Origin of the sequence: Virgibacillus salexigens, assembly GCF_014905415.1 — a bacterium.
Taxonomy (GTDB): domain Bacteria; phylum Bacillota; class Bacilli; order Bacillales; family Amphibacillaceae; genus Virgibacillus; species Virgibacillus salexigens.
In genome coordinates this window covers 634384-692054 of sequence record NZ_BNEO01000001.1, presented here as the reverse complement: position 1 = coordinate 692054, position 57671 = coordinate 634384, and the positions used below count along the sequence as shown (strand labels likewise).

The 57671-nt window shown below is 38.2% G+C and carries 52 protein-coding genes, 2 pseudogenes and 1 riboswitch (2 of these 55 only partly in view); of the genes and pseudogenes, 42 read left to right on the top strand and 12 right to left on the bottom strand.

Annotated elements, in window-relative coordinates; all coding sequences use genetic code 11:
* A protein-coding gene (locus tag JKP73_RS03190) for an endonuclease/exonuclease/phosphatase family protein (RefSeq protein ID WP_200410902.1) crosses the window boundary here: on the bottom strand, positions 1-35 show its 5' portion. Its footprint begins 874 nt before the window's first position; the window shows 35 of its 909 coding nt (coding positions 1-35); its start codon is at positions 33-35; its stop codon lies off the left edge, out of view.
* 269 nt (positions 36-304) lie between these two features.
* On the opposite strand from JKP73_RS03190, the gene JKP73_RS03185 reads away from it, so the two are divergent.
* The gene (locus JKP73_RS03185; protein ID WP_021289509.1) at positions 305-499 is read left to right on the top strand and encodes a hypothetical protein; all 195 of its coding nucleotides are present in this window, start codon (positions 305-307) and stop codon (positions 497-499) included.
* 63 nt (positions 500-562) lie between these two features.
* On the opposite strand, the gene JKP73_RS03180 is transcribed toward JKP73_RS03185, so the two are convergent.
* The 3 genes from JKP73_RS03180 to JKP73_RS03170 are packed head-to-tail and all read right to left on the bottom strand — an operon-like array spanning position 563 to position 4388.
* Positions 563-2548, bottom strand: a complete 1986-nt coding sequence (locus JKP73_RS03180) for an iron ABC transporter permease (protein WP_200410901.1) — start codon at positions 2546-2548, stop codon at positions 563-565.
* 4 nt (positions 2549-2552) lie between these two features.
* Complete coding sequence (locus JKP73_RS03175) at positions 2553-3539, bottom strand: ABC transporter substrate-binding protein (RefSeq protein WP_200410900.1); 987 nt, start codon at positions 3537-3539, stop codon at positions 2553-2555.
* A 51-nt stretch (positions 3540-3590) separates the two neighbouring features.
* Positions 3591-4388, bottom strand: a complete 798-nt coding sequence (locus JKP73_RS03170) for an ABC transporter ATP-binding protein (RefSeq protein ID WP_021289506.1) — start codon at positions 4386-4388, stop codon at positions 3591-3593.
* A gap of 507 nt (positions 4389-4895) precedes the next feature.
* On the opposite strand from JKP73_RS03170, the gene codB reads away from it, so the two are divergent.
* The 4 genes from codB (at position 4896) to pruA (ending at position 10249) form a co-directional block, all read left to right on the top strand.
* Positions 4896-6161: a cytosine permease gene (gene codB / locus JKP73_RS03165; RefSeq protein ID WP_038242603.1), complete on the top strand. Its 1266-nt coding sequence runs from the start codon at positions 4896-4898 to the stop codon at positions 6159-6161.
* Between the two features lies 1 nt (position 6162).
* Positions 6163-7428 carry a cytosine deaminase gene (locus tag JKP73_RS03160; RefSeq protein WP_021289504.1) on the top strand — a complete coding sequence of 422 codons (1266 nt, stop codon included), beginning with the start codon at positions 6163-6165 and terminating at the stop codon, positions 7426-7428.
* 225 nt (positions 7429-7653) lie between these two features.
* Complete coding sequence (locus tag JKP73_RS03155) at positions 7654-8577, top strand: LCP family glycopolymer transferase (protein ID WP_021289503.1); 924 nt, start codon at positions 7654-7656, stop codon at positions 8575-8577.
* A gap of 124 nt (positions 8578-8701) precedes the next feature.
* Positions 8702-10249 carry an L-glutamate gamma-semialdehyde dehydrogenase gene (gene pruA / locus JKP73_RS03150; protein ID WP_021289502.1) on the top strand — a complete coding sequence of 516 codons (1548 nt, stop codon included), beginning with the start codon at positions 8702-8704 and terminating at the stop codon, positions 10247-10249.
* Between the two features lie 50 nt (positions 10250-10299).
* Here the strand turns inward: pruA and JKP73_RS03145 are convergent.
* Positions 10300-10938 (bottom strand): annotated as a pseudogene (locus JKP73_RS03145) (SDR family NAD(P)-dependent oxidoreductase); the annotation flags it as partial.
* A gap of 362 nt (positions 10939-11300) precedes the next feature.
* Between JKP73_RS03145 and JKP73_RS03140 the strand changes: the two are divergent.
* The 3 genes and pseudogenes from JKP73_RS03140 (at position 11301) to JKP73_RS03130 (ending at position 14842) form a co-directional block, all read left to right on the top strand.
* Positions 11301-12863, top strand: a complete 1563-nt coding sequence (locus JKP73_RS03140) for a Na+/H+ antiporter NhaC family protein (protein WP_021289499.1) — start codon at positions 11301-11303, stop codon at positions 12861-12863.
* Between the two features lie 85 nt (positions 12864-12948).
* A pseudogene (locus JKP73_RS03135) lies at positions 12949-13190 on the top strand (flagellin); the annotation flags it as partial.
* Between the two features lie 728 nt (positions 13191-13918).
* Positions 13919-14842: an ArsR/SmtB family transcription factor gene (locus tag JKP73_RS03130; protein ID WP_021289497.1), complete on the top strand. Its 924-nt coding sequence runs from the start codon at positions 13919-13921 to the stop codon at positions 14840-14842.
* A 186-nt stretch (positions 14843-15028) separates the two neighbouring features.
* Here JKP73_RS03130 and JKP73_RS03125 read toward each other — a convergent pair whose 3' ends face one another.
* Entirely contained in the window at positions 15029-15790 is a 762-nt protein-coding gene (locus tag JKP73_RS03125) for an MBL fold metallo-hydrolase (RefSeq protein ID WP_200410899.1), read from the bottom strand.
* Between the two features lie 115 nt (positions 15791-15905).
* On the opposite strand from JKP73_RS03125, the gene JKP73_RS03120 reads away from it, so the two are divergent.
* The 18 genes from JKP73_RS03120 (at position 15906) to xsc (ending at position 36496) form a co-directional block, all read left to right on the top strand.
* Positions 15906-16319, top strand: coding sequence for an Lrp/AsnC family transcriptional regulator (locus JKP73_RS03120; RefSeq protein ID WP_021289495.1), 414 nt, complete (start codon positions 15906-15908; stop codon positions 16317-16319).
* A 309-nt stretch (positions 16320-16628) separates the two neighbouring features.
* Positions 16629-17927 carry an extracellular solute-binding protein gene (locus JKP73_RS03115; RefSeq protein ID WP_200410898.1) on the top strand — a complete coding sequence of 433 codons (1299 nt, stop codon included), beginning with the start codon at positions 16629-16631 and terminating at the stop codon, positions 17925-17927.
* Positions 17928-17959: 32 nt separating this feature from the next.
* On the top strand, positions 17960-18835 hold the full coding sequence (locus JKP73_RS03110; RefSeq protein WP_021289493.1) for a carbohydrate ABC transporter permease: 876 nt from the start codon (positions 17960-17962) through the stop codon (positions 18833-18835).
* Positions 18836-19699, top strand: a complete 864-nt coding sequence (locus JKP73_RS03105) for a carbohydrate ABC transporter permease (protein WP_021289492.1) — start codon at positions 18836-18838, stop codon at positions 19697-19699.
* Positions 19700-19716: 17 nt separating this feature from the next.
* Positions 19717-21495 (top strand): glycoside hydrolase family 2 protein, encoded by a 1779-nt coding sequence (locus JKP73_RS03100; RefSeq protein ID WP_234447044.1) that lies wholly within the window; start codon positions 19717-19719, stop codon positions 21493-21495.
* Between the two features lie 26 nt (positions 21496-21521).
* Complete coding sequence (locus tag JKP73_RS03095) at positions 21522-23072, top strand: arylsulfatase (protein WP_200410897.1); 1551 nt, start codon at positions 21522-21524, stop codon at positions 23070-23072.
* A gap of 180 nt (positions 23073-23252) precedes the next feature.
* Positions 23253-23975, top strand: a complete 723-nt coding sequence (locus tag JKP73_RS03090; protein WP_200410896.1) for a GntR family transcriptional regulator — start codon at positions 23253-23255, stop codon at positions 23973-23975.
* 115 nt (positions 23976-24090) lie between these two features.
* Entirely contained in the window at positions 24091-24402 is a 312-nt protein-coding gene (locus tag JKP73_RS03085; protein WP_308436476.1) for a (2Fe-2S)-binding protein, read from the top strand.
* Between the two features lies 1 nt (position 24403).
* The gene (locus tag JKP73_RS03080; protein ID WP_200410895.1) at positions 24404-25528 is read left to right on the top strand and encodes an NAD(P)/FAD-dependent oxidoreductase; all 1125 of its coding nucleotides are present in this window, start codon (positions 24404-24406) and stop codon (positions 25526-25528) included.
* On the top strand, positions 25521-25850 hold the full coding sequence (locus tag JKP73_RS03075; protein ID WP_021289486.1) for a (2Fe-2S)-binding protein: 330 nt from the start codon (positions 25521-25523) through the stop codon (positions 25848-25850). Before JKP73_RS03080 ends, JKP73_RS03075 begins: the two co-directional genes overlap by 8 nt.
* Positions 25843-26940 (top strand): NAD(P)/FAD-dependent oxidoreductase, encoded by a 1098-nt coding sequence (locus JKP73_RS03070; protein WP_200411076.1) that lies wholly within the window; start codon positions 25843-25845, stop codon positions 26938-26940. Before JKP73_RS03075 ends, JKP73_RS03070 begins: the two co-directional genes overlap by 8 nt.
* Positions 26941-27001: 61 nt before the next feature.
* The gene (locus JKP73_RS03065; protein WP_021289484.1) at positions 27002-28429 is read left to right on the top strand and encodes a sodium:solute symporter family protein; all 1428 of its coding nucleotides are present in this window, start codon (positions 27002-27004) and stop codon (positions 28427-28429) included.
* Positions 28430-28487: 58 nt separating this feature from the next.
* Entirely contained in the window at positions 28488-29627 is a 1140-nt protein-coding gene (solA, locus tag JKP73_RS03060) for an N-methyl-L-tryptophan oxidase (RefSeq protein ID WP_160806711.1), read from the top strand.
* Between the two features lie 303 nt (positions 29628-29930).
* Complete coding sequence (locus JKP73_RS03055) at positions 29931-30650, top strand: GntR family transcriptional regulator (protein ID WP_188942948.1); 720 nt, start codon at positions 29931-29933, stop codon at positions 30648-30650.
* Positions 30651-31165: 515 nt separating this feature from the next.
* Positions 31166-32293 (top strand): alanine dehydrogenase, encoded by a 1128-nt coding sequence (gene ald, locus JKP73_RS03050; RefSeq protein WP_200410894.1) that lies wholly within the window; start codon positions 31166-31168, stop codon positions 32291-32293.
* Between the two features lie 49 nt (positions 32294-32342).
* Complete coding sequence (locus JKP73_RS03045) at positions 32343-33698, top strand: aminotransferase (protein WP_420006902.1); 1356 nt, start codon at positions 32343-32345, stop codon at positions 33696-33698.
* Positions 33699-33761: 63 nt separating this feature from the next.
* Positions 33762-34691 (top strand): selenium metabolism-associated LysR family transcriptional regulator, encoded by a 930-nt coding sequence (locus JKP73_RS03040; protein WP_200410893.1) that lies wholly within the window; start codon positions 33762-33764, stop codon positions 34689-34691.
* Between the two features lie 29 nt (positions 34692-34720).
* On the top strand, positions 34721-36496 hold the full coding sequence (gene xsc, locus JKP73_RS03035) for a sulfoacetaldehyde acetyltransferase (RefSeq protein ID WP_038242625.1): 1776 nt from the start codon (positions 34721-34723) through the stop codon (positions 36494-36496).
* A gap of 274 nt (positions 36497-36770) precedes the next feature.
* Here the strand turns inward: xsc and JKP73_RS23365 are convergent, their stop codons facing one another.
* Both JKP73_RS23365 and JKP73_RS03030 read right to left on the bottom strand, forming a co-directional pair.
* The gene (locus tag JKP73_RS23365; RefSeq protein ID WP_267903248.1) at positions 36771-36899 is read right to left on the bottom strand and encodes a hypothetical protein; all 129 of its coding nucleotides are present in this window, start codon (positions 36897-36899) and stop codon (positions 36771-36773) included.
* Positions 36900-37210: 311 nt separating this feature from the next.
* Positions 37211-38704, bottom strand: a complete 1494-nt coding sequence (locus JKP73_RS03030) for an APC family permease (RefSeq protein ID WP_200411075.1) — start codon at positions 38702-38704, stop codon at positions 37211-37213.
* A 482-nt stretch (positions 38705-39186) separates the two neighbouring features.
* On the opposite strand from JKP73_RS03030, the gene JKP73_RS03025 reads away from it, so the two are divergent.
* The 6 genes from JKP73_RS03025 to JKP73_RS03000 all read left to right on the top strand — a co-directional run bounded on the left by JKP73_RS03025 (position 39187) and on the right by JKP73_RS03000 (position 44768).
* Entirely contained in the window at positions 39187-40725 is a 1539-nt protein-coding gene (locus tag JKP73_RS03025) for a BCCT family transporter (protein WP_200410892.1), read from the top strand.
* 144 nt (positions 40726-40869) lie between these two features.
* A riboswitch (TPP riboswitch) is annotated at positions 40870-40981 on the top strand.
* Positions 40982-41074: 93 nt separating this feature from the next.
* Positions 41075-41689 carry a thiamine phosphate synthase gene (locus JKP73_RS03020; RefSeq protein ID WP_200410891.1) on the top strand — a complete coding sequence of 205 codons (615 nt, stop codon included), beginning with the start codon at positions 41075-41077 and terminating at the stop codon, positions 41687-41689.
* Positions 41673-42824, top strand: coding sequence for a glycine oxidase ThiO (gene thiO / locus JKP73_RS03015; protein WP_200410890.1), 1152 nt, complete (start codon positions 41673-41675; stop codon positions 42822-42824). Before JKP73_RS03020 ends, thiO begins: the two co-directional genes overlap by 17 nt.
* Positions 42784-42984 (top strand): sulfur carrier protein ThiS, encoded by a 201-nt coding sequence (gene thiS, locus JKP73_RS03010; RefSeq protein WP_188942956.1) that lies wholly within the window; start codon positions 42784-42786, stop codon positions 42982-42984. Before thiO ends, thiS begins: the two co-directional genes overlap by 41 nt.
* A gap of 3 nt (positions 42985-42987) precedes the next feature.
* Complete coding sequence (locus JKP73_RS03005) at positions 42988-43752, top strand: thiazole synthase (protein ID WP_200410889.1); 765 nt, start codon at positions 42988-42990, stop codon at positions 43750-43752.
* On the top strand, positions 43749-44768 hold the full coding sequence (locus tag JKP73_RS03000; RefSeq protein WP_308436475.1) for a ThiF family adenylyltransferase: 1020 nt from the start codon (positions 43749-43751) through the stop codon (positions 44766-44768). The genes JKP73_RS03005 and JKP73_RS03000 overlap by 4 nt, the downstream gene beginning before the upstream one ends.
* Before the next feature lie 185 nt (positions 44769-44953).
* On the opposite strand, the gene JKP73_RS02995 is transcribed toward JKP73_RS03000, so the two are convergent.
* Positions 44954-45262, bottom strand: a complete 309-nt coding sequence (locus tag JKP73_RS02995) for a hypothetical protein (RefSeq protein WP_021289469.1) — start codon at positions 45260-45262, stop codon at positions 44954-44956.
* Positions 45263-45725: 463 nt separating this feature from the next.
* Here JKP73_RS02995 and JKP73_RS02990 point away from each other — a divergent pair, with 463 nt between their 5' ends.
* The 8 genes from JKP73_RS02990 (at position 45726) to JKP73_RS02955 (ending at position 51763) form a co-directional block, all read left to right on the top strand.
* Positions 45726-45998: a hypothetical protein gene (locus tag JKP73_RS02990; RefSeq protein WP_200410888.1), complete on the top strand. Its 273-nt coding sequence runs from the start codon at positions 45726-45728 to the stop codon at positions 45996-45998.
* 260 nt (positions 45999-46258) lie between these two features.
* A complete protein-coding gene (locus JKP73_RS02985) occupies positions 46259-46732 on the top strand; it encodes a GTP-binding protein (protein ID WP_021289467.1) in 474 nt (157 codons plus the stop codon).
* Between the two features lie 166 nt (positions 46733-46898).
* Positions 46899-47168, top strand: a complete 270-nt coding sequence (gene rpsN / locus JKP73_RS02980; RefSeq protein ID WP_021289466.1) for a 30S ribosomal protein S14 — start codon at positions 46899-46901, stop codon at positions 47166-47168.
* A 446-nt stretch (positions 47169-47614) separates the two neighbouring features.
* Positions 47615-47869 (top strand): GTP-binding protein, encoded by a 255-nt coding sequence (locus JKP73_RS23360; RefSeq protein WP_200411073.1) that lies wholly within the window; start codon positions 47615-47617, stop codon positions 47867-47869.
* Positions 47870-48046: 177 nt separating this feature from the next.
* Positions 48047-48814: a metal ABC transporter ATP-binding protein gene (locus JKP73_RS02970; protein ID WP_200410887.1), complete on the top strand. Its 768-nt coding sequence runs from the start codon at positions 48047-48049 to the stop codon at positions 48812-48814.
* Complete coding sequence (locus tag JKP73_RS02965) at positions 48814-49668, top strand: metal ABC transporter permease (RefSeq protein ID WP_200410886.1); 855 nt, start codon at positions 48814-48816, stop codon at positions 49666-49668. Before JKP73_RS02970 ends, JKP73_RS02965 begins: the two co-directional genes overlap by 1 nt.
* Positions 49665-49994 (top strand): Fur family transcriptional regulator, encoded by a 330-nt coding sequence (locus tag JKP73_RS02960; RefSeq protein WP_234447043.1) that lies wholly within the window; start codon positions 49665-49667, stop codon positions 49992-49994. Before JKP73_RS02965 ends, JKP73_RS02960 begins: the two co-directional genes overlap by 4 nt.
* 194 nt (positions 49995-50188) lie before the next feature.
* Entirely contained in the window at positions 50189-51763 is a 1575-nt protein-coding gene (locus JKP73_RS02955) for a metal ABC transporter solute-binding protein, Zn/Mn family (protein WP_038242641.1), read from the top strand.
* 158 nt (positions 51764-51921) lie between these two features.
* On the opposite strand, the gene JKP73_RS02950 is transcribed toward JKP73_RS02955, so the two are convergent.
* Complete coding sequence (locus JKP73_RS02950; protein WP_038242643.1) at positions 51922-52644, bottom strand: 3-ketoacyl-ACP reductase; 723 nt, start codon at positions 52642-52644, stop codon at positions 51922-51924.
* Positions 52645-52788: 144 nt separating this feature from the next.
* On the opposite strand from JKP73_RS02950, the gene JKP73_RS02945 reads away from it, so the two are divergent.
* The gene (locus tag JKP73_RS02945) at positions 52789-53565 is read left to right on the top strand and encodes an SDR family oxidoreductase (RefSeq protein WP_160806981.1); all 777 of its coding nucleotides are present in this window, start codon (positions 52789-52791) and stop codon (positions 53563-53565) included.
* 245 nt (positions 53566-53810) lie between these two features.
* Here the strand turns inward: JKP73_RS02945 and JKP73_RS02940 are convergent, their stop codons facing one another.
* The gene (locus JKP73_RS02940; protein WP_160806704.1) at positions 53811-55199 is read right to left on the bottom strand and encodes a hypothetical protein; all 1389 of its coding nucleotides are present in this window, start codon (positions 55197-55199) and stop codon (positions 53811-53813) included.
* Between the two features lie 321 nt (positions 55200-55520).
* On the opposite strand from JKP73_RS02940, the gene hpaB reads away from it, so the two are divergent.
* A complete protein-coding gene (gene hpaB, locus JKP73_RS02935) occupies positions 55521-56960 on the top strand; it encodes a 4-hydroxyphenylacetate 3-monooxygenase, oxygenase component (RefSeq protein WP_160806703.1) in 1440 nt (479 codons plus the stop codon).
* Positions 56961-57051: 91 nt separating this feature from the next.
* Here the strand turns inward: hpaB and JKP73_RS02930 are convergent, their stop codons facing one another.
* Positions 57052-57671, bottom strand: partial view of a GNAT family N-acetyltransferase gene (locus JKP73_RS02930; RefSeq protein ID WP_038242649.1) — the 3' portion only. Its footprint extends 244 nt past the window's final position; only the last 620 of its 864 coding nucleotides appear in the window; its start codon lies beyond the right edge, outside the window; its stop codon occupies positions 57052-57054.

Below are 57671 nucleotides of genomic sequence, written 5' to 3'. Positions count from 1 at the left end.
ATTACCAATAAAATAGGATATAATGCTTTTTTCAACTCAAATTCCTCCTTTGTTATTCACTAGGTTAAGTATATATATCTATTGTTAACTATTAATTAAAATAGATTTAATTTATATAAAGGTTATTTGAAAGTGTAGGTAAATTAATTTATAAGCGTACAATAATAAAAAAATGGAAAATTATTGAAACTGTTTTTCTGTTAAATCGTACTAAATGTTAGGAAGATGAATTAAGATCGTAAAAAAGTGAAAGGAGTTCATGTATTAAATTTATCTTTGGTATTAAGCTTGAAAGGTGAGAGATATGTATTTTGTTAAATTTATCTTTGTATGGATAGTAGGAATAATTGTAACAACTTATATTATCAATTTATTTCAAGGCGAAGCAATGGATTGGGGAAATGTTCTCTTATTAGTTATCGGTGGATTGATTGGATTGGTTATTGGTAAGTCAATAAAGAATACAATCAAAAAAGTAAAAGAAGAACAGCAAGAATGATAAAATGAATATAACAAAAAAGGTTGCCCCAAAAGCGTTTAAAACTTTGAGGCAACCCTTTATTTATTTTACTCGATTTGTCTTCTTTAATAGATAAAGGAGATAAGGTGCGCCAATCAGCGAGACAATGATACCTGCTGGAATTTCCTTCGGGGCAAGCAATACCCTTCCAAAAAAGTCAGCGGAAAGCAACAGTAGGCCGCCTATGACTAAAGTTAATGGAAGTAGCTGCAATAACTTTGGTCCAACCAATTGTCTGGCAATATGTGGTGCGAGTAATCCGACAAAACCAATTGCTCCAACAATGGATACACTAATTGCAGATAATACGACTCCTAAAACAATCATAAGTAATCGCATACGGCTTGTACGAACACCTAATCCAATCGAAATTTCGTCGCCAAAGGATAGAATCTCGAATGGTTTAGCTAGCCAGATAATAATTGGGATAATCAATATAACCGCAAGCAAAGCCATCACCAAGTCATCCCAACTCATTCCATACGTACTTCCAGACAGCCAGGTTAAAGCTTGGGAAGCGTGGACATTCGCTCGCACGAGTAAAATTTGAATAAGTGCAGCACCAACTGCTGACATGGCGATTCCCATTAATAAGAGAATCATCGGCTGGAATCCGCTTTTTGAGCTAATGATTAACACAATTACCATTGTTAATAGGGCTCCTAGCAATGCACCAATTGGAACAAAAATAAATGGAGCTTGAGGAAATACTACGATAAACAGCATAGCAATGACACTAGCACCAGAGGTAATCCCCAAAACAGATGCATCGGCTAACGGATTTCGTAGGACGGTTTGCATAAGTAAACCACTTGCAGCCATCATCATACCAACAGCAAAGCTTACTACTACTCGTGGGACTCGAAAATCCCAAACATAACTATTGTACATAAGCTCCTGTGGTAACGCGAGCAAATTAGTAAAACTTGTCCCCCCAAACGATAAGCTAATGACAACGAGTATCAAGATACCAAGCGATAAAATTGGGTAGAAGATTTTCCTTCGATCACGCTCAATTCTTTCTTTCCCTTCTAATGCATTTCCAGAGGAGCGCGTTTGAGTGCTCATCTTTAGTGCTAAATATACGAGCCATGGAGCACCAATAATTGCCGTCATGGCACCTACGGGTAACTCTGACAAATCAGAAATGATACGTACGAAAATATCTGCACTGATGAGTAAACTAGCACCTACAAGTACGTTGGCAATTATCATCGTTCGATGTGTTTGAAATCCCATTAATCGGACTAAATGTGGTGCAATAATACCAACAAATCCAATTGGTCCTACTACGGTGACGGTAACCGATGCTAATAAGATAGCGATAACCCAACCAAATGCTTTACTCAACGTAATATTCTGACCAAGGCCAATAGCAACTTCATCTCCAAGCAATAAGATGTCGAAGCGGCGACTGACTAAGATAGCAACCACTAATGTACCAATTATCCATGGAGTAGCAAATTGGACCCCACTCCAGTCCAATTGTAATAATGTTCCAGAACCCCATAAAAATAATCCAGACACTTCATTCTCATACAATAATTGTAATGCACTTGTGAATGACGAAAAAAGCATGGTTACAATGAGCCCCGTTAATGCGATACGCACAGGGTCTAAAGATTTGCCAACTAAAAAGGTGACACTTAATGCTGCCGCAATTCCTCCTGCCATCGTCACGATAATCGGGTAGCCACCGCTAATGGAAGGGAAGAAAATCGTGAATAATACGACAAAAAAATATGCCCCTGCATGGATACCTAAGGTACTCGCACTGGCAAGTGGGTTTTTCGTCATTGTTTGTAATAACATCCCTGCAACAGCTAATGCTGCTCCTGCTAAGCAGCCAATTACAAATCGAGGCATACGATTATATAATAAAAAGCTTAATTCCTGATCATTATTCCACACGTCTAACCAAAACGTAATAAAGCCCGAAGAGGCTTGCCCTTGGCTTAAGTGAATCAATCCAAGGACAAGAAATAACAGAAAACATCCGAATATGAAAAGGATTGGTTTTACCTTCATACGATCACTTCACTAAAGCCTCTTCGGCATGATCAACCAGCGTTTCCATGGATAATACACTACCGAATGTCCAAACACCAGCGCCAAGATCATACATATCCTCATTTTTAACAAAAGCTAAAGAATTCCAAGCTTGATTATTTTCTAAATTAGAGAATAATGGATCATCCTTTTGCACCGTGTGTAAAAATAACGACTCTTGATAATTGGATAATGCTTCCACATTTGCTTCAATGAAACCATCCGTCTGTGGCTCTTGATCTTGAATTTTATTTGTTAGTCCAATGCCTTCAAGAACGTGACTAACTGTAGAATTACTCGTGAAAAGCCGGAAAGTTGGTGCTTGATTCACAGAAAATGCTTGTGTAAAAACAAATTCACTTGTAGATAAATTAGCTGCTTCTACCTTTTGTTTAGCTGCATCCATTCTTTCTTCTAAATGCGTAATAGCGTCTTTGGCCTCTTGTTCCTTCCCTACTAATTTACCAGTTTGTTTAAATGTATCAGTCATGTGGGCATATAAGTCGCTTATTGCTTCGTCGGTTGCTCCATCATATAAAACAACTGGGGCTACTTTTTCTAACTCTTCTTGATGTTTCCGTTGATATTCTTTTCCAACAATCACATCAGGATCTAGTTTGGCAATTTCTTCAATATTTGGCTCGGTACGCTGTCCAACATCGACCACACTATCATCCAATTTCTTATCAATGGTTACCCATTTATTAAACCCTTCTACATCAGCTACTCCAGCTGGTTGTACACCTACAGCTAGTAATTCTTCTGCTACACTCCATTCTAAAGCAACAATGTTTTTCTGCGGTCCATCAAACTCATGTTTCTCTGAACCAGCTTCAATTATAATTGTCTCGTTGTCTGAAGCATCACTTTTATCCTCTGATTCTTGTGATGAGGCATCTTCTTGCATACATCCGGTTAATATAATAAATAAAAATAGCAATGTGCTAAGTAATGTAAGTTTTTTCTTCATCTTTGGTTAACTCCCATTCACTAGTATTTAACTAAATACGAATCGTCTAGATTAACTGATAACGGACTTTTCTACCACATTTGCATAGGATAGACAGATTGGTTTATCACTGAATGGACAAACAGTCAGCATTGGCTGAATGTGGAACACTTTTCTTAAATTCTCTTCTGCCATCACTTCATGTGGGCTGCCTTGGGTAATTAGTTCACCATCTCTCATGGCGATTAAATGGTGGGAGAACCTGGAGGCATGGTTTAAATCATGCAGGACCATGACAACGGTTTTGTTTTGCTCCCGATTAAGCTTTTCTAAAAGTTCCAGTATATCTAGCTGATGTGACATATCTAAATAGGTAGTCGGCTCATCTAGTATAACCACTTCTGTATCTTGTGCGAGTGCCATCGCAATCCAAACTCTTTGTCGCTGTCCACCAGATAATGCTTCTAATGGGCGCTTCTCTAAGTCCGTTAGTCCAGTAGATTCTAGTGCCCAATCAATTGCTTCTATATCAACTTTTTTTAATTTGCCAAATCTGGGTTGATGAGGAAATCTACCATATGTAACAAGATCACGTACGGTTAATCCTGATGGTGCTTCAGCAGACTGTGGTAGTATAGCCATCTTCTTTGCAATCTCCTGGGTAGATGTCTGACTAATCCGCTTTCCATCAAGATAAATTCCACCAGTCTTTGGCTTGAGGATTCGGGCAATTCCTTTCAGTAATGTAGATTTGCCACAACCATTTGGCCCGATAATCGTAGTTATTTTATTTTTTGGTATCGAAACACTAAGCTTATCAATAATAATGGTATCCTCATAACCAACTTGTACTTGATCTATATCGATCATGTTGTCACCTCCAGAACATGAAATTGATAATCATTTTCAATTATAGGTTATTAGTCTTAGATTTTCAATACACGATGAATGAATTTTCATAAAAAATTGTACATACATTTCCTGTAAAGCCACGATATTAAAGGAGAAAAAATCGTAGAATTAGAGAGGAGAGGAACGTTAGGAAGAGGTTAAGAATAAAAAATAGATAGTAGGTGTGGAATAAAAGCATCTACCAGCTTTTCCCAACTTGACGATTTCGCTAACCATCTGTCATAATAATGGTAATTAAATATGGTACCTTTAATTCAGTCCAGAGAGGCTGACAAGGACAGCGGATCATGTGTAGGGGTTATGTATAGATGTACAAACATACATAACGGTAGCTACTATCGTTTTTCGATAATGGCCATCCCTAAAAAGCAGGCTTCTTGTCGCACACGACTGGAGGCCTGCTTTTTTATACAGAAAACACAATCTCCCTTCTTGGTATGGTACCGATAACCAGGAGGAATTATAATGAAAAAAATAGATACAGAGTTTTCGTTACAGGCAGTTCCATTAAATCATCGCAATGGATTTTGGAAAACATTCGTAGTGATGCTTGGTTTAACATTCTTCTCAGCAAGTATGATGTCAGGTGGAGAATTGGGACAAGGGCTGACATTCCTACAGTTTATTGGAATTGTGCTTGCTGGTAATTTGATTCTTGGTGCATATACTGGGGCATTAGCTTATATAGCTGCAAAGACTGGGCTGTCGACCCACTTACTTGCACGCTATGCATTTGGTGAGAAAGGTTCCTATCTTCCTTCCTTTCTCCTTGCATTCACACAAATTGGCTGGTTCGGTGTTGGGACAGCGATGTTTGCAATTCCTGTTCAAAAAGTAACAGGAATTGATATCTATCTATTAATTGCTATAGCGGGAATTGCTATGACGTTTACTGCCTTTTTTGGAATGAAGGCACTTGCTATCATAAGTTTTATCGCCGTGCCATTAATTACAGTCTTAGGCAGTACCTCTGTTTTTAAAGCAGCAGAAAGTATTGGAGGGATACAGGGACTACTTGATTATCAACCTGCTGAGGCAATCAGTTTAGCTGCAGCGTTAACCATTTGTATCGGCTCATTTATCAGCGCAGGAACACTGACACCGGATTTTACTCGCTTTGCTCGTAAAAAGCGTTCAGCAGTAGTGACAACCGTGATTGCCTTTTTTATAGGAAATACGCTTATGTTTGTTTTTGGAGCTATTGGTTCGATAGCAACTGGACAAGCAGATATATCGGAAGTAATGTTTATACAAAACTTGATTTTACCAGCTATCATCGTCTTAGGACTAAATATTTGGACAACCAATGATAATGCGCTATATGCCTCTGGACTTGGATTATCTAATATTACGAAACTACCAAAACAGAAATTAGTTATTGTTAATGGAGTTATCGGGACATTAGCTGCGATGTGGTTGTATAATAACTTTGTTGGGTTCTTAACACTACTTGGATCTGCGCTGCCGCCAATTGGAGCTATTATTCTTGCTGATTTTTTCATTGTTCATCGAGGGAATTATCGGGCATTTAAGACAATGACTTTTCAACCCATCAATTGGGTAGCAATACTTGCGTGGGGAGTGGGGATTGTCGCGGCAACCTTTATCCCGGGGATCCCGCCAATTAATGCTTTAATTGCTACAGGAGTAGTCCATGTAGCAGGGATGAAATTCATTGGAATGAAAGAGAAACAAGTCATGACATCAAAAGTAGAGAAGGTGAGTAATTAATATGATTATAAAAAATGCCTCGTTACGAGGAAAAGCTGGGAAATGGGACATTTCCATACAGGATAAGAAAATTATCTCGGTTCATCGATCGAATACGATAAGAGATGGCGAAGATGTAATCGATGTAAATGGTTCTCTAGTACTGCCACCCTTTATAGAGCCTCATATCCACCTCGATACAACACTTACTGCAGGAGAGCCTGCATGGAATCAAAGTGGAACGCTGTTTGAGGGGATACAACGTTGGTCTGAACGGAAAGTATCCTTAACACAGGAAGATGTAAAAATAAGGGCGAAGAAAGCTTTAACATGGCAAATTGCTCAGGGTATTCAGCATGTACGTACCCATGTGGATGTTACCGATCCCAAACTAACGGCGTTAAAAGCTTTATTAGAAGTAAAGGAAGAAATGGCTGCATATGTAGACTTACAGTTGGTTGCCTTTCCGCAAGAAGGCATTCTATCTTATCCGAATGGTCAAGAATTAGTTGAAGAAGCACTTAAGCTAGGTGCAGATGTTGTTGGTGGAATTCCGCATTTTGAATTTACTCGTGAGTATGGTGTGCATTCAATGAAGGTTGCTTTTGACTTAGCTGAAAAATATAATCGGCTCGTTGATATTCATTGTGATGAAATCGATGATGAGCAATCTCGTTTTGTAGAAGTAGTAGCTGCTGAAGCTTATGAGCGAGGACTAGGATCAAGGGTAACAGCTAGTCATACAACCGCTATGGGATCTTATAATGATGCCTATACGTCGAAGTTATTTCGTTTATTAGGTCTTTCTGAAATCAATTTTATTTCTAATCCGCTTGTTAATATTCATTTGCAAGGAAGGTTTGATTCCTATCCAAAACGACGAGGATTAACACGTGTCAAAGAATTGCTGGAAGCTGGAATGAATGTTTGCTTTGGCCATGATGATATCTTTGATCCATGGTACCCACTTGGTACAGGAAATATGCTACAAGTACTTCATATGGGAATTCATGCTTCCCAATTAATGGGATATGATCAAATTAGCAATTCAATTGATTTAATTACAACCAATAGCGCCAGGACAATGGATATTGAGGGGCACTATGGAATTGAAGAAGGTAAACCAGCAAATTTAATTGTGCTTGACGCGGAAGATGATTATGAAGCTATTCGCAAACAGGCAGCTGTATTGTATTCGATTCGTAACGGCAATATAATTGCTGAAACAAAACCAAGTGAATCACATGTCCATTTGACAAAAACAGCAAAGGTGGACTTTCAGAAATAAGAAGCTAAAGAGTCTGTAAATATCCTGTTTGCAGGCTTTTTATATTGAAATGAAGAGTTGCCGCTGAGATGATAGTTGTCTCAGCCCAATGAAAATACTGTTGTTTTTTGTAGAAAAGATAGCGTATAATAAGACTATTGTAATAGATTTTGGTAAATCTAGTAATTTTCTATTAAAATTTCAAAATAATTAAATGAGTTATTTATATGTAAAAGGAGAAATTGTATGAAACGAAGCGATCGGAAAAAACCAAGAAGACTATGGTTTAAGATTCCTTTAGTTATTATTCTATTATTGGTACTAGGGGGCGGAGCGTATGCCATCTCCATTTATAATAATGCAAAGAGTACGGTGAACGAAAAAATGAGTGAGCCGGTGGAAGCGATAGATACGACGGTAACAAAAAAGAAAATGAAGGATGAAGAACCATTAAATGTGTTATTACTCGGTGTCGACGCGCGTGGTGCGGATAAGGGAAGATCAGATGCGTTAATGGTGCTTTCACTTGACCCTAAACAAGAAAAGATGCAATTAGTTAGTATTCCGAGAGATACACGTACAACGATTGTTGGTAAAGGATTTGAGGATAAGATTAACCATGCATATGCATATGGTGGAAGCGAAATGTCAATAGCAACAGTAGAAAACTTCTTAGATATTGAGCTGGATTATTTTGTACGTATGAACATGGAAGGGCTCGAAGAACTGGTTGACCAGCTTGGTACCATCGAAGTAAATAACGAGATTGCCTGGAATGATGGTACGTATAATTTTACGAAAGGACCAGTAGAGATGGATGGAGCGAAAACTATGGCATTTGTACGTATGCGTAAACAGGACAATGCCGGAGACTTTGGGCGTACCGAGCGCCAGCGTAAAGTGATCGAAGGCATTGTCGATAAAGGTGCTTCCGTCGCCTCAGTCAACAAAATCAGCGGTGTCATCGATGTATTAGGAAACAATATGGCGACAAATATGGATTTTGATGATATGAAAGATTTACTTTTTAACTATACAAATGTAAGGAAAAACGTTGTTAGCTATATGATGGAGGGGAGCGGCACCAAGATTGATGGCACTTATTATTACATTGTGCCAGATGAAGAAATCACGAAAGTACACGGAATGATTAACGAAATAAAATCATAATGGGAATGGATAAGACCTTCATGTAACGATGGAGGTCTTTTTTTTAAGCCTTTGTTCTGTAAACGTTTTACAAGTTTATGTCTTGGGAATCGGTATATAAACGTGTTTATAAGGAGGAAGTTATATGGTTTTACCGTTTAAGCATGAACCGTTTACTGACTTTAATGAATCTGCGAATCGAGAAGCGTTTCGACAAGTCTTAAAGAAAACAGAGAGTCAATTAGGAGAGGATATTCCATTAATGATTAATGGGCAAAAAGTATATACGGAAGAAAAAATCGTCTCTATAAATCCGGCAAACAAAGAACAAGTTGTTGGGAAAGCTTCTATGGCGTCAACGGATCATATTGATCAAGCGATGAATGCGGCACAAGAGGCGTTTAAAGAATGGGGGCGTTGGAGTGCGGAGGCACGTGCAGAGGTGCTGTTCCGGACAGCTGCGATTGTTCGTAGAAAGAAATATGAATTCGCCTCTATACTCGTCTATGATGCAGGTAAGCCTTGGGGACAAGCGGATGCTGACATTGCAGAAGGTATCGATTTCCTCGAATATTATGGAAGAGAAATGATAAAGCTTGCCGAAGGAAAATGGGTGGAGGATCGTCCAAATGAGAATAATTCGTATTTTTACCAGCCGCTGGGACCAGGGGTAGCTATCCCACCATGGAACTTTGCGTTTGCAATCGTTTGCGGTACCACTGTCGGCCCATTGGTTGCCGGGAATACGGTATTACTAAAGCCTTCGGAGAATACACCTGTAATTGCTTATAAGCTTGTGGAAGCTTTAATGGAAGCAGGCGTACCAGATGGAGCTATCCATTTTGTCCCTGGTGATCCTAAAGAAATTGGCGATTATCTGGTTGACCATTCGAAAACACATTTTATTAACTTTACTGGTTCACGTGCAACAGGAACACGAATTATAGAACGTGCTGCAAAGATACAGGAAGGTCAAGATTTCCTCAAGCGGGTAGTCGCTGAAATGGGCGGAAAGGATACAATTATAGTCGATAATGATGCAGACATCGATCTTGCGGCAGACGCGATTGTTCAATCTGCATTTGGATTTCAAGGCCAAAAATGTTCCGCTTGTTCACGTGCTATTATTCATGAGGCTGTTTATGATGAAGTACTTACCAAAGCGATTGAGAAAACAAAGCAAATTACAATCGGAAATACGGCTGAACAGGATTTTTATATGAGTGCGGTAATTAATCAAAAGCAATTCGATAAAATCAAACAATATATTGATATTGGAAAAACAGAAGGAGAGCTTGCTTACGGCGGGGAGATGGATGATTCCAACGGTTATTTTGTTTATCCAACGATCTTTAAAGATGTCGATCCAAACGCTCAAATTATGCAAGAAGAAATCTTTGGACCTATCGTTGGTTTTGCAAAGGCAAAGGATTTTGATGAATTATTAGACATCGCAAATAATACAGAATATGCACTAACTGGTGCAGTGATTTCCAATAATCGCAAACACTTAGACCGTGCTCGCTATGAGTTCCAAGTAGGGAATCTATATTTCAATCGAGGTTGCACAGCTGCAATTGTAGGTTATCAGCCATTTGGTGGATTCAAAATGTCAGGTACAAACGGAAAGGCGGGAGGCCCGGATTATTTACCACAATTCCTCCATGCAAAAACCGTATCGGAAATGTTTTAGGAAGGAGTATAAAAAATGACAGTCCAGATCTGGGCTGTCATTTTTAAATATTAAACGGATGTAGCACCTTGTGCGCCGTCAATTCGGTAGTAGGAACCGCTGATGAACGATGCTTTTTCAGAAGAAAGGAAGAGCATTAAGTCGGCAATTTCCTCAGCTGTAGCATAGCGGTTCAGCGGAACGGAAGCTTCGAATTGTTTTCTTGCTTCTCCAGCGTTTTCACCCATCGCATTTTTTTCTATGGATTTCATCATAGCCGTATCGACCCCTGAGGGGGCAACTGCATTCACGCGGACGTTATATTCTGCCATCTCAAGGGCTGCTGTTTTATTAAGCCCGATAACGGCATGTTTCGATGCAACATAAGCACTCATACCTGGGGCACCAAGTAGGCCACCATTCGAGGCTGTATTCACTACAGCACCACTATTTTGTTCCTTCATTTGTTTAAGTACATATTTTAAGCCGAAGAATGCGCCCATTATATTTACTCCAAATACCGCATGGTAATTATCAGCTGTTTGCTCCGTAATGTTTGCGAACGCTCCATTAATGCCAGCATTATTAATAAACACATCAATGCGCCCGAAATGTTTGTTGGTCTGATCGACATATGTTTTAACATCTGCTTCTTTTGAAACATCGGCATCCAGTAAGAGAATATCATCAGCTTGAACGGATTCCGCTGCTTTTTCAAGTGCATCTTTCTTAAGATCGACAAGTGCTAGTTTGGCACCTTCTCTGCGAACTTTTTAGCTGCAGCAATTCCAATTCCTCCTGCTGCTCCTGTTATAAGTACGACTTTATCTTTGAATTGCATGGATATTTCCTCCTTCAGTATAAACATAAGGGTAGCTATTACTACCTACCCTTTATTATACCGCTAAAACTTTTGATTCATGTTGCTAGACGACTTTTGTCTGAATATTTTATAACTTGTAATAATAAAAATATAAACGTAAGATAAATGAACAAAATATAAGAATGAAGCAAGAGGAAGGATGCTGTTTAAAAGATAAGTCACTGAATTTCACAATTATTGGAGGTTGACATGTTTATGGACTTTTTATCAATTATTCCACCAATTGTTGCTGTATTATTGGCGATTTTTACAAAGCGTGTGTTGTTTTCTTTATTTATTAGTATTTGGGTTGGAGGATTGATTGCAGCTGGTGGAAATCCTTTTGCTGCAGTCGGTATGACCTTTACATGGATGAAAGATGTGATGATTGATCCTTGGAATGCACGTTTCCTTGTCATGACAGCATTGTTAGGAACAGGGGCAGCATTTATGTTTAAGACCGGTGGTTCAGAAGGGCTTATACGCTTATTGGAAAATAAATTAACCACAAAAAAGCGAGTACTATTCCTACCATATATATTAGGGCTAGTCGTCTTTTTTAATGATTATGTAAATTCCGTAATCGTGGGAAATGCAACAAAGGATATTACTGCAAAACATCAAGTATCACGTGAGAAATTATCTTATATCATTGATTCAACCGCAGCACCGATTTCAACAATTGGCCCAGTTTCAGATTGGATTGGCTTTCAAGTATCTTTAATAGCAGCAGCATTTGCTACGATTGGTATAGCAGGTATAGATCCGTACTTTGTTTTCTTACAATCGATTCCTTGGAATTTCTATGCGATTCTCTGTTTGCTAGCTGTACCCATGATCATTTTATTAAAGGATTTTGGACCGATGGCAAAAGCGGAAAAACGTGCGCATACAACCGGGAAGTTGATTCCAGATGGATCGACACCATTGTCTTCGGTTGACCAGGATTTGGGGGAACCGCATAAAAAAGTGAGTAGCGTTTGGAATTTTATTCTGCCTCTTGTCACGTTAATATCTGTCAGCATTTGGGGGCTATGGTATTCAGGAGGTGGCGCTGAAGGAAAGTCCATTATGGACGCACTTGCAGATACAGATGTTTCTGTAGCACTTACTTGGGGAGCATTTGCAATGACAACCGTTGGCATTATCCTAGCTTTACTCCAAGGTATGCGTTTAAAGGCTTGTGAGGATACATTGTTAGGTGGGATTCGTACCATGTTGCCAGCATTAATTATTATTGTTTTAGCATGGTCAATCGGTACAGTAACTTCTGAGCTGGGTACAGCGGAATTTGTAGTTAAAGCCACACAAGGGTGGATGACTGAAGCATTATTGCCATTTCTCGTATTTATAATTGCGATGTTTATCTCGTTTGCTACAGGAACATCTTGGGGCACCATGTCGATCTTGACGCCGATTGCTATTCCGCTGGGTTATTCAATGGGAGGAGAAGAATTAATTGCAATAGTAATTGGAGCAATCTTTGCTGGGGCAATCTTTGGAGACCATGTCTCACCAATCTCTGATACGACCGTGATGGCATCGATCTTCTCCGAATCCGATCACATTGCCCATGTGAATACACAAATACCTTATGCCCTTGTACCAGCTAGTATTGCTGGAGTAATGTACGTAAGTTATACATTCATTGACAATAGTATCATTCTCTTAATTGTCGGTATTGTGGTTCAATTTTTTATTATACGGTATTTAGGGAATCGGCATGAACAAAGGGAAGGAGAACGATTGGAAATAGATGAGGATGTGGGGTAGGGAAAAGAAGGGAGATTTCATTCTTTGGAGCAAGTTCAACAGTAAAGAAGCTGTACCGTTTTGCTTCGACGACGAATTTAAGAAAACTGATGATGCTATTAATTCAGTATCTACCCAATGTTCTTCATTAGGTGCAGTACAAAACCGTCTAGAGCATACGATTAAGGAGCATTTACTGAAAACGGAACAGCTGCTGAGTCACATATTAGAGTTGTTGATATGGCCAAAGAAATGATGAATTTCACTAAGAATAATATTCTTACGCAGGCTGCTCAAGTGTTGGCACAAGCAAACCAGGAGTATTATAATTACTTCGTTAATTTTTAGACTAAAATAACAGTAAAAAATCCTGCTCATATTGAGCAGGATTTTTATATAATTTGTTCATATTCCCATAAAATAAGGTATTGTATATATAGAAGTAACCATTACTTGAATTTGTTGTTTACTTTCTCTTCCAACTTTTCAACTCTTTCCTCTAACTTATCTCTAGAAGAATTCTTGGATTTCACATACTTAACAATAAAAACTATTCCAAAAGCTATCGCTATAGTAAAAATTAAGTTAATAAAGATGATTATTAAAGGCATTAATTCCTGCATAGTCATAAAATCACCTCACAAATATTACTTCCACCTTATAATAACAATTAAATATCATTATATCCATATCCTAAGGCCCCACATATAAAAATAGCTCTTTAAAGGGGCTGTGAAATCTTTAAAAAGCTATTGCTAAATTAAATTAATTAAATCAAACAGTTTCATAACTGTTGGCACTTCTCGTTCCGGTCATACGTATTCAGAACCGACTTCCATTTTAGCTCCATCTTTGAATGTATATGTTTTTGGTCCATTTTCAGCAATGTATTGAAATCAATATCATTTTAGATTTTTTGGAATTTCATTTTTTCAATGTAGGATTTTTCCATTTAGAGAGGATGGCGTATTCATTTATTCCAAAATATATAGTAATATAGTAAGAAATAAATATAAAGTTTGTATATTTCTAACAATCTTGTAATAAAATCAATCTAATCGTAGAGGAGGATTCTTTTGCTAGAACTATCCATAAAAGACACAGATAATTTAAAGAAAGTGGCCCATGCGCTAGCTTCCGATGTTCGTCTGCAAATTATTAATCTACTTAATGAAGGAAATATGAATATCCACCAAATGGCTGAGACATTAGGCATACCCGTTTCTACCACAGCGTCACATGTGAAGGTGCTGGAACAAGCTGCATTAATACATACAGAACTTCGACCGGCAAGTAGGGGAGCTATGAAAGTTTGTACAAGAAATTTCGATGATATTCATATTCAATTAAATAAAAAAGATAATTTCTATATGGAGAATCAAAGCTATCGATTAGAAATGCCGATTGGTCAGTATACCGATTTTCAAGTGGCCCCTACTTGTGGCATGGTAAATCAAGAGCAATTCTTGATTCCTGAAGATGAACCGGTTCATTTTTATAGCCCAGAGCGCTCAAAAGCACAATTAATTTGGACCAGAAAGGGATATTTTGAATATAAATTTCCTATCGTAATTCCAAGTGGTGCGACGATCTCTAGCCTACAACTTTCCATGGAGATATGTTCGGAAGCACCGAATCATGACCCCAATTGGCCATCGGATATTACGTTATGGATTAACGGTGTAGATATTGGGACATGGACGAGTCCAGGGGATTATGGAGATCGTCCAGGGAAACTTAATCCAAGTTACTGGGCTGATACTACCAGTACACAGTATGGCAGTTTAAAAACGTGGAAGGTTACCAAGCATGAAACATTTATTGATGACTTTCAATTATCGGCATGTACCCTCGACGAATTAAATCTACTAGAAAAGAATTTTGTATCAATTAAAGTAGGCATTAAAGAAGATGCAATACATAAAGGAGGTATTAATTTATTTGGTAAAGGATTTGGTGATTATGATCAAGATATCGTATTAACGATTCATTATAGTTAATGTAACGATTGCTCTATCGTATGTTTGTTGTCTGTTCCGACAGAATCGGCTCCCGCTTAAAATCAATACCATTTGTCCTATGTGTAATGGAAGATCTAATCTAGTTATTGAGGTATGTAGTTGAATTTGGAGCATTTAAAGTACTAGAAAAACAGACAGAATTTATTCTTTCTGTCTGTTTTTACCTTAAAATGAAAATGATTCCCCATCTTCTGGCACGAACACGTTAGAGGAGATTCCTTTTTCATTAATAAAGCTTTTTAATTCTTCTCTGGACAATGTCCAATGGTTCACAGCCTCCATATGACTTGCGATAATTTTTGCATGAGGGGAAGCCTTAGATACTTGATAAACATCATCTTTACTCATCACAAGAGAACCGCCTTCTAGGAATTGGTTATCTCCAGCATTTACGACAATGATTGCTGGATTGTGTGCATTAATCTCTTCTTGCACACCTTCATACCAAACCGTATCTCCTGCTACATATAACGTTTTCTCCATTGGGTGTTTGAAAACAACACCACAAACTGGACCAGCAAGTTTTACTATTTCTCCTCTTCCATGATTCCCCTTCGTTTTAATTAACTTAACATCTTCAAAAACGGAATCTTCTTGTAAAACCTCTACATTTTGGAAACCCTCTTTTTCTACTTCTTTCGCATCTTCTTCGTTTTGTACAAACATCTTGATATCTTTTGGTAATACTTCTTTGGCAACTTCATCAAAGTGATCTAAATGTAGATGCGTTACAATGACGGCATTGATGTTGGATATAATTTTATCTATCGATGTTGGTAAGTTCACTAAAGGGTTATTTTGTTCCTGTCTAGCTGAATTTGGGAAAGGAGGATAAGTCCCCTTATCTGCTAAAAAAGGGTCGATTAAAAACTTTTTATCTGCATAGTCAACTACAAGAGTTGCATTTCGGATTTGTTGTATATTCATAATAAAACTCCCTTGCTTTTATTTAAGTATATTTTATACTAGGATCAATTAAGAATACATGGATAAAATCAAGACTTTTTGCTGTTTGACTTGATAATTGAAAGGATTTGACCGAATGCTGGATAATACGGATATGCAGATTTTGGAGGAACTTAACGAGAACAGTCGTATAACGATGAAAGAACTGGGGGAAAAAGTTCATTTGACTGGACAAGCTGCTGCAGATAGAGTCACTAAATTAGAGGAAAAGGGAGTAATTGAGGGATATACAATAAAGATAAACCAAGTAAAATTAGGTTGTTATGTATATGCCTTTATTACAATTATTATACGAAGTACCAATCATCAGCCTTTCCTTTCCTTTATTAACACTCAAGAGAAGCATATAATAAGCAATTATAAAATCAGTGGAGATGGTTGTTATCTTCTTGAATGTAGATTTCCATCAAATGAAGTATTAGATGATTTTTTGTTGGGCTTAAATAAGCATGCAAATTATAAATTATCGATTGTAATTAAGAAGCAATAATTAAATGGAAAATTTAGTTATATTAAATGAACGCGGGGAGTCGTGAATGGAATAAAACCTAAAAGTAACTCGCTTGGATATTTGTCCAAGCGAGTTTATTTTTCATGTACCTGCTGTCAATTATATACGCTTGAATAGGGGGCTTTGAAAGGATGTTTTCTTTATATATAAAAGAGATTTCTAAAACAAAAGGAGTTAGAAAATACATTTAATTTTATTGACTTTTCAGAAATGTAAGCGTATTATTCACTTAAAATACAGAAAAACAGTATAAAAACATAAAAATTGTAATAAAGGGAGGGGTGTTTGATGCGTAGAAGGGTTGGCGTATCATTGTGTTTGCTTAGCCTGTTATTTCTGTTAACAGCGTGTTCTGGTCTTGGTCAGCTAGTAAGTGGTAATAGCGCGAATGTTCCAGATGGAGCTAAGGAAATCAAAATGTGGAATTTATTTGCAGGTGGAGATGCCGAATACATGCAAAACATCGTGGATGAATTTAATGCTAGTCAAAACGAATTCTATGTGAACAATATTCAGCAAGAGTTCGAGGAATACTATACGAAACTAATTACCAGTCTTGGAGCAGGGAAGGGACCAGATATTGCGATTTCTCATTCTCATACATTACCTGAGTTAGTCGATCTTGGTATTTTGCAACATCTAGATGGCTATGCAGAGGAAGTAGGAGTGCAATGGGATGAGTTTAATACAAATATTCTAGATCAAACCGTTTTTGATAATCAACATTATGCAATCCCCATTGATACACATCCTCATATTATGTACGTCAATAATGATTTGATTGATCAAGCTGGATTATTAAATAAAGATGGAACGTTAAAGATGGAGGAGACGCCCGAAGGATTTCGAGCATTTTTTCAAACATTAAAAGAGAAATTGCCAGAGAATAATTTTCCATTGGCATTCCCAACAGTTGGAATGGATGGATATCGACAATGGTGGACATTTTATACCCAGCTAGGTGGCGAAAATATTGTAACAGATGATTTGGAAAACCCTAGTTATGTGTTAGATACGGCCAAAGCAATTGAAGCTGCAGAATACATGCAGAAATTCTGGTATGAGGATGAAGTCATTCCATTAAATCTAGCAGATTTCTATTCGGACTTTCAATCTGGTAAAGCGGCTACGATTGCCACAGGTGTTTGGTCGACAGGAGTTTGGGAAAGCACGGAGGATTTTAATTTTACGGCAATGCCGATTCCCACTATTTTTGGACAAAAAGGAGCATGGGGTGGTTCGCACACCCTAGTTTTACCTGCCTATGAAGATGCAGATCCAGAAGTACAACGAGGTGCCGTTGCATTTATGGACTTTGCCACAGATCATGGAGCAAAGTGGGCGCAAGCAGGTCATATTCCAGCAAAGGATACGGTAGTAGAATCAAAGGAATTTAAAGAGATGGCCTATCGGGAAGACTATGCCCAGGTTGCCGATTATGTCAATTTCTCTGACCGAACCATTTATTATCGTGGTATTAACGATATTATGATCCGTAATCTCGATCGAATATGGACAAATGAAGCTACCGCAGAACAAGCTTTTCAGCAAATTGAGAAAGAGGTAAAGGAGCTTATACATGATTAATTAACAAATAAGACAAGAAAGGAGTTTAGGAAATGAATAAGAAAGCTTGGATCAAAGATATGAAAGCGGTTCCTTTTTTGCTTCCATTCTTTATTGCTTATTTAATATTTACAATCCTGCCTATTTTTAAAGGATTGCAAATGAGTCTATATGATTGGAATCTAGTTAAGAAAATGGATTTCGTCGGCTTGGAGAATTATGTGGACATGATTAAGGATCCTTTCTTTTGGCAGACCTTATGGAATACGACCTTATTTGTTATCCTCACCACACCAACGATGGTACTTCTAGCATTAGGTCTTGCGCTTTTAGCTAATTTAAATACCAAATTAAAGACCTTCTTCCGTGGCTCGTTCTTTCTGCCAAGTATCTTGTCCGTTGCGGTAATATCCTTTTTAGCCATCTTTATGTTACAGCCATACAGTGGTTTGGTAAATACGGTGATTCAGGCAATAGGAATTGAAGCAGAACCATTTTGGATGGCGGATAAAACGTTGGCTTGGGTCAGTATTGTCGGGGTAACACTATGGTGGTCGGTTGGTTTTAATATGATTCTTTTTCTTACGAGTTTGCAAGAAATCCCAGATACGTATTATGAAGCTAGTGAAATCGACGGCGCTACGAGATGGGAGCAATTTCGCTATATTACTTTACCACAATTAATCCCAATTGGTCGGGTAATCATTTTATTACAAATATTAGCTTCTTATAAAGTATTTGCGCAAATCCTGCTAATTACTGGTGGTGGTCCAGGAGGAGCCACACGGCCGCTCATTCAATACATTTATGAAGTAGGCTTTACACAAAATAATTTGGGCTATGCAGCAACGATGTCTTATGCGTTATTTTTCATCTTATTAATCTTGTCAATCATTCAGTTAAAAAATCAACGATTGGAGGAGAACTAGATGGCTTCGATTACTTCATCTAAAAGTAGGAAAGCGTTGGATCGTAATCGAGATCCGCTCTTAAAGGTAAAAGTAACCATCGGTGTGATTGTAGCTATAGTGTTTATTGTTCCGATTATTTGGATGTTGTTTGTATCGATCAAACCGGATGGATTCTCTACGTCAAATCCTATTGCGTGGTTTCTACCACCCTATACGATTTCCAATTATGTAACTATCATTATGGACAGCTTAATCCTACGTTGGCTGTTTAATAGTTTTTTTGTTGCTTTGGTAACTACCATTTTAACATTAGCAATTACTTCGTTGGCAGCATTTGCGATTTCACAAATGAAATTTCGTTTTAAGAATTTTATTTTTATCTTCTTTTTACTTGGTTTAATGATTCCAGGAGAAGCAACGATTATTCCTCTTTATGAAATTGTTAAGAGTATGAATCTGATTGACAGTTATGCTGGTTTAATTCTGCCAATGATTGCTTCACCACTTGGAGTCATTATTTTAAAAAGTTTCTTTGATGGTGTACCAAAAGAAGTTATTGAGAGTGCCATTATTGATGGTTGTTCTTATTTCAAATTATTCTACAAAATTGTCTTGCCCCTAGCAAAACCTGCAATGGCAGCGATTGGAATCTTTACTTTTATAGGTTCATGGAATAATTTCTTATGGCCATACTTATCCATATTGTCGGAGACGTTGTACACATTACCGGTTGGCTTGCCGGTGTTTAATTCAACTTATTCGCAAGCTTATGTGTTACCAATGACAGCCAATGCCATCGCATCGATTCCAGTTATTATTGCATTTTTGATTTTTGAAAAACAGATTGTCAAAGGAATTAGTTTCACAGGTATAAAAGGTTAATAGAGGAGTGAAGGAAAATGAAAGAAACAATGACAAAGGAAAAGAAAACGTATCAACGGACGGAATACCCTCGTCCACAATTTGAACGAAAAGAGTGGATGAACCTAAATGGAACTTGGAAGTTCGGATTTGACGATAAAAATATCGGTGAATTAGAACAGTGGCAGCATAAGCCATCTGTATTGACAAAAGAAATACAAGTTCCTTTTACGTACGAGACAAAAGCTAGTGGTATTGGTGAAGAAGCATTTCACCCGAATGTATGGTATCATCGTACATTTCAAATTACAGAAGAAAATGCAGCGAAACGTGCATTGTTACGATTCCAAGCCTCTGATTATCATACGAAGGTTTGGGTGAATGGCGTATTTATCGGTGCTCATACTGGTGGGTATGCTGCTTTTTCCTTTGATATCTCGCATGCGGTTGATGCAACAAAGGAAAATGAACTTGTTGTCAAAGTAGAGGATAGCCAAAGTTGTTATCAGCCACGCGGCAAGCAACGTTGGATTAATGAGAATTTTGGCTGCTGGTATGTACAGCAAACAGGGATTTGGCAAACGGTATGGCTGGAGTTTTTACCAGAGACAACGATTAATCATGTGAAGATGACACCAAATATCGATACAAATTCGTTGCATTTGGCGTACGATTTAAATCAATTGCCAACAGGGGCTTGTCGGATAGAGACGACGATCCGGTATGAGGGAAATCTAGTAAAACAGTTTGTAATCACGCCAACTCGGAAAGATGAACAGATAGAGATAGAGTTAACTTCGCCGATTCATGAATGGAAGATCATGCATTGGACGCCTGAGCATCCACATTTGTATGATGTAACCTTCCAATTATATGTGGACGAAGCTTTGGAAGATGAAGTTCATTCGTACTTTGGGATGCGAAAGATTTCAATTAAAGAGGGAAAGGTATTGTTAAATAATCAGCCGATTTATCAAAAACTATTACTGGATCAAGGGTACTGGCCTGATACGATGTTGACTCCTCCATCAGATGAAGCGATGTTAGAAGATATTAATAAGACTTTAGCAATGGGCTATAACGGGGTACGTAAACATCAAAAAGTGGAAGATGCTAGGTTTCTATATTGGTGCGATAGGAAGGGGCTGCTTGTTTGGTCAGAAATGGCGGCAACCTATGAGTACTCTGATAAGGCGGTAGCGAACTTTACAAAAGAATGGCAGGAAGTTGTAACTCAATATTATAATCATCCTTCGATTATTACATGGGTCCCGTTTAACGAATCATGGGGCGTGCCAAAGATTTTTAAGGATGCAAAGCAGCAATCCTTTACGGAGGCAATTTACTATGTAACAAAATCAATCGATTCCAACCGTCCAGTCATTGTCAATGATGGTTGGGAACATACAATCTCTGACATAATTGCTTTACATGACTACGAGGAATTAGGTGAGAATTTCTATCATCGCTATCAAGATAAAGCAGCTATTTTAGAAAATAAAAAACCACATAACCACCATAAATATGCTTTTGCCGAAGGATATCACTATCAAGGACAGCCAATAATGATAACGGAGTACGGGGGCATTGCGTTTCAAGATAAGCGTGGTTGGGGCTATGGCAATCAAGTGACGACGGAAGCCGAATTCCTAGAACGTTTCCGTAATATTACCAATGCTATCAAAGATCTCCCTTATATTTCAGGTTATTGTTATACCCAAACCACCGATGTTCAGCAGGAGATTAATGGCTTGCTAAAAGAAAATCGCGAACCCAAGATAGCTCTGGAAAAAATTAAAGAAATCAATGATGCCTAATTTTTAGCTGTTAGGAGTGTGTTAATATGCATCAGAAACCAAATATTATTTTGATTTTAGCAGATGACCTAGGTTTTTCAGACCTTGGATCTTTTGGAAGTGAGATTCAGACGCCGCATTTAGATCAATTAGCCAAGGGTGGGCTACGGTTTACTCAATTTTATAATTCTGCTCGGTGCTGCCCGAGCAGAGCTTCGTTGTTAAGTGGATTATACCCTCATCAAGCCGGTGTCGGTGAAATGACGGAAGACTTGGAAACGCCTGGGTATCGTGGTTACCTTAAAGATCAATGCGTTACCTTAGCTGAAGTTGTTAAACAAGTAGGTTATCGTACCTATTTGTCAGGTAAATGGCATGTTGGTGAAATTGGTCCAACGGAGCGCGGTTTTGATGATTTCTATGGATTATTAGGAGGGTTTACTAGTTTCTGGGATCAATCGGATTATTCCAGGCTGCCGAAGGGGCGACCGGAAAGAACTTATAAGGATGGAGAGTTTTATGCGACAGATGCGATTACCGATTATGCATTAGACTTCATTACAGAAGCAAGAGCAGAACAGGAACCATATTTTCTTTATTTATCTTATAATGCACCACATTTTCCTTTGCAAGCTCCAAAAGAAGAAATAGCGAAATATGAGAAGCTATATCAAAAAGGCTGGGATAAAATACGAGAAGAAAGATTGGATCGAATGAAGAAACTAGCGATTGTTCCAGAAGACACAGAATTAACGCCTCATGCTCCGTTTTGGAATAGGGATAGAGATATTCAAGGTGTGAACCCGGCTTGGGAATCGGTTGCGAATGATCGAAAGCAGGATTTAGTTAAACGAATGGCCATTTATGCTGGCATGATTGATCGAATGGATCAAAATATTGGCAGGGTACTCAATGACTTAAAGAAGCATGGCGAGATGGACAATACGCTTATCCTGTTCTGTTCCGATAATGGTGCTTGTGCAGAATGGGATCCATGGGGGTTTGATAATTGGATTACAACGTCTAACTTTCTTCATCGCAAGGAGGACTTAGATCATATGGGTGGTCCTGATTCTTATCATAGTTATGGATCTGGCTGGGCAAATGCGAGTAGTACGCCATTGCAATTGTATAAACATTATAGCCATGAAGGTGGGATAAGTACGCCATTAATAGCTCATTGGCCGGAAAAAGTGGCGAACCAGGGAGGAATTGATCATCGCCCAGGTCATTTTATAGATATAATGGCAACCCTTGTGGAGATTACGAATGCTTCCTATCCCGATCAATACAATGGACATTCGATCTTACCAATGGAAGGGCAAAGCTTCATGCCTGCCATTCGCGGTGAAAAGGAAATGGAAGAAAGAACGTTTTGTTTTGAACACGAGCAGCATTGTGGTGTGAGGAAAGGCAAATGGAAGCTGTCGAAAGTAAAAGAAATGGATTGGGAGCTTTATGATATAGAGCATGACCGAACGGAGATGCATAACCTAAAAGACAACTATCCAGAACTTGTGGAGGAGATGAAGGGTATCTGGGAAGCATGGGCTAAGCGGACAGATGTGTATCCACGGAAAAGACCACAAGTTAAATGAAAAAGTCGGGTAACCGGCTTTTTTATGTGATAAGAAGATGAAATCATTTCTTTTTTAATTTATATTTAGAAAATTTAATAAAAAGATTGATTCGAAACATATTGAATGTTAGAATTTACTGAAAGTTATTAAATAAGTTATATTATTATAATTTTAGACTATTATAAGGAGCAAACCAATATGGTTGTAGATAAAGATCTTTCCATACCATTATATAAGCAAATAAAAAAATATTTAGAAACAAAAATCGATTCAGGTGAATGGGAGGTAGGATATAAGTTACCTGCTGAGAAGGAATTAGCTACCCGTTTCCAAGTAAGTAATATTACTGTTAAGCGAGCCATTCTTGATCTAGTTAACGAAGGGATTCTTCACAGAAAAAGTGGAAAAGGGACTTTTGTAAAAAAACGAGAAGAACATAATCTAGCCAGTTTCGTTTCGGTTCAGGATGAACAAGAAACTAGAAAAGCATATCCACATAAAACACTTGGTTTTAAAACAATACCAGCAGAAGAAGCAATTGCTAGAAAACTAGGTATCGATCAAGGGGATATGATCTATATGATGAACCGTCTTAAAATTGAAGGTCAGAAACCTACAGTGATTGAATTCTCTTATGTTCCAGAACATTTGGCGCCAGAATTAAGTCAGAACGATATAGAAAACGAGCTACTGTATAATATATTTTCTAGAAAATATAAAATTAAATTAGATAGAGCGAAAGTTTATATTTCTACAATGACTGCAAAAGAATATGAAGCTTCGACACTTGGTATAGATATAGGTGATCCATTGTTTGTTTTAGAACGCTTTACTACAACTGCTACGAAACAAAAGATTGAGTACTCAAAACTCATCATGCTTTTCGAAGATGCTAAATACTATCTAGAAGTTCAATTGTAGCGTTAATATCTAAGCAACAATAAGTATCAAATTAAATATTATAATATTATAATATTATATTTTATATAATGAAGGAGTTTCTTTTCTAATAATCATTGAAACGCTTGGAGGGTTGATGATGCAAATGGTGGAGCATCCAATTTTAGGGAGAAAATTTGACCAGGAAATAACGTTTTATTTTAATGAACAGCCATTAAAGGCTTGGGAGGGACAAACGGTTTCTGCTGCTTTACTAGCTAATGGAGTTAAAGAACTTGGAAGAAGCCGTAAATTGGCTCAAGCAAGAGGAGTATACTGTGCTACGGGAAGATGCTGCAGCTGTTTTTTAACAATTGATGGCTTAGAGCATGTGATAAGCTGCACTACATTAGTACAAGAAGGTATGGTCGTGTCATCGAATGTTGGAGATCCAAAAAGGGGGAAGTAAGATGGAGACTGATTTAGTAATAGTAGGTGGTGGTCCAGCGGGGCTAAGTGCAGCCATAACAGCTACTTCTTATGGCGCGGATGTTATTTTGATTGAGGAATCCTTTTCACTTGGTGGGCAATTAAGACAGCAGACACAATTGCATGCAAACCTACCAAGCAAGTTTTTTGCTGAACGTGGAACATCACTAGTGAAGAGACTTACCAGTCAATTAGAAACTCCCAATCTAAAAATACTTAGAAATCATACGATGATCGGTGCATATAAAAATGGACATATCGGTGTTACTAATGGAAAAACAACATTTGAAATAGAGGCTAAAAAGAATATTATAGCTTCTGGCGCTGCAGAGAATGCATGGATCTTTCCGGGTTGGACACTACCTGGGGTTATGACAGCTGGTGCAGCACAAATTTTACTGAATAGGGAGTTTGTATATCCAGGGAAACAAGTAATGATGATCGGATCAAATAGCTTTGCTCTTGAAGTCGTTAAGCAATTATATGAATGTGGTATTTCAGTACAAGCGATTGTGGAAGCGTCTGAAACGATATTAAGCAGGGATCAAGCTTTACTATCCATGTGTAAGAAAAACAATATCCCTTTTTTCTTAAATAGTACGATTGAATCGGTTAGTGGATCAGGCCATGTTGAGAAAATGACTATTCGAACCAGTGAAGGTATGATGGAGGAGCTTGAAGTAGATCTGATTTGTACAGCCAATGGATTTAGTCCTATATTGGAAGCGTTTCAAATAATGAGTTGTGACTTAACACACAGTGAGGTGCTTGGCGGATGGCTGCCAACATACAGCGTGAATTTTCAAACAAGCAATCCATCTGTATACCTTGCAGGTAATGCAGCAGGGATTACTTCCTTAGGTTCGATACTTTTAACAGGGGAAATTGCTGCTTTAAGTGCGTTAGAATCGTTACAGTTTATTAGTGAACGTGATTCAAATAGAAAAAAGGCTGCATTGTGGGAAGAACTTTATCAAATAGAAACGTTTTTTAATAAGGATACCATGCTAGCCAGGTTAGAATTAGTTAAGCATTATCATAGTGAAAGAGGACTTCCATTACCAGACTTTGTTGATCCATTGAAAGGAGAGATGCTCTTTGGATAAATCGACAATTGTTTGTCGCTGTGAAGAAGTAAACATAGATGAAGTTGAGTCAGCAATTCAGTTTGGTGCAGAAACGTTTGACGATATTAAACGGTTAACAAGATGTGGAATGGGCCCCTGTCAATCAAAAATATGTCTTCAACTAGTTAGAAGGATTATCAGTGAGTACACGGGGATGGAATCTAGTGAGATTGAACCATCTAGGATGCGGCTACCGTTACGAATGGTTCGAATGAGTGCTCTTGCTGGTGAAAAGGAATCCGAAAGTGTTGCTTCTGTATTCGAGGAATCATTAGAAGAGAGTGATCCAAGTGATAAATAATAAATACGATGTAGTTGTTATCGGGAGTGGAGTCGTTGGAAGTAGTATTGCCTATCACCTTTCTGAAAGTAAAAAAAATAACATACTTGTTGTTGATAAAGGATTTCCTATGTCTGGAACGTCCGGGTCAACGCAAGCTTGGGTTTGGGTGCACAGCAAAACACCATCTTGGTATGGAGAACTGAGTATGTATAGTGCTGAATTATACCCGTTTCTAGAGCGGAAGATAGGTGATGTTGAATATAAACGAACTGGAGGAATCGCTCCATTTTTCAATGAGGCGGATCGAGAGGGGGCATTAAGGCTAGCTGAAAAACAAGCTGAAGTTGGCATTGAGGTCGATGTGTTGAACCGAGAGGAAGTATTAGAAAAAGAGCCTGCTCTTTCACAAAGAGTAGCCGGGGCTACTTTCTGTAAATTAGATGGTAATGTAAATCCTTTTCGTCTTGTGGAGCTATATACAAAAGCGGCCAAAAAGAATGGTGCTGTCTTTTCTTTTTATAATCAAGTAGTCACTATTACAAAGAAAAAGGATATATTTCAGATCGAGACTGATCAAGATACCTTTTATTCAAAAAAAGTGATTTTAGCTGGTGGTCCATGGTCTAAGGATTTAGGAAAGATGCTAGGGGTAGACATTCCCATTAAACAGGTTCGAGGGCAAATTCTAGTAACAGAACCTCAATCACCTTTTTTAAAACATACAATAGGGGGAATAAGACAAGCCGATAATGGGGAGGTTTTAATTGGCTATTCTAAAGAGGAGGTGGGATATGACAAACGATCAACACTAGATATCATGCAGGAAACGGCAAAAATGGCTACTGAATTTATTCCTTCCTTAGCCAAAGCAAATGTTGTGCGATGTTTCTCGGGAATTAGAGTGATGCCTAAAGATGGCTTTCCAATTATTGGTGAAGTTCCGGAGGTCCGTAATGCTTATATTGCTGCAATGCATAGCGGGATTACGTTGTCTCCACTAGTAGGTACGCTTATGACAGAGTTGTTAGAAGATGGAGAGACTTCCATTGATCTTACCCGATTTTCTATGAATCGATTCGACCAAATGTACTCCCGGATATCTGAATAGTTAAAAAGTTAAGCTAACAATTTGATTCGAAAAAAGTTCGTCAAAAATAAGGAGGAGAACGATGAGCGCTACAATCGCAATCATTATTAGTTCGATTGTAATTCTAGGTCTTGGTTCAGCAATCGCTTTTTTGGTGGGAAAAAAACAAAAAAGCAGTGAAACTTGGATTGTTGGTGGCAGATCCTTACCCGTGTATGTCGTTGCAGGTAGTCAATTTGCTACTGGTGTCGGTGGTGGTGTCTTAGTTGCACATATTGGTATTGGATATAGCGCAGGATGGTCTGCAATCACTTATAATCTGTTATATTCAATTGGAATTGTGCTTCTTGTACTGCTTGCTGGGTGGTTGAAAAAGCAAAACTTTTCTACATTACCAGATATTTTTAAAAACCTATATGGTGAACATCGAATCATGATGAGCTTAGTTACCATATTGGCAATTGTCGTACCGTTTGGCTGGTTATGTACACAACTGGTTGCATTCGGTAACTTATTCACCGAGATAACGGGAATTTCCTTTACGATACTTATTATTATATTCGCAGCTATCAGTCTACTCTTTGTATTACCCGGAGGACTAGCCTCTGTAGCTTGGACGGACTTTGTATATGGATGTTTCATGCTAGTACTTTCAATTGCAAGTGGTCTCTATATGTTGAACATGGCTGGGGGTTGGAGTGGTATCTCAGCAAATGTTCCAAACAATCTTGTATCCTTTCCTGAAGGTTTAGGAGCAGTTGGATTAAGTACGATCGTACTTTGGATTTTTGCGATTTTCCCTGGAGCTTTAACAAATCAAATGTCTTACCAACGGATTTATGCTGCTAAGGATGCGAATACAGCAAAAAGAGGGTTTATAATTGCTGCAATAGTAGGTGTAATTTCTGGTGTATGGGCTTCGTTTATGGGGATTGCGATTTTATCGCAAAACCCAGGTTTAAGTAATCCAGAAATGGCATCAGGGTGGTTTTTAACACAAATTCCTACCTGGTTTCTTTCCATCTATGCAGCATTTATTATAGCGACAATTATGTCTACAGTTAGTAGTGCAGTACAATCCGTTGTTGTAAATATTACGAAGGATATTTATCAATCTTACATTAATCCAGATGTGAGCGACAAAAAACTGATAAGGTCTTCAAGGATGTTATCCGTATTCGTTATTTTTTTAGCAATTCTATTAGCCTTGTATTACCCAAAAGCATTAGGATGGCTACAAGCAACTTACGCCTATTCGGCCGCAGGGTTATTAGTTCCAATTTTTTTAGGATTTAGCATACGACGTACAAATTTCCTCTCTCCTAAAGGTGCAATTGGTAGTATTGTACTAGGCGTTGCAGGTGCTGCAGTAGCCCAAATAATAGATACAGAAATTCCATATGCAGTTTTTGGGGTAGCCGGTTCGTTAATAGGCTTTCTGATATTCAACGCCATTTTTAAAAATGAAACGACAAAGAAACGGAATGCAGCTAAATTAGATATAGGTTGAATTTTCTGAATAAAAATTATTATTAGAATTATAAGTTATGTGGAATGGAGTGTGTTAGATGGATGCAGAAGTTGCAATTGTTGGGGTCGGAACAATGGGAAGTATGGCAGCATGGCAGCTCGCTAAAAAAGGTGTATCTGTAATTGGATTTGAACAATTTGGCATTGGTAATGATCGCACAGCAGCAGGAGGAGAATCGCGCCTATTTCGTACTGCCTATATGGAAGGTCCGGAGTATGTACCGTTATTACAAGAAGCAAAGCATTTGTGGAGGAGTTTGGAAGAGGCAAGCGATAACAACTTATTAACGTTAAACGGGGGCTTAATGATAGGTGAGTCAGGATCATTAGAAATAAATACAATTAAAAAAAGTATTCATGATTTTGCCCTTGAGCATGAAGTTTTGGAGGGGGAACAAGCCAAAAAAAGATACCCACAATTTACGTTATACGAGAACGACGTTGTTATTCTAGATAAAAATGCTGGTTTTTTAAGGCCAGAGTTAGCTGTTGTATCAGCAGTTCAGCAGGCTGTCAAACATGGTGCGAAGATTAAAAATTATACAAAGGTAAATGATATTGTTCCAGAAAAACAAGGGGCAACGATTGTAACTAATGAGAAGTCCTATCATGTAGAAAAAGTTATCATTACTACCGGCGCATGGACGTTAAAACTAATTCCTCAGCTAAAAAATAAGTTGGTTCCAAGGAGACTCTTGTTAACATGGTTTGCACCAAAGGATGTTTCTTTGGTCACTGCTGATAAGCTGCCTATATTCGCTCGCATGCGTGGCGATTTCCGGCTTACAGGCGCACCAATGCTTGATGGTTCCATGGTAAAAGCCTCTTATACAAAGGATCCATCGTATATTGACGATCCATCCAAATTATATAGGGATGCAAATCTTGAGGAATTAGAAAGAATAAGTGAGTCAGTAAAAACATTACTTCCAGTACTTTATCCTGATCCTGTACGAGCAAGTGCATATATGGATGCTTACACACCAGATAACCATGCTATTGTTGGAGAATTGCCAGACACCTCTCACCTAATAATAGCAAGTGGATTTTCAGGGCATGGGTTCAAACTTTCTCCAATGATAGGTAAGATACTTTCAGAACTTTGTATCGATGGGAAAACAAATTATCATATTCAACATATGAAACCAAATAGATTTTTTGAAGCGGCTAATTTTTAGTGGCCAGCTAAAAAACGCCTTTCTATAGAAAGGCGTTTTTTCGTTAGAGAAACGTATCAACTCGGGAGAGAGCACGTCCATAACTGGACAGAGTACGCCCCAAAAAAAGGCACTAAACTTAACCACGCCCTTACTGTAATAATAATTATAGTTAGGCCTGTGTGGTTATCAATAGAAAAAGATTTATGAAGATAAATTTAAAAATCTCTCATCTACCTTTATAAATAAGGATAAATGTTACTTCCCTTTACATAACACAGAACCGTGTTATTCTTTAATAAACGAGTAAAAGGGGGAAGTTCTTTGCTTGATCATACTAGCTCAATACCGTTACATATTCAATTAAAAAAGATTTTAGAAAATCAAGTTGAGCAAGGGATTTTTACAAGTCAACTTCCAAGTGAACGTCAATTTATGGAACGTTATAATATAAGTCGAAGTACAGTCCGGGAAGCTATTAATCTTTTAGTACGAGAAGGAGTGTTAGAAAAAAGACATGGTAAAGGTACATTTGTTTCATTTAAACCAATTCATGATTGGTTAGGTAATTTGAGTAGTACAACAGAAACAATAAGGAATATGGGAAAGAAACCCGGGGCAAAATTAATAACTCATTATATCACCACGCCCCCTAGTTATATTCAGGATAGAACTGGGTTTACAAAGGCGTATTTTATAAAAAGAATTCGTTATGCTGATGACATCCCGCTAGGAGTAGAAAGACACTATTACCCTGTCTCAATTGGTAAGGAATTGGTAAAATATGATTTAGACAATGCTACATTATATTACTTAATAGAGAATGAATTAGGAATAAAATTTGCTGAGGCTGATCAGACCATTTCTAGTGGACAGATGCTAGATGAAGATAAAGAATACTTATCCGTTGCATCAGGAGCAAATTTACTTATTGCTGAAAGAATTATAAAAGATCAAACAGGAGATATTATTGAATTGGAAGAAGCTTTTTATCGAAGTGATATGTATACCTTTAAGATTAATCTATCACGCAAGTTTGGGTAGCCATCTTATTTATCCCGCATTTAACTGGCAGTAAAACCTCCACTTCCATCCTAAAGTAAAGCCCAGGAGGAGAATTAGGAGATCCAACTGCCAGTAAATGTCCGATTCTGTTCAGAGGCTTTAGGTCATACCCAAAGTGGCACTAACAAACAGTGGGGGATAAAAGAAACCCCTTCAATGATTAAAGTGTCACTTTATTATATGAAGTAGTTTCGTTGATTTTGATGTAGAAGTTCTCTCTGCCAGCAATGTATTGGTAATAAGGAGAGTACAAACATTAATAGTAATTTTAAATGGAACTTATTACGCTTTTAAATATCAGAATTTTTGTAATAGGTTGAAACTTAAATGTGTTCTCTTATATACTAAAAGTAATTGCTGATTAAATACAGAAGGAAGTAGAGAGGAGGACCACACAGAAGCGCTTTACATTACAATAACCTAACTGGTTCGGACGTTATGATGTCTTAACTTGATTATTGTAATTACTATTTGACGTAAAGGGAGTGATGTTATTGCTTATTGGTATTCCAAAAGAGGTTAAAAATAATGAGCGCCGAGTAGCGCTTACTCCATCAGGTGTCACCTCGTTCATCAAAGCAGGACATCAGGTGCTGGTAGAAGACGCAGCTGGCAAAGAAAGTGGATTCTTGAATGAAGCGTACAAAGCTACAGGAGCTGAAATTGGTACTGCAAAAGAGGCCTGGGCGGCTGAATTGGTAATGAAAGTGAAAGAACCTCAGCCGGATGAATATATTTATTTCCGTGAAGGGTTAATTTTGTTTACCTATTTACACCTTGCTGCAGAACCAGAATTGACAAAGGAATTAATAGATAAAAAGGTAACTGCAATCGCTTATGAAACTATTCAAGACAGCGACGATTCATTGCCGCTTTTGACACCTATGAGCGAAGTAGCAGGTCGAATGGCTGTACAAATTGGTGCACAATATTTAGAAAATATGAAAGGTGGTAAGGGCGTTTTACTAGGTGGAGTACCAGGGGTTCATCCTAGTAATGTGGTTATCATAGGTGGTGGAGTTGTGGGTACGAATGCGGCAAAAATAGCATTAGGCTTAAGAGCAAATGTAACTATTATTGATATTAATGCGAATCGCTTACGTGCATTGGATGATATGTTTGCTGGAACAGTAACGACGTTAATGTCAAACCCAATGAATATTCAACAGGCAGTAAAGCAAGCGGATTTGGTAATAGGTGCTGTGCTAATACCAGGGGCAAAGGCTCCTCAATTGGTTACAGAAGAAATGGTGAAAGAAATGACATCGGGATCTGTCATAATTGATGTAGCAGTTGACCAAGGAGGATCGATCTCAACCATTGATAGAGTTACCACACATGACTCCCCAGTTTATATGAAACATGGTGTTATTCATTATGCTGTGGCAAATATGCCTGGAGCTGTAGCTCGAACTTCAACATTGTCGTTAACAAACAACACATGCCAGTATGGGGTTTTTCTTGCAAATCATGGCCTGCAACAGGCAATTCAAATAAATGAAGCATTAGCGAAGGGGGTTAATACGTATGCTGGATATATGACGCATGAAAAAGTTGCTAATCACTATGACCAGATGTACAAACCTATCACATCTGTTTTAAAAGCTCCGATAACTGCGTAGTAAGTTTCAGAGTTATACCCTATTTTAAATTGGAATGGAGGGCTTAAAGTTGAAAAAGGAAGCGGAAATGCCTGATGTAGTTGGAAAAGAATTACCTCATCTATGGAATGCAATGCATCGTTATCACCCAGGTGCTCAACAAATGGTTGCTGCCTCAGGTGAAGGATCATGGTTTACGGATGAATCTGGTAACCGCTATTTGGATGGCGTATCAGGATTATGGTGTTTAAATCTCGGGCATGGCAGGCAAGAGATTATTGATGCAGCAACAGCACAAATGAAAAAACTTACCTATTTTCCCTTAACAATGAGTCACAATCCTGCAGTTAAACTAGCGAATAAAATTAGTAGTTTACTAGGAGGAGGTTATCAAACATTCTTCTCTAATAGTGGATCTGAAGCTAATGAAACCGCATTTAAGATTGTGAGGCAGTACCATAAGCAGACTGGCAACCCAGACAAATTTAAGATCATTTCCCGCTATAGAGCTTATCATGGCTCAACTTTAGGTGCATTAAGTGCAACTGCACAGGCAAATCGAAGGGTGAAATATGATCCTGGTGTACCTGGCTTTTTGCATGTATATCCACCCTATCATTATCGATCTATTTTTGGCGGAGAACCAGAGGAATCGGATCTAAAAGCGGCCCAATTAATTGAAGAAATGATCAATTGGGAAGGAGAAGAAACAGTAGCAGCATTAATTATGGAGCCTTTTATATCTGGTGGCGGTGTAATCATTCCTTCCATGCAATACATTCAACGCGTTGCTGAAATTTGTAAGAAGTATAACGTGCTCTTAATTATGGATGAAGTTGTTTCAGGATATGGTAGAACTGGTAAAATGTTTGGTTTTATGCACGCAGAAGGAGTACAGCCAGATATCATAACCATGGCCAAGGGACTGACGAGCGGTTATTTACCTTTGGGAGCAACAGCCGTTAAATCCAATATTTATGACGTGTTTAAAGAAGAAGGAAAGGATAATCACTTCCGCCATGTTTCAACATATGGTGGCCATCCTGCTGCATGTGCGGTAGCACTGAAAAATATTGAAATTATTGAAAACGAAAATATTGTCGAGCGGGTAAATGAATTAGGGAAATCTAAATTAAGTCAACTTCATCAATTAATGGAACATGAAAACGTAGGGGAAGTAAGGCAAATTGGATTTTTACTTGGATTGGAAATGGTTACAGACCAAAAATCTAAAGTACCTCTTGAAGATTCAAAAATGGCAGAGATAGTAAGTGAATGTAAAAAGAAAGGATTAATTATAGGTAGAAACGGTGACACCGTTCCTGGTCAGAATAATGTCATAATTATAGCTCCGCCCTTGAGTAGTACAGAGGAAGATTTAGATTTTCTTGTAGAAACCGTAGAGTCAGTAATTTGCGGCGTGTAGAAAGACACTAATTTTCATGCCACCCATTTTTAAGGAATGCTTATCGGAGGGGATGTAGCATGCATGAATTACGAAAGATTAATAACATTTATCGCAGTTGCTGAGAAGAAAAGCTTTTCAGAAGCCGCTAAAAAACTATTTGTTACACAACCAACTATTACTTCGCAAATTAAAGCACTTGAAGAAGAACTTAATACTAAATTATTTGAACGAACGACTAAAAAAGTGAAGATGACTCAATCTGCGAGTATCCTACTAAAATACGCCAAAGATATCATTAAATTAAGTGACTCGGCACAGAAGGAAATTTTGAAAATCGAGGAAAGTACGCATGGCGAATTATGTATTGGATGTAGTTTAACCATAGGTGAGTATATTCTTCCTGAGTTTCTTAAAACGTTTAAAGATAAATACCCATTAATTCAAATGCGTGTTGATATTTCAAATTCTAATAAAATTGTCTCTGATATTAAAGATCAGCTAATCGATGTAGGATTAATTGAAACCCCAATTAATGATCCACATATTATGATTGAGCCAATTCTTGAAGATGAAATGTGTTTAATAGCTCCACCAAATTATTTCTCTGAAATGGAGATGAAAATCTCGATAGATCAATTAAAAAATATCCCATTAATTGTAAGAGAAGAGGGGTCTGGCACAAGAGCGGTAGTGAACCACTATTTGCAGCAAGCTGGAATACCTATCGATGAGTTAAATATTGTGATGGAGCTAGGCAGTACAGAAGCAATTAAAGCAGTAGTTGAATCAGGATTAGGGGTTTCAATTATTTCGAAAAATGCTATTAAAAAAGAACAGAAGTTACAGTTGTTGACAGCTTACGCGATGAAAGATATTTCATTTTACCGATATTTCTATATAGCTTTTCGTAAAGAGCAAATACTATCGTCTACAACGGAGTTATTCATTCATGAATTAAGAAAAATGGCAAATAAATTAGAACTAGATGTTTCGAACAGTTTGTTTCGCTAATGTATTTAATTTTGAAGGAGGAATTCTTTATGGAAAAACAAGGAGTCACAGTAAGTAAGGAAGCATCCAAAAAAGTGAAAATGACACCAAGTGAGGCTATCGTTGAAACATTAGTTTCAGAAAATGTAAAGGAAGTATACGGAATTGTTGGGTCAGCCTTTATGGATATGCTGGACTTGTTCCCGACAGCAGGTATTCATTTTTTGCCAGTACGGCATGAGCAAAGTGCAGCACACATGGCAGATGCATATACACGTGTCTCTGGTGTAGCAGGTGTTGTTATTGGGCAAAATGGTCCAGGAATTACGAATATGGTAACTTCTGTTGCTGCTGCCAATCAAGCGCATACGCCAATGGTTATTATATCACCCTCTGCTGGTACCCCTACCATTGGTTGGGATGGGTTTCAGGAAGCAGATCAGGTTTCGATCTTTGAAGCTATTACAAAGGAAACCGTTCGGGTTACTCACAAAAGTCGTGTAGCAGATTGTTTGCGAACAGCATTTCGAATCGCTTATGCAGAGCGAGGGCCTGTATTGTATGATATTCCACGTGATTTATTCTATGGAGAATTAGAGGATCAAATTCTAGCTCCACATCAATATCGGGTAAACAATCGAGGAAGTGGAGATCCAACCTCCGTAAAAAAAGCTGCAGAGCTTTTAAAAACTGCGAAGTATCCGGTTATTATTTCAGGGCGTGGAGCTGTAGATGCTGATGGGGTGGATACTATTAGTAAGATTGCCGAGCATTTAACCATTCCGACAGCTGTTTCGTATATGCATAATGATGCTTTTCCAGCAGATCATCCACTTGCTGTCGGCTCAATCGGCTACATGGGATCGAAAGCAGCAATGCATACGTTAAAGAAAGCGGATGTTGTATTAGCCATTGGCACACGCTTGTCCGTATTTGGAACGCTCCCATGTTATGATATTGATTATTTTCCAAAAGAAGCGAAAATCATTCAAATAGATATTAACCCGAGAAATATTGCAAGAACCCATCCCGTAGAGGTTGGAATAATTGGGGATGCAAAGTCTACAGCAGATGAATTATATAATCAGCTAAAAGAAACAGTACCACATGGCAACAAAGACCTTGGTCGTTTAGAGGAAATAAGCAAATTAAAAGGGGAATGGGAGCAGGAATTGGTTGACCTTGCCATGAAAGATGGGGAACCGATTAATCCAAGACGTGCTCTGTTAGAACTAACGAAAGCCTTACCTGATAATACGATTATATCAACAGACATTGGAAATGTGTCCTCAACAGCAAATGCATATTTGAAATTCAACCAGACAAGGCGACATATTGCCGCATTAACATTTGGTAATACTGGTTTCGCTTATCCAGCTGCATTAGGTGCACAGCTTGCTGAACCAGATTCACCAGTAGCGGCGATTATTGGTGATGGCGCTTGGGGGATGAGCTTGCACGAGGTAAGTACAGCTGTTGAACAAAATATTCCTGTAATTGCTTGTGTTTTTAATAATAAATCATGGGCAGCTGAGAAGAAGAACCAAGTAGACTATTATGATAATCGCTTTATTGGTTCCAATATAGAAGCTCCTGATTTCGCAGAAGTTGCAAGGTCAATGGGGGCTCTTGGCTATACCATCGAAAAGCCAGAAGATATGGCACCAGTAATTAAAGACGTATTACAGAAAAGAAAGCCGGCAGTACTTAACATTTATGTAGATGGAACACAACTGGCACCGCCATTTCGGAAGGATGCATTGAAAATGCCTACACGCTTATTGGATAAATACAAACACCTGGATTATGGAGTGTGGGGGAAGTAAACGAAATCAAGAATCACCGTGCCAAAGTTTGGCACGGTGATTTTTTTACAAGTTAAGGAAGTATAAAATTTTGGTTGGATAAAACGCTTCTGATGAGAAAGCTCTGTTTAGCTCTTAGCGCCAAAAACTAGGAGATTTCCCGTCGTGTCCTACGATAAAGAAGACTTGCCGATTTTTGAACGAAGTGAAGAAAGAGGCTTCATCACACTTATGCCCGTAGCGAAAGTCATCATCAATTCGGTTGAATGATGTCCGACTAAAACCGTGCTTTGGGCTAAGTCATCGGCATACCCCTATGAAGGGGCATGATTCCATTATCTCCTACGGTAGAATGATCGGCTAATTTCGCCACTTTGCGTGGCAATACCGCCCCAACCTGCTTGGCAGGTCGCAGTCCGTACATCTCTGTTCAGGGAGCTTGCGCGCTTGTTCTTTCGGTTTTAATACTTGAATTATTAGCTACGGCTAGCTTAAGCGTGTGGGGATGGTGATGCTTCATACGAGGGTATCTCTTGAAGTGCATTCGTATTACGTCACCCTTGAAAAGGGTGGTTTCCTTTTCAAGGGCATAGGTCAGACGTGAGGTGATCCAGGACGTTCGATTTAGCAACCTTCTTTATAGGTACCTGAGATCTAGTTCCTGTCTAGAGCCAGGAGCTTATTAAGACACATTTATTTTCTTAATGATCACACAATCGTATCTACTAACATTCGTTACTTAATATGCTCTTCCATAGAGGCTACATTGGAATTGGCTTCCTTCTCGTTATATTCTCCTAGAATCAAGTAATCCATTTCCGCTTTAGGGATTGCTCGATAGCTTTTAAATCTTATGAGGAAAAAGATAGCTCCTATTCCCACCCATACAAATAGGGCGATCCAAGATGGTTTATCCAAAAATCCAGGAGATCCTGGAATAACGAGTAATAAGAAAAATCCAGCTGCGCAGAGGATGCCTAGTAGTGAACAGAGCTTTCTGCCAGGTGAAACGATTGACTTTTTTGTACTGTTATGCAGAGAGGTTCTATCAGACCATTTAAAAAGTCGATATGCTACGAAACAGGCGTAGAAGTAGGCGATTGTCACTCCTAATGCTGACATGTCAACGACCCATAATAAAGCTTCTCGGCCAAAGAATGGGGCAAGTAAGGTAATGACAAGTGTAAATAGGATACCTATGTGTGGTGTATTATGTTTCGGATGCAATCTTCCAAAAGCGCTCGGTAGCACTTTGGCTCTTCCCATCGCAAATAATAGGCGGCTTGTTGACATGTAAAATCCATTTAATCCGGTAAATACTCCCATCATGAGCGCAAAGGATAATAAGATAACCCCGACTGCACCATAAGTATTTTCAATGATAGCACCTGTCCCCCAAGCAGAATCAGCTTCTACAGCGCTAGTCCAAGACTGGCCGACACCGGAAGCAATAATAGTTAATGAATAAGTTATACTAGCACAAATTAATGCAATAACTATAATCTTAAAGGATTTCTTAGGAGGAAAATCAAATTCCTCGGCTGCTTGTGGTATGTTATCGAAGCCAATATACGCCCAGGGAGCTATTGCAACAATCGCAAGAATTGATGATAATGCACCTATTTCAGGTTTAAAGAGAGGCTGCAGATTTGAGAAAGAACTTGAAGGGTGAAGCACCATAGATATTACTAAAACGATAACACCACCTATTAATGCTATGCAAAAGATAAATTGAGAAAAGCCTGATAGACTTGCACCACGTATGTTAAGAAATGCAAAGACAATCAAAGCAAGACAAGCAAGAATAACCTCTCCAGTATATACCTCCCACTCAGCAATACTGTACATATAGCCCTGCTCAATAATAGACGGTAATACAAATTTCCCTAAAAGTGCGAGTGCAGAGGCATTTAAGGCAACAATAGACATATACCCTAGTGTTAAAAACCAGCCGCATAAAAATGCGTGGTACCTACCTAAACCGTAATAAGCATAAGCAAATTCACCTCCGGATACCGGTAGCTTTTCAACTAAGAAACCATAGCTAACTCCTATGATAATCATTAAAACTGCTCCAATTATAAATCCAAGAATAACTCCTAATGGTCCTGCCATTGACATCCAATCTACTGGCAAGACAAATGCCCCCCAACCAATAGCAGATCCAAAAGCAATTGCCCACACCCAATGTGGTTTTAATGTTTTGTTCAATTGTTTACGCTCGGTCATCATTATTCTCCTCCTGAATTTTGTAAGCGCTTAACTTAAGTAGGTATTAGTATTATTAAAGCATGCAAAAAAGCTGAATACAATTATATTCTGAAAATTTAATCATTATAAAAAATAATAAGGTTAATGTTTAAAAATTATAGATATAAAGGAGAGACCGCGCTTTAAAGTAAGGAGAGACCAGCCCCAACTGGAGAGAGCACTGCTCCAACTCAAGAGAAAAGACTGCTCAAACAGAAGAGTTCTGACGTTTACATGCCCACCTGGTCCGTCCTATCTGACGATTATTGAACGCAGTTCTTATTCACTTGACTTGACAGGTTTTTAGAAAAAATGTATCCTTAAACGCTGTATGTTAATTTAAAATGCTTATTAAATCTCACATACAACTGACGAAAAAGGTAAACATAAGAAAAGTCAGTAGATGGTTATGTGAGATTTTTTTGTATGGAATTGAGAGGAGCAGATTGTTGAAGAATAGAATGAAGCAAGATCAAACCATAGATAAGCCAGTTCTTTTTCTAAGTGGAGGGGCGCTACTTGCCTTTGTGATTCTTGCATTAATAAACCAGGAAATGGTTACAAATGCAGTTAATACGATGTTTAACTGGTCGGTAACCTATTTCGGCTCCATCTATCAAGTTCTGATGGTTGGGACTTTAGTTATTGCATTAATACTAGGCTATTCCAAATTTGGGAAGATTCGATTAGGAAAATTAGAAAAGCCAGAGATCGGAACGTTCAAGTGGATCTCGATTATCATGTGTACGCTGCTAGCGGCGGGTGGTGTCTTCTGGGCTGCTGCTGAGCCGTTAAGTCACTTTTTAACCGTACCGCCACATTTCTCAGGAATTGAAGCTGGCACTGCTGAAGCAGTAGTACCTGCACTTGCAGCAAGTTTTGTCGATTGGGGATTTGTCTCATGGGCAATTTTAGGAACATTAGGTACGATTGTACTCATGTACTCCCATTATCATCGGAACGCACCATTAAAGCCGAGATCGTTGCTTTATCCGATATTTGGGGATAAAATTATGAGAAAAAGTGCACTTGGTACGTTTGTTGATGCCTTTTCGATTGTGTCAGTGGCAGCTGGTACGATTGGTCCAATTGGATTCCTTGGATTACAAGCAGGTTACGGATTAAGTGCATTGTTCGGTGTACCAAATAATTTAGCTGTGCAATGTCTTATTGTTATCGTCATTGTTCTAGCAGCTGGGATTTCTGCTGCGACAGGGATTCATAAAGGAATTCAAATATTAAGCAGCTATAATATTATACTGGCAGTTTGTTTAATGGTGGCCGTCCTTATCCTAGGACCAGCACTATTCATTTTTGATTCGTATGTGCAATCATTTGGATTATATGTTCAAGACTTTCTAACCTTGAATACGTTCCGTGGAGACGGAGCTTGGCTTGGCTTATGGACCGTCTTTTTCTTTGCCTGGTTCATCGGCTATGGTCCAATGATGGCCATGTTTGTTAGTCGTATTTCACGTGGCCGTACAATTCGTGAGCTTGTGACTGCTGTTGCGGTAATTGCTCCTGTAGTAACAACATTCTGGTTTACTGTCGTTGGTGGAACAGGGATTTTTGCTGAAATGAATAACCCTGGTGCCGTTTCTGAAGCCTTAAATAGTGCTGGACCTCCAGCAGCAATGATTGCTATCGCCGAACAGTTACCGCTTGGTACAATTATCGGTTTCTTCTTTTTAGTGGCAACGATTGTATTTGTTCTAACAACTACCGATTCAATGTCATTAACTATTTCGATGGCGATCACAGGCAACGGAGATCCATCTAAATTCTTACGTGTATTTTGGGCGATTCTTATGGGACTTGTCGCAACTGTACTCATCACTATTGGTGAGGATAGTGTTGGATCGTTGCAATCCTTTATCGTCGTTACGGCTGTGCCAGTATCCTTACTCATGTTAACCACATTCTGGACAGCTCCGCGTGCAAGTCGTGAACTTGCGAAAGAACAAAAGATTGATGAGAAACAAAGCTATACCAAATAGCACAGATTTGAAGGAGCTGGTTTTTAAGTCAGCTCCTTTTTTCATAAAAGAACAGAAAGAAGAATAGAAAATTGGTCGTTTTTGGTAGACGAATAGTCCAAAATCATGTATTTTATAGACAAATGCCTATTAAATAATTAAATTACGCTTCACTAGGGGTGCTTTTACGTAATGGCTGAGATCCATGTGAGACATGGGGACCCTTTGAACCTGAACTGGGGTAAGAACCAGCGGAGGAAAGTGACATGACTAGTGTGTATCGACGATATTATTGAATATGCTGAACGATTCATGCCACTTTTCCTTTGCTGGAAAAGTGGCATTTTTTAATGAAAAGGAGAAGGGAGTTATGAAATTAATTGCGGTGACGAGTGGTTCACAGAAGGAAGCGCGTCTTTTCCAGGTAATAATGGGCATTAGTCCATATGTTGACGCTATCATGTTAAGAGAAAAACAGATGACCAAGAGTGGCTATTCTTTGTTCGTTCAACGACTACTTGCACAAGGTCTTCCAGCAGAAAAACTAATTATTCATGGCCACCAGATTCTACCTAAGGAGACAGCTGTACCAACGCTTCATCTTCCGGAAAATAGATTGCCAGAGGTAGACTGCCTCCAAAAAAAATACCCTTGTTTACAAATTGGTGTATCGACGCACTCCCTTGAAGTAGCCAAGAGGGCAGAGCAGGTAGGCGCTGCTTATGTTTTGTATGGGCATGTCTTTTCAACAGCGAGCAAAAAGGGAGTAAAGCCAAGGGGAGTAAAACAATTAGCGACAGTCGCGAAAGCATTGAATATTCCCGTATATGCAATTGGTGGAATTACAACCGGGAAGGTAAATGATATATATCAAGCAAAGGCAAGTGGGGTTGCTGTGATGTCAGGTATCTTCAGCCATACTGATCCATTAGAAGCAGTAAAGTCATTTCGAAAGGAGGTGAACGGATATGAAAGAACACGTTGATGTAGTGATTATAGGTGGAGGCGTTATTGGGCAATCCGTTGCTTACTATTTAAGTAGAAGTGGGGTTGCAACGACGGTAATTGAACAAAATAGAATTGGAAGAAAAACTACACAAGCTGCTGCGGGCATGCTTGGGGTGCATACAGAAAATGATCAGCAAGGTACGTATTATCAATTTTGCCAAGCAAGTAGAAATATGTATGCATCTCTAAGCGACGAACTATTTTCGTTATCAGGGATTGATATCCAGCTTTCCACCAACGGTATGCTCGAGATAGCTACGAATGAAGAACAGAAGCAAAGACTGCAAGCAAAACAAAAGGCATTTGAAGGCTTGGAATGGTTGGATGGGGGAGGGATTAGGCAACGAACATCAGCATTAACGCATGCTGTAGGAGGATTGTACATGCAGCAAGATGGGAATGTGGAACCTTTGGCTGTATGTGAAGCTTTTAAACAGGCGTCTTTAGGAATGGGCAGCCAAGTAATCGAGAATTGTCGCGTTGCGAATATAGATCGTGTCCGTGATGTTTTTCATATCCAATTCGAGAACGGTGGTATCTCAGCGGATCATGTGGTTGTTGCGGCTGGTGCGAATAGTAGGAAGTGGTTTGAAGCAACAGGTTTAAAGAATCCGATGATCCCGACAAAAGGAGAATGTTTTGCCATCAAGCCAAGCGATCCCTCTATTGAGCAGACATTATTTTTTCACAATTTGTATTTGGTGCCAAAACGAGATGGACGCTACATTATTGGAGCAACTAGTTATCACTACGATAGCAGTAGCTATACGTCAACAGGAGGCATTTTTGAGTTAATGAATCGCCTATTTAGGTTGTTCCCATCCCTTCAGCAGGAAGAATTGCATAGCTGTTGGACTGGCGTGCGTCCAGGTACCAAAGATGGCAGACCAATCATTGGGGAGCATCCCGATGTTTCTAATCTGTATTTTGCCACCGGTCATTACCGGAATGGTATTCTTCTTGCTCCAGCTACAGGGAAACTTGTCAGTGATATGGTCTTAAACCGTTATGTGCCAGCTTCGATCGAACGTCTTTTCACACCAGCACGTTTTAGGAAAGGGAGGGTAAGATATGCAAATACACGTAAACGGACGGCAAATGGAGGTAGTTAAGGATTCAACGATCGGTGATCTATTAAATCGTGTTAACATTCAAGAGAAGCTTGTGGTAGTTGAACAGAATCAACAAATTATCAATAAAGCCGTATATAACCAAACAACATTAACCGATGGCGATGTTATAGAAATCGTTCATTTTGTAGGAGGGGGATAAGTCATGTTAATGATTGGAGAAAAATCATTCCATTCTCGACTGATGCTAGGTACTGGAAAGTATCCGACATTTCAAAGCCAAAAAAAGGCGGTGCAAGTATCCGAAACAGAAATTCTAACCTTTGCAGTCAGAAGAATGAACATTTTTGATGAAAACGAGCCGAATTTATTGGAAGAATTAGATTTACAGCAGTATGATTTACTACCAAATACTGCTGGAGCTAAAACAGCCGATGAGGTAGTAAGGATTGCCCGCTTAGCCCGGGCTTCTGGTTTATGTGACATGATTAAAGTAGAAGTTATCGGCTGTGAGAAAACGTTGCTGCCTGACCCTTTTGAAACGATGAGAGCTTCGGTACAACTGTTAGAGGAAGGGTTCACTGTATTAACCTACACCTCTGATGATGTTGTATTAGCAAAACGATTGGAAGAAGCAGGTGTACATGCGATTATGCCAGGAGCCTCACCAATTGGATCGGGGCAGGGCATTATCAATACAATGAATCTACAATTTATTATCGAACAATCTGATATCCCAGTAATTGTTGATGCAGGGATTGGTTCTCCAAGTGATGCTGCTTATGCCATGGAGCTTGGAGCAGATGGGGTTTTATTAAATACAGCTGTATCTGGCGCAAAAGATCCAATTCGAATGGCAGAAGCAATGAAGTTGGCCGTACAATCTGGCCGATTAGGTTATGAAGCCGGGCGTATCCCTAAACGAATGGATGGAATGAAGAGCAGTCCAGATACGGCGATGATCGAATGATAGCAGGACGTTATGCTCGTCAAGAACGATTTGCCCCGATAGGGAAGACAGGTCAATGTCGATTAGCTGCCAAACATGTGGTCATCGTTGGTGCGGGAGCATTAGGCAGTGCAAATGCGGAAATGCTTGTACGAGCAGGAATAGGTAAGTTAACTTTGATTGATCGTGATTATATTGAACTAAGTAATCTTCAGCGCCAACAGCTTTATACAGAAGCAGACGCGAAACAGAATCGAACGAAAGCAAGGACTGCCGAGCAACGATTACAAGCAATTAATCCGGAAGTAGAGATTAAGGGAATTGTTGATGAGCTCGATGAGGAAAACGGAGAAAAGATGCTACATGATGCTGATTTTGTTATCGATGGAACAGATAATTTTCAAACACGTTTTGTGATAAATGATGTGTTAGCAAAACATCGTAAACCTTGGGTATATGGTGGCTGCTTACAGAGTACTGCCATTGCACTTTCCATTATTCCTGGAGAAACCCCTTGCTTACAATGTTTAATTGATCATCTCCCTCAGGAAGGGAAAACCTGTGATACGGTTGGTATTATTTCTCCTGCGGTACAGATGACCGCTGCCTATCAGACATCGGAGTGTTTAAAGTACTTGACTGGTAATGGTTTATCTCAGGAGTTAGTACAAGTTGATATATGGGGAAGGACCTATAGTGCAATTAACGTAAAAAAGTTATTGAATCCCACTTGTTCATCTTGTTCACAATCAGCAACCTATCCTTATTTAACCAAGGAAAAAGGGATGAAGACAGTTTTACTTTGTGGAAGAGATACGGTACAAGTAAGACCAGGAGAAAAAGGCAGCTTATCACTTTCTGCTTTAGCGAAAGCTGTCAAGACATTTACGGATAAAATTAACGATAATGGAGAAGTACTTATTTTTGAAGTTGAAGCCGTTCGTTTTGTCGTTTTTCAAGATGGCAGAACCTTATTACATGGCGTTACAAATATAAATGTCGCAAAACAATTGTATCAACGTTATATTGGCGCATAGTTCAAAATATCAAAGTGGGGAGAAAGATACTCCCCACTTTTGCTTTGTGAGATAGATTGCTTGTCTGTAACATTCCGGTTTAACTTATTTGGGAGGTGAACACAGAACCTTTTTTCATGCTTATTAATAGGGGGCTTGATTTTTTGCTTTTCGAAGCTAATCGATTATCGACACACCCCCAAATATTACTCTTGTTCTAATTTATACCTTAAGTAATTATAATTAGAGGTAGGTTCCCTTTTGATTATATTTCCTTCTTTGTCAGTATAGATTTCGTATTCCCGGTATGTTTCAATACGGTACCCATTTTCAACTTCCGTTTCTTCTTTCATATATTCCAACGTACTATCAGTTTCTACTTCATTACTTACTTCTAGCGTGTCTTCCCCCTCTCGAAAAGTGGGCGTGAATCCATGCTTTGTTTCCGCCGTTTCCCAAAAAGCAACAAGGCCCAATATTACAATAAGAAAAAATAAAGAGAGTGTTTTTTTCATATTCTATTTCTCCTTTTTCATATACTTTTGATTGGTAGGGAACTTCATTTATCTGTTCCATTATTATGTTTAAAGAAATAAATTAAGAACGTTTTACATTTATTGATTGTGCTACTATCAACAATATTCTTCCTGTAACTATTTTATGAACGAGAGAGGAAGATCTTAGACTTCGTATGTTAAGAACGTACTAGGTTATTGCATCCACACCTACATGTCACTATGAAGGGTAATTTACTCTTTTCTTCGTATAAAATGTGTTCATTTGATGATTAACTTTATTTTGTTTTAAATGATGTTACGTGATAGAGTAAGTGACATGCAAATAAATCGTAATCATTACGTTTTACGGACGTGTAAGAAAAGGGATTTCTTGAAAGGGTGCTAATATGAACTGTTTCTACGTAGAATTTTAAACGAGTTCTCAGAGAAGGATCGATTAATTTATCGTATGGTAATAAAAATGGAAGATAAGTTAACAGAAAGCATCTTAACAGCAGAACAGTACATGATTCAAGTGAAGAAATATTCGCTGCATGAGGAAATAGCTAAACATTTTAATATGCCATTATTTGAACTTTTAGAAGTTATGAAAGAATTGGAGGGAAAGATTCATAAGAAATTAAAAGAAATGCATGCTAAGGTTTTATGGGTTGATTATACAGAAATTATTTCTCGTATGGATAAGGATAGCAGAAACAAAAAGTGGTTTTATGTGACTATACCTTCGAATTAAATCCTTTGACTTAGCTCCTTTTTTTGGTCGGCATAGACCATTTGCAACAATAAAGGTGAAAAAGCTGTAAAGGTTTATAGTTTACAAATGCGTACGTTTCTATTACAATGAATCGTAATCATTACGATTTGGTTTATTCGATATTAAACTATTGTATAAGCAACTAAAGAAATAAAAACATTTAGAGTATAAAGATGAATCATTAAGTCAATTAGAACAAAACGAATTTAGTCACCTGTGATGATTGGGATAGGCTAACCATGCGTTTAGAAAAAATGAACCCAACAGCTACCAAATATGTATGTTTAAATAGTCAAATTGATTTGCGTAATGTGCTAAATATCTATTCTTTTGACTTGAACGAGAAGTTAAGATTAAATGCAAATGGTATAAATGCAAAGGATCATCATGATGAGAGTATTTCTTCATTATTATTGAAAGAAACAAGACCGCTTGACTTAAGAAAACTTAACTTGTGGTTTTCTTATCTTGTTCAAATACAAGGCGAGAATTTATATCGTTATAAAGGTGTCTTAAACATAGAAGGAAAAGATAAGCGTTATATTTTTCAAGGAGTTCATATGCTTTTTGCAGGAGAAGAAAAAGGTAACTGGAGGGAGGAGGATACTCGTATAAGTGAACTTGTATTTATTGGTAAGAACTTAAATAAGGAAAAACTTACTAGGCAATTCCGTAGATGTATATCGGAAAAAATTTTTAAATCAAAACCGTAATGATTTCGATTTAAAGGAAGAAGGTTTTCTATTGAATACAACGTTCGATGGCAGGGCTTAACCATTGAATCATCTGATCGCTCTATGATCCTGCCACGACTGCAAGTTGAATTTATTAAGAAGTGGAAAACAATTTTTAATTGATAAAAGGGAAAGGTGAGATAAAATGGCAAAAAAATCTAAAATTGCAAAAGAAAAGAAAAGACAAGCAATGGTAACAAAATATGCAGAATTACGAAAAGAGTTAAAGGCAAAAGGAGATTATGAAGCACTAAGAAAGCTACCACGTGATTCTTCGCCGACACGTTTAACAGGCAGATGTGAAGTAACAGGGAGACCTCGAGGATATATGAGAAAGTTTAAAATGTCCCGGATCGCTTTTAGAGATTATGCGCATAAAGGGCAAATACCAGGTGTGAAAAAATCAAGTTGGTAAGAAAAATGAGGGAACTTTGTTTATGTATAAGTGGATCATTATAGGCGGAGGTGTTCAAGGATGCAGTGTGGCCACTCGCCTACTAGAAAAAGTCAACAAAGAGGATTTTTTGATTATTGATTCCTATCCAGATCCCATGTAAGTGTGGCGAACACTAACAAAAAAATAGGCATGTCTTACTTAAGATCTCCCTTGTTCCATTACCCTGCTAGTGAACCCTACAGCTTAAAAAAATACGCCCGGTCAAACGACTATGCTTAACCCTTCAAAGGAAGATATTCAAGGCCTCGATTAGATATTTTTAATCAGCATAGCCTGGATAAAATGGAGGGGGCAGGCGTGAATGAGTGTTGGAAACAGGGGACTGTGGAAGGACTTTTCATGGTTTGAAGGCGGATGGGCGTGCCACTCTCTAATAATCAAGTGGTTCGAAAACTGGCACATCCATCGCTATCCAAGGTGTAGGGAAGTGGATAGCGGCTTATCCTGAACAGGAAAGAATAAAAATCTTACATGAGGAACCAGGGATAGCAAAGCAGTGGGATGACAAATATGGTGATCGTTTAACAGAGTTGGTATTTATTGGCGTAGATATGAGTGAAGAGAAGATCATCATGGGTTTAAATCAGTGCTTACTAACAGATGAAGAGACGAAGCAGGATTGGAGAAAATTTCATGATCCATTGCCTGAATTTACCTAAGGACCTTGAACAAGAAGAAATATTGTTGATTTAAGAGGCATTTGTTTTATAATTAGACAATATAAATCGTAATGATTATGATTTTTGTTAGGCAAATTTGAATTCCATTCGTAAATATAAAACATAATCACTCAGTATCTTGCAAGTTCGAATTAATCATATTTGAGGGGGGATCAAATGAATGAACAGCAGGTTGTAGAAGTAAAAAACGTTTCTTTTAAGTATGAAAAGGAATGGGCAGTTGAGCAAGTGGATTTTTCAATAGATAAGGGGCAATTCCTTGGATTGGTAGGACCAAATGGTTCCGGAAAAACTACTTTGGTAAACCTGATTCTTGGTCTCATTAAGCCTAATAAAGGAAGTATTCAATTATTTAACCAACCACTTAAACATTTCAAGGATTGGAGGGAAATTGGATACGTTTCACAAACGTCCAATAGTTTCAATTCAGGTTTTCCGGCGAGTGTCTTAGAAGTCGTAAGATCCGGCCTTGTCTCAAGATTAGGTATGTTCCGCTTCCTAAAACGTGAGCATACGCAAAAAGCATTAGAGGCATTGAAAATTGTAGAAATGGAGGAATTTGCAAAATCTAATATAGGGGAACTATCAGGCGGTCAGCAGCAAAGAGTACTTATCGCACGCTCCTTAGTTAGTGCCCCTTCGTTATTAATTCTTGATGAGCCAACAGTGGGAATTGATGAAAAGCATGTCACCGCGTTTTATGAGTTACTTGCAAGGTTAAATAAAAATCATGGTATCACCCTTCTTATGATCACACACGATATAGCTACGATTACGGAGCATGCAACTCATCTGGTCTTCATGAATAGAACCATAAGGTTTCATGGTACTCCGGAGGAATATAATCAATACAATGGAAACGAGCCGAACCCAATTTATGGCCACATGCAACAGCAACTAAATCATATGGAGGTGATGTCCTGATGCTCGAAGGCTTTTTAAAATATGAGTTTTTACAGAATGCTGCAGTGACAGGAATATTAATTGGTCTGGTTGCACCATTACTTGGAGTTTTCATCGTTGTTCGCAGGCTGTCTCTAATTGCAGATGCTCTTTCTCATATTACATTAACCGGGATTGCAGCCAGTCTTTTACTAGAAAAGAAAGTTACTGGGATAAATGATTGGAATCCAGTATTCATGGGGATGACCTTTTCCGTATTAGGTGCTGTTCTAATCGAACGCTTAAGAAGCGTGTACAAGAATTATGAAGAGTTGGCCATTCCTATTATCTTGTCTGGAGGTATAGGATTAGGCGTCGTTTTCATATCTCTAGCAGACGGCTTTAACACGGATCTGTTTAGCTATTTATTTGGAAGTGTAGCAGCTGTAAGCCGTTCCAATATGTGGACCGTCCTGATCATAACATTTACTGTGATTTTACTTGTTTTTTTGTTTTATAAAGAGTTATTTGTTTTATCATTTGATGAAGAAAACGCTAGGGTTTCAGGAGTTAAAGGACATTGGATCCATTTTCTATTTATTTTGCTGGTGGCACTAGTTATCGCTTCTTCGATGCAAGTAGTGGGAATCCTACTCGTTTCAGCTTTAATGACATTACCGGTAGCTTCAGCTTTAAGAATAGCCAAGAGCTTTAAACAAACGATCGGGTTATCGGTACTATTTGGTGAAATATCTGTTCTTATCGGTTTGTTCTCTGCTTATCATTTAAGCATCCCTCCAGGAGGTACGATTGTAATGACAGCAGTGCTGATTCTTATTTTAACGATGGCTTATAAAAAGATAAATACGCTATTTTTGATTAAGGTGGGAGTATGATGAATTTGAGTACAGCCATTCAAAAGTTAAAACAGAAGGGTTATAAGCATACAAAACAGAGAGAGCATATGTTGAATTTTCTTATAAGTCAAGATCGATATATTCCTGTTAAAGATATTTTATATAGCATTCAACAAGTTTTGCCAAATGTGAGCCACAATACGATCTATAGGAACTTATACCTGTTAGCGAATGAGAAATTATTAGAAATGACTAATCTTCATGGTAAAAGATACTTTCGCTTTGCATGTAATCTAATGGAGATCACTAATATTTTATTTGTAACCTATGTGGGAGTGCAAAAGCATTTGAACTTTATCCGATGAATATGATAAATGATAGATTAAAAGATTATCAAATTCATAGCCATAAATTTGAAATTTATGGCTTATGTCCACAATGTACGAGTCCAGTTAAAGAAACTGGAATAAAATTATGATTATTAATCGTAATGATTACTATTTACAAATCGTAATCATTACGATATAATGTTTTTTGAAAATAAAGAGGAGGGGAAATATTGAAAAAAATATTAGGCATTATCAGTTTTGTTACGTTTATTTTTGTTATATCTGCGTGCGGAAATGGAGTAAGTAGTAGTGATGATAGCAATAATTCAGAGAAACCGAATAAAGATTTGAAGCTATTTACTACTGTTTATCCTCTTCAGTATTTTGCAGAGCAGATTGCAGAAGGTGCAGCTTCCGTGGAGACAATTTTACCTCCAGGTTCAAATCCGCATAATTATGAACCGACGACGGAAGAAATAGTGGATATTGCTGAGTCCGATGCTTTTATTTATAACGGTGCAGGTTTAGAGCCTTTTGCTAAACAGATTTCAGATTCTATTGAATCTGAAGATGTAACAATACTAGAAGCATCAAAAGGAATTGACTTAAAAGAGCATGTACATAGCCATGACCATCATCACCATGAGGGGGAAGAAGGTAATCATGAGCATGAACATAATCACGGGGATAAAGATCCACATGTTTGGTTAGATCCCATTCTCTCTATTGAGATGGCAGAAAACATTAAGAATATCCTTGTAGAGCTTAAACCTGAGCAGGGAGAAGTATTTAATAAAAATTTTGAAACACTTAAAGGAAAGCTTGAAGAACTTGACACAGAATTCCATACACAACTAGAAAGCTTACCTGAGAATAAAATAATTGTATCTCATGCTGCTTACGGATATTGGGAGCAATCTTATGGTATTGAGCAAATTGCTATCTCTGGATTAAGTCCTACCAATGAACCTTCACAAAAAGATATACAAGGTATTATAGAAACTTCTGAACAGCACGGGTTAAACTATGTGCTTTTTGAACAGAATGTAACTCCTAAAGTGGCAGATGTTGTGAGGAAAGAAATTGATGCAGAGACCTTGCGAATACACAATTTATCTGTTCTAACCGAAGAAGATGTTAAGAATAAAGAGAATTATTTTACACTTATGGAGCACAACTTAGAGGTTTTAACCGAAGCCTTATCTGAAGCCTCTACCTCTGAAAGTGAACATGAGCATACCCATAATCATGCGCATGATGAAGAAACAGAGAAAATTTATGAAGGGTATTTTGAGGACAGTCAAGTGAAGGATCGTTCCCTTTCAGATTGGGAAGGAGATTGGCAGTCTGTTTATCCGTTACTTCAAGATGGTACGCTTGATGAAGTTTTTGCCTATAAAGCAGAACATGAAGGTGATAAGACGATGGAAGAATATAAGGAATATTATCAGGAAGGTTACCAAACAGATGTTGAGCGTATTTTAATTGAAGGAGATAAAGTAACTTTCTTTGAGAATGGTGAAGAGCGTTCTGGTAAATACACCTATGATGGATATGAAATTTTAAATTATGAGGCAGGGAATAGGGGAGTAAGATATATATTTAAACTTGCAGAAGCATCCGAAGGACTCCCTCAGTATATTCAATTTAGTGATCATAGCATCTATCCGACTGAAGCTGGACACTACCATTTGTACTGGGGAGATGATCGGGAAGCATTATTAAATGAGGTCACTAACTGGCCAACCTATTATCCATCAGAAATGAGTGGACATGAAGTAGCTCATGAAATGATGGCACATTGATTTTATAGCCATGTAAATAGTTTAAAAGCAAAGATTAATGTAAAACAAACAGAAAGGCAGAAGGTGGTTGTAACAGCCTTCGGCCTTTCTATTTGATTAATAAGTAACATATTGTCACACTGTAATAGTAGGTGAGTTTACCTACTTCTAGCGCAAATCTAAAAAGGATTGGTTGCCCACTGTAAAGATTGTTTAATGAAGATGCGTGGGTGAAGCTTCAATTGAGCTACCATATATTCTGCTAGATCCTCTGGTTGCATATATTTATCTTCGTTTTTTTCTGCTAGTTCATCTCCAAAGACGAGTTCTGTAGCAACGAGGCTTGGGTTCATCGTAAACACGCGAATATTGTTTTTACGAACTTCTTGCATCAGTGCTTCGGTCATACCTTGAATAGCAAATTTAGACCCGCTATATGAGGTAGAACCTGCCGTTCCTTTTAAGCCATTACTAGAGGAGATATTGATGATGTCTCCTTGATTTTTTTCAATCATCTGTGGTAAGACAGCCCGGATAACATGATAGGTTCCAAAGACATTGACTTCAAATGTATGTTTCCATGTTTCTGGATTCATTTCTAGCAAATCCCCATGCGCACCAATTCCAGCATTATTAATAAGAATATCTGCTGGGCCTAGTTCACTTTCTAAGTTGGCAATTGCTTCTTCTACTTCTTCTAAGTTAGCTATATCAGCCACTGCGACACTTACCCTCACACCAATTTCTGCTGCTTCCTTTGCAACTACATCCAGTTTGCTTTTTGTTCTTGCAATTAAGCCAACATGTACTCCCTCACGTGCAAATGTTAGAGCCGTGGCTTTACCAATACCGCTACCTGCTCCAGTAATATAGGCGATTTTCCCTTTAATCTCTTGTCCCAATCTGACCCCTTCCTTTCTATCCTAGTATGTTGTTAAGTATAAAATGTGTAGCCAAGAGATTCAAAGATACTGTATCAACATACATACTACTTATTAAACCGGGTAAACTTCATCGTAAAAGCATGTGAGGAGTGTAACGAGATGATGGAACAAAAAGTAGCGATCATAACCGGTGCTGGATCAGGAATTGGAAAAGCGACAGCATTAAGATTAGCAAAGTCAGGGGCAAAAGTTGGTTTAATTGATTTACATGAAGGTGATGCAGCAGCTGTGAAAGAAGATATCGAACATCAAGGAGGAGAGGCTATCGTTGTACAAGCGGATGTAGCTGATTCTGCTGTATTGGAAAAAGCAATTAAACGTATTGTTCAGCGTTGGGAAAGGCTGGATTCCGTTTTTGTTAACGCAGGAATTAATGGACGGGTTGCTCCAATTGAGGATTTAAGTCCGGAGGATTGGGACCAAACATTAACGATGAATCTGAAAAGTACCTTTCTTACAGTGAAATACGCTGTACCATATTTGAAAGAATATGGAGGAAGTATTGTCATTACCAGCTCAATAAATGGGAATCGTACGTTTACTGGTTTTGGTATGGCAGCATACAGTTCCTCCAAAGCTGGCCAAATGGCGTTTGGAAAAATGGCTGCTTTAGAGTTAGCTGAATACCGTATTCGTGTCAATATTATTTGCCCCGGTGCAATTCAAACCAATATTGGTGAAAATACGTTTACGGATGAAGCTAATTTAGCTAAAATCAGAATTCCAGTAGTGTTCCCCGAGGGGAGTCAGCCTTTGGAACATGGTGCTGGAAAGCCTGAACAAGTTGCTGATCTAGTCCACTTTTTGCTTTCGGATGAAGCAAGCCATATTACTGGTACAGAAATCTTTGTTGACGGTGCTGAATCGTTACTACGTTGAGGGATTAAACATGCTTAATAAGTTATCGCACCCTAATAATTAGATCGGTGTGCCATTCTAGCAATATTCCAGCTCGCATTTGGATAGCGATTAATAAGAGTGATGGCTGTTTTTTCTTTCCAATCTAAAAAAGGGGTGTACTTAAGCAGATGTGAATATTTTTTCCTTTATCATATGGAGTACACCCCTCTGGATCCTCAAATTGTTCGGTTCATTAAGGCTTGGTTCCTCTTATTGAGATCCTCTTATGAGGATCGTTTAACCATATCCACATAGAGTTGTTGGTATGCTTTATGTTCTGCTTCCATGCCTAGTTCGGAATAGAGTTTTGCCAGCCATTCTACTGGTTTAGGGTCATCTTCATATAGCTCCATATCCCAACTCATACACTCAATTGCACGTTCAGGTTGATGGTAATAATGATACAATTCACCTAGCCTGCGCTGCTGATTCGGCTCTTCGAAAATATGAATCATTTCTTTGATTTTTTGAATGTCTAGTTGCGCTAATGGAAGATCATTAAACGGAGATAACCAATTTTGGATATAGGTTAATTTGTGTTTTTCTAGTAATGCACAAATTGCTTGATGTAACATCTTGCTTGCTTGTGTTGGATTTACTTTGGCTATCGTACGAATTAATTGTTGAAGTTCGAACGGTGAAATAGCATCAAAATTCATTTCAGTCTTGTTGGTTATGGCTTCCAGCGATTGGATTTGAGCAGATGTTAGAGAGAGATCATGTTGATTTTGTAAATGCAAGGCATTTTCCCACTCTCCTATTGCTAAATAAGCATTTATTAAATCTTGCAAAAATGAAGCAATCGTTAAATTACGTGTATATAAGTCTTTTAGAATTTCTGTTATTGGTACGTCAGGGAAATGATGATGAAGCATTGTTAATAGCTTTTTATAATCATTCTCGTTCTTAGTGTATGCTGCTTGAGCAATGGTGATGGCTATAAGATCTACCCATCGCGCTTGCTGTCTATAAAGAGCACTAAGTTGATCAAACGCACTATATTTTTGATCATACAGATGATTTTCTATATAAATTGGATCTTTCGCGAGCATGTTTTCGTCTTGATGTTTGTATTGTTCATCGTATTTAGTGAAGGATAGGTCAGTCGAAAAGGCTTCGACCAAACGGTGATTAGGAGAAAAGGATTTTAGAATCGTATATAGGCGGTAGCAAGAAAGTAATTTTCCATCACGTCTCTCTTTATAACAAAGTTTTTCGATAAGATTTGCAAGTTTTTCTTTGGGAATGAGTGACTCAAAATAAGTTGCAATGAGAGCAGTTTCTTGAGGCCCGTATTCACGTTGTAAGTTTTTGAAGAGTTCATTGAATTTATACTTCTTATAAGTGGAGCTTGTTATTTGCCAGTCGATGAGCGGGTGGGGGAAGGATACGGTTAGTCCAGATTGAAAGGCGTTGCCAATATGTGAATTGGTATGTTTTTTTTGGGTTTTTGCATAGGTTAAGTAGCGATCAAGATGGAAAAACAATAGATACGTTTGCTCGTTGTCGTCGGTCGCCTCAACTATTCGGCTTCGTTTGTAAATTGCCATCCGTTTCATCGTTAATGGAATGGATTGTTGGTGATTTTTTACTATAATCATTTGATTTTCCATGATTAGCCCCCTTATATAAAGTAAGAACCATAATGCTTATGTATATGATTTAAGATTATCATAAATGAATGATGATGGTAAATGATTAACCTTACAATCCAGACGTATGCCAGGCTGGAAATAGTTCGTGTTCAAGGCTGTTTCATGAATAATGAACCCCTGCTAATTGTAATTGGAATACCAGGGAAGGAAACGTCGAATAAGAATATCTTTTTGGTGCTATAATCATTGGTTTAAAACGTATGTGAACATAATTCATACTCGATAATATATTGAAATATAGGTGTTTAACTGGAAAATATGTAAGGGGTGTAAAGGAAAATGCCAGCCATATCAGGTGATGATTATTTACGGCGCATTGATCAGCTTAAAACAGAAGTTTGGTATAATGGGCAAAAAATATCTGGACCAATATCACAGCATCCTGCTTTTAGAGGAGCAATGAAAAGCCAAGCTGAGCTGTATGATATACAGCTTAAGGATAATTACAAAGAATTAATGACGTATCCTTCTCCTACTACAGGGGACCGAATTGGAACCTCGTATCTACAACCAATTACTAAATATGATCTATTTAAACGTGGAAAGATGATCCGGACATGGGCCAAGAAACATGGTGGAATGATGGGGAGAAGTCCTGATTATATGAATACGATCGTCATGGCATTTGCAGCTTCTGCCTCTTTTTTAAAAGGGAAAACAAATTGCTTTCCCGAACGGCTTGTCAAGTTTTATGAGGAAGCTAGAGAAAAAGACTTATCGTTTACCCATACATTTATTAATCCACAAGTAAATCGGTCGGAGTATTATGTGGAAGATAGTAAAGATCCTATTGCTGCCCGAATTGTTGATGAAACGGACGAAGGAGTCATTATTAAGGGAGCGAGGCTGCTAGCGACACAGGGAGGAATGACCGATGAAATTCTGGTGTTTTCGGCAGGCGGAATCTTTGAAGATGATAATGCCTATTTCTTTTCGATACCGAGTAATGCCAGGGGACTTAAATTCATTTGTCGAGAGTCATTTCAAAAAGGAGATTCAACCTTTAATTATCCGCTAAGTTCACGCTTTGAAGAAATGGATTCAATTGTTGTATTTGATCATGTACTTATTCCATGGGAAAGGGTATTTTCGTATAAGAATATTGAGGTGGGCAATCATTTCCAGCGCTCGAGCGCATTTTTGCCATTTAATTTACACCAAGTCATCCATAGGCAGATTGTGAAGCTGGAATTTGCCCTAGGGGTTGCAGAGGAGATCATTCAATCTATCAAAATAGCTGGCTATGAAAATGTTCAAAGTAAAATGGCTGATGTGATTGTTGGACTGGAATCGATGAAAGGATTATTAACCAAAGCAGAAGCAAATGCTAAAACAGATGAATTTGGTTTAATGCGGCCGGAAGTTGCTCCCCTTCAAGCGGCCAGCAGTGCTTTTCCAACTATTTATCCTAGGGTAATTGAAATTATTCAATTACTTGGAGCAAGCGGGTTAATCTCTATTCCAACAGAAGCAGATTTTAATTCAGAACTCCGTTGTGATTTAAATCAATATTTACAAAGTGCCACATTAGATGCAGAAGCACGTGTTAAATTGTTTCGATTAGCATGGGATTTAACCATGAGTCCATTTGGAACAAGACAAACCCAATATGAGCGTTTTTTCTTCGGTAATCCATATAAATTAGCGAGTGAATTGTATTTTGGGTATGATAAGCAGGGAGCGCGGGAATTTGTTCAATCGTTTATGGATGAAATATAGCGAATTGTCGAGGAGCATGAATATTGCAATTACTGCTCGATCAAAAGACAAAGTTGCGCGATTTCTGGTTAAATCGCGCAATTCTAGACGGTTAAAAAGACTTTCGATCTTTACCATATAGGATCCAAGGAGAGGGAAGTTCAAATGCATGATTAGCAGGAAGGGCTTTTGCTTCTTCCTTTGTTAGATCTATCCATATAAAGGTTGGTTTTTTTGTACGTCTACATAATTTCCGATAGGCATAAGTAATCGTTTCCCATAGACCTGCTTGTCTTGTGATATCATTCCACGGGTAGGCAACATGTAAATAATCATATTTTTTCTGATCATGTTTCGTAATGATAAAACGTGTGCTTGTAGGGTTTTCATAGAACTCCCATGTTTGTAAATTTTCCTCAGTAAATAAATCTTCGGTTGCAGGAAAAGAATAATAGCATTCATAAGGGAAAATGGCATGATTGTTTATGTATGCTTGATTAATCCAGCCTTTCTTTTTCTGTAAATCATGAATCGGTTGCCAAATCTCTTCTCCTGTTGTTAAAGCAGAAGTGTCCGAGGCAGTCGCACCATGTAAGCTGATATAGGGGGTGAGCCCCGATTTTTCTAACACACGGCGTGCAGGGTAGTTGTTTTCCTGCGTATTTGCCCCAATCCAATGGATGCCTGGAAGTTGCACAGCTTCATTTATCATGTACGTCATCATTTCTGTTG

Coding starts and splice junctions, on each gene's coding strand:
- xsc (WP_038242625.1), top strand. CDS start 34,721: ATGGAAAAACAAGGAGTCACAGTAAGTAAGGAAGCATCCAAAAAAGTG.
- JKP73_RS03005 (WP_200410889.1), top strand. CDS start 42,988: ATGTTAATGATTGGAGAAAAATCATTCCATTCTCGACTGATGCTAGGT.
- JKP73_RS03000 (WP_308436475.1), top strand. CDS start 43,749: ATGATAGCAGGACGTTATGCTCGTCAAGAACGATTTGCCCCGATAGGG.
- JKP73_RS03175 (WP_200410900.1), bottom strand. CDS start 3,539: ATGAAGAAAAAACTTACATTACTTAGCACATTGCTATTTTTATTTATT.
- pruA (WP_021289502.1), top strand. CDS start 8,702: ATGGTTTTACCGTTTAAGCATGAACCGTTTACTGACTTTAATGAATCT.
- JKP73_RS23365 (WP_267903248.1), bottom strand. CDS start 36,899: ATGTACGGACTGCGACCTGCCAAGCAGGTTGGGGCGGTATTGCCACGC.
- JKP73_RS02940 (WP_160806704.1), bottom strand. CDS start 55,199: ATGGAAAATCAAATGATTATAGTAAAAAATCACCAACAATCCATTCCA.
- JKP73_RS02965 (WP_200410886.1), top strand. CDS start 48,814: ATGCTCGAAGGCTTTTTAAAATATGAGTTTTTACAGAATGCTGCAGTG.
- JKP73_RS03095 (WP_200410897.1), top strand. CDS start 21,522: ATGCATCAGAAACCAAATATTATTTTGATTTTAGCAGATGACCTAGGT.
- JKP73_RS03170 (WP_021289506.1), bottom strand. CDS start 4,388: ATGATCGATATAGATCAAGTACAAGTTGGTTATGAGGATACCATTATT.
- JKP73_RS03065 (WP_021289484.1), top strand. CDS start 27,002: ATGAGCGCTACAATCGCAATCATTATTAGTTCGATTGTAATTCTAGGT.
- JKP73_RS03020 (WP_200410891.1), top strand. CDS start 41,075: ATGAAATTAATTGCGGTGACGAGTGGTTCACAGAAGGAAGCGCGTCTT.
- JKP73_RS03120 (WP_021289495.1), top strand. CDS start 15,906: ATGCTGGATAATACGGATATGCAGATTTTGGAGGAACTTAACGAGAAC.
- JKP73_RS03100 (WP_234447044.1), top strand. CDS start 19,717: ATGAAAGAAACAATGACAAAGGAAAAGAAAACGTATCAACGGACGGAA.
- rpsN (WP_021289466.1), top strand. CDS start 46,899: ATGGCAAAAAAATCTAAAATTGCAAAAGAAAAGAAAAGACAAGCAATG.
- JKP73_RS02990 (WP_200410888.1), top strand. CDS start 45,726: ATGGAAGATAAGTTAACAGAAAGCATCTTAACAGCAGAACAGTACATG.
- JKP73_RS03030 (WP_200411075.1), bottom strand. CDS start 38,704: ATGACCGAGCGTAAACAATTGAACAAAACATTAAAACCACATTGGGTG.
- JKP73_RS03090 (WP_200410896.1), top strand. CDS start 23,253: ATGGTTGTAGATAAAGATCTTTCCATACCATTATATAAGCAAATAAAA.
- JKP73_RS02945 (WP_160806981.1), top strand. CDS start 52,789: ATGGAACAAAAAGTAGCGATCATAACCGGTGCTGGATCAGGAATTGGA.
- thiO (WP_200410890.1), top strand. CDS start 41,673: ATGAAAGAACACGTTGATGTAGTGATTATAGGTGGAGGCGTTATTGGG.
- codB (WP_038242603.1), top strand. CDS start 4,896: ATGAAAAAAATAGATACAGAGTTTTCGTTACAGGCAGTTCCATTAAAT.
- JKP73_RS03185 (WP_021289509.1), top strand. CDS start 305: ATGTATTTTGTTAAATTTATCTTTGTATGGATAGTAGGAATAATTGTA.
- JKP73_RS02970 (WP_200410887.1), top strand. CDS start 48,047: ATGAATGAACAGCAGGTTGTAGAAGTAAAAAACGTTTCTTTTAAGTAT.
- thiS (WP_188942956.1), top strand. CDS start 42,784: ATGCAAATACACGTAAACGGACGGCAAATGGAGGTAGTTAAGGATTCA.
- JKP73_RS03140 (WP_021289499.1), top strand. CDS start 11,301: ATGTTTATGGACTTTTTATCAATTATTCCACCAATTGTTGCTGTATTA.
- JKP73_RS03025 (WP_200410892.1), top strand. CDS start 39,187: ATGAAGCAAGATCAAACCATAGATAAGCCAGTTCTTTTTCTAAGTGGA.
- JKP73_RS03180 (WP_200410901.1), bottom strand. CDS start 2,548: ATGAAGGTAAAACCAATCCTTTTCATATTCGGATGTTTTCTGTTATTT.
- JKP73_RS03160 (WP_021289504.1), top strand. CDS start 6,163: ATGATTATAAAAAATGCCTCGTTACGAGGAAAAGCTGGGAAATGGGAC.
- solA (WP_160806711.1), top strand. CDS start 28,488: ATGGATGCAGAAGTTGCAATTGTTGGGGTCGGAACAATGGGAAGTATG.
- JKP73_RS03155 (WP_021289503.1), top strand. CDS start 7,654: ATGAAACGAAGCGATCGGAAAAAACCAAGAAGACTATGGTTTAAGATT.
- JKP73_RS03125 (WP_200410899.1), bottom strand. CDS start 15,790: ATGAATATACAACAAATCCGAAATGCAACTCTTGTAGTTGACTATGCA.
- JKP73_RS03110 (WP_021289493.1), top strand. CDS start 17,960: ATGAATAAGAAAGCTTGGATCAAAGATATGAAAGCGGTTCCTTTTTTG.
- JKP73_RS03105 (WP_021289492.1), top strand. CDS start 18,836: ATGGCTTCGATTACTTCATCTAAAAGTAGGAAAGCGTTGGATCGTAAT.
- JKP73_RS03080 (WP_200410895.1), top strand. CDS start 24,404: ATGGAGACTGATTTAGTAATAGTAGGTGGTGGTCCAGCGGGGCTAAGT.
- JKP73_RS02995 (WP_021289469.1), bottom strand. CDS start 45,262: ATGAAAAAAACACTCTCTTTATTTTTTCTTATTGTAATATTGGGCCTT.
- JKP73_RS03040 (WP_200410893.1), top strand. CDS start 33,762: ATGAATTACGAAAGATTAATAACATTTATCGCAGTTGCTGAGAAGAAA.
- hpaB (WP_160806703.1), top strand. CDS start 55,521: ATGCCAGCCATATCAGGTGATGATTATTTACGGCGCATTGATCAGCTT.
- JKP73_RS02985 (WP_021289467.1), top strand. CDS start 46,259: ATGCGTTTAGAAAAAATGAACCCAACAGCTACCAAATATGTATGTTTA.
- JKP73_RS02960 (WP_234447043.1), top strand. CDS start 49,665: ATGATGAATTTGAGTACAGCCATTCAAAAGTTAAAACAGAAGGGTTAT.
- JKP73_RS03115 (WP_200410898.1), top strand. CDS start 16,629: ATGCGTAGAAGGGTTGGCGTATCATTGTGTTTGCTTAGCCTGTTATTT.
- JKP73_RS03085 (WP_308436476.1), top strand. CDS start 24,091: ATGATGCAAATGGTGGAGCATCCAATTTTAGGGAGAAAATTTGACCAG.